The organism is Leptospira neocaledonica, from assembly GCF_002812205.1.
Taxonomy (GTDB): domain Bacteria; phylum Spirochaetota; class Leptospiria; order Leptospirales; family Leptospiraceae; genus Leptospira_B; species Leptospira_B neocaledonica.
The window spans coordinates 288,358-345,398 of sequence record NZ_NPEA01000004.1; the positions used below are offsets into that span (position 1 = coordinate 288,358).

General features: G+C 40.4%; 63 protein-coding genes and 3 tRNA genes (1 of these 66 running past the window's edge). 23 read left to right on the forward strand and 43 right to left on the reverse strand.

All coding sequences use genetic code 11. The features are described 5' to 3' along the window. The first annotated feature begins 87 nt into the window (after window positions 1-87). Window positions 88-807 carry a phosphate signaling complex PhoU family protein gene (locus CH365_RS08435; RefSeq protein ID WP_100768137.1) on the forward strand — a complete coding sequence of 240 codons (720 nt, stop codon included), beginning with the start codon at window positions 88-90 and terminating at the stop codon, window positions 805-807. A gap of 21 nt (window positions 808-828) precedes the next feature. Here CH365_RS08435 and CH365_RS08440 read toward each other — a convergent pair whose 3' ends face one another. From CH365_RS08440 to CH365_RS08450, 3 genes are read right to left on the reverse strand one after another with little or no spacing between them, the layout of a single operon-like run. Continuing rightward, window positions 829-1,737, reverse strand: a complete 909-nt coding sequence (locus tag CH365_RS08440) for a DUF1554 domain-containing protein (protein ID WP_244283057.1) — start codon at window positions 1,735-1,737, stop codon at window positions 829-831. Between the two features lie 36 nt (window positions 1,738-1,773). Next, on the reverse strand, window positions 1,774-2,484 hold the full coding sequence (locus CH365_RS08445; protein WP_100768139.1) for a hypothetical protein: 711 nt from the start codon (window positions 2,482-2,484) through the stop codon (window positions 1,774-1,776). Next, a complete protein-coding gene (locus CH365_RS08450; RefSeq protein WP_100768140.1) occupies window positions 2,481-3,179 on the reverse strand; it encodes an alpha/beta hydrolase in 699 nt (232 codons plus the stop codon). The genes CH365_RS08445 and CH365_RS08450 overlap by 4 nt, the downstream gene beginning before the upstream one ends. Window positions 3,180-3,385: 206 nt before the next feature. On the opposite strand from CH365_RS08450, the gene CH365_RS08455 reads away from it, so the two are divergent. Continuing rightward, a complete protein-coding gene (locus CH365_RS08455) occupies window positions 3,386-4,162 on the forward strand; it encodes a LamG domain-containing protein (protein WP_100768141.1) in 777 nt (258 codons plus the stop codon). A gap of 24 nt (window positions 4,163-4,186) precedes the next feature. Here the strand turns inward: CH365_RS08455 and CH365_RS08460 are convergent, their stop codons facing one another. After that, entirely contained in the window at window positions 4,187-5,338 is a 1,152-nt protein-coding gene (locus CH365_RS08460) for a YheT family hydrolase (RefSeq protein WP_100768142.1), read from the reverse strand. Window positions 5,339-5,611: 273 nt separating this feature from the next. Then, a complete protein-coding gene (locus CH365_RS08465) occupies window positions 5,612-5,986 on the reverse strand; it encodes a TIGR04452 family lipoprotein (protein WP_100768143.1) in 375 nt (124 codons plus the stop codon). A 597-nt stretch (window positions 5,987-6,583) separates the two neighbouring features. On the opposite strand from CH365_RS08465, the gene CH365_RS08470 reads away from it, so the two are divergent. From CH365_RS08470 to CH365_RS08495, 6 genes are all read left to right on the forward strand, one after another. Beyond that, window positions 6,584-7,351: a glucose 1-dehydrogenase gene (locus CH365_RS08470; RefSeq protein ID WP_100768283.1), complete on the forward strand. Its 768-nt coding sequence runs from the start codon at window positions 6,584-6,586 to the stop codon at window positions 7,349-7,351. Between the two features lie 10 nt (window positions 7,352-7,361). After that, a complete protein-coding gene (locus CH365_RS08475) occupies window positions 7,362-8,525 on the forward strand; it encodes a thiolase domain-containing protein (RefSeq protein ID WP_100768144.1) in 1,164 nt (387 codons plus the stop codon). Next, window positions 8,525-8,884, forward strand: a complete 360-nt coding sequence (locus tag CH365_RS08480) for a Zn-ribbon domain-containing OB-fold protein (RefSeq protein WP_100768145.1) — start codon at window positions 8,525-8,527, stop codon at window positions 8,882-8,884. The genes CH365_RS08475 and CH365_RS08480 overlap by 1 nt, the downstream gene beginning before the upstream one ends. 249 nt (window positions 8,885-9,133) lie before the next feature. Next, on the forward strand, window positions 9,134-9,547 hold the full coding sequence (locus tag CH365_RS08485) for a c-type cytochrome (protein WP_100768146.1): 414 nt from the start codon (window positions 9,134-9,136) through the stop codon (window positions 9,545-9,547). Window positions 9,548-9,639: 92 nt separating this feature from the next. Further along, window positions 9,640-9,852, forward strand: a complete 213-nt coding sequence (locus tag CH365_RS08490) for a hypothetical protein (protein WP_100768284.1) — start codon at window positions 9,640-9,642, stop codon at window positions 9,850-9,852. A gap of 92 nt (window positions 9,853-9,944) precedes the next feature. Continuing rightward, complete coding sequence (locus tag CH365_RS08495) at window positions 9,945-10,283, forward strand: STAS domain-containing protein (protein ID WP_020769614.1); 339 nt, start codon at window positions 9,945-9,947, stop codon at window positions 10,281-10,283. On the opposite strand, the gene kdsB is transcribed toward CH365_RS08495, so the two are convergent. The 7 genes from kdsB to CH365_RS08530 form a co-directional block, all read right to left on the reverse strand. After that, the gene (kdsB, locus tag CH365_RS08500) at window positions 10,280-11,023 is read right to left on the reverse strand and encodes a 3-deoxy-manno-octulosonate cytidylyltransferase (protein WP_100768147.1); all 744 of its coding nucleotides are present in this window, start codon (window positions 11,021-11,023) and stop codon (window positions 10,280-10,282) included. The genes CH365_RS08495 and kdsB overlap by 4 nt on opposite strands. Continuing rightward, window positions 11,023-11,547: a flagellar basal body-associated FliL family protein gene (locus tag CH365_RS08505; protein WP_008591739.1), complete on the reverse strand. Its 525-nt coding sequence runs from the start codon at window positions 11,545-11,547 to the stop codon at window positions 11,023-11,025. Before CH365_RS08505 ends, kdsB begins: the two co-directional genes overlap by 1 nt. Before the next feature lie 21 nt (window positions 11,548-11,568). Further along, a complete protein-coding gene (gene motB, locus CH365_RS08510) occupies window positions 11,569-12,396 on the reverse strand; it encodes a flagellar motor protein MotB (RefSeq protein WP_100768148.1) in 828 nt (275 codons plus the stop codon). Window positions 12,397-12,417: 21 nt separating this feature from the next. Continuing rightward, a complete protein-coding gene (locus CH365_RS08515) occupies window positions 12,418-13,200 on the reverse strand; it encodes a motility protein A (RefSeq protein WP_100722752.1) in 783 nt (260 codons plus the stop codon). Between the two features lie 6 nt (window positions 13,201-13,206). Beyond that, window positions 13,207-13,431, reverse strand: coding sequence for a flagellar FlbD family protein (locus tag CH365_RS08520; RefSeq protein ID WP_100706477.1), 225 nt, complete (start codon window positions 13,429-13,431; stop codon window positions 13,207-13,209). Beyond that, the gene (locus tag CH365_RS08525; protein ID WP_165782585.1) at window positions 13,428-14,531 is read right to left on the reverse strand and encodes a glycosyltransferase; all 1,104 of its coding nucleotides are present in this window, start codon (window positions 14,529-14,531) and stop codon (window positions 13,428-13,430) included. Before CH365_RS08525 ends, CH365_RS08520 begins: the two co-directional genes overlap by 4 nt. Window positions 14,532-14,594: 63 nt before the next feature. Continuing rightward, the gene (locus CH365_RS08530) at window positions 14,595-15,398 is read right to left on the reverse strand and encodes an MlaD family protein (protein WP_100768150.1); all 804 of its coding nucleotides are present in this window, start codon (window positions 15,396-15,398) and stop codon (window positions 14,595-14,597) included. A gap of 137 nt (window positions 15,399-15,535) precedes the next feature. Here CH365_RS08530 and CH365_RS08535 point away from each other — a divergent pair, with 137 nt between their 5' ends. From CH365_RS08535 to ftsZ, 3 genes are read left to right on the forward strand one after another with little or no spacing between them, the layout of a single operon-like run. After that, on the forward strand, window positions 15,536-16,279 hold the full coding sequence (locus CH365_RS08535; protein ID WP_100768151.1) for a cell division protein FtsQ/DivIB: 744 nt from the start codon (window positions 15,536-15,538) through the stop codon (window positions 16,277-16,279). 4 nt (window positions 16,280-16,283) lie between these two features. Next, window positions 16,284-17,510 (forward strand): cell division protein FtsA, encoded by a 1,227-nt coding sequence (ftsA, locus tag CH365_RS08540; protein WP_100768152.1) that lies wholly within the window; start codon window positions 16,284-16,286, stop codon window positions 17,508-17,510. Between the two features lie 11 nt (window positions 17,511-17,521). Beyond that, window positions 17,522-18,709, forward strand: a complete 1,188-nt coding sequence (ftsZ, locus tag CH365_RS08545; RefSeq protein ID WP_100768153.1) for a cell division protein FtsZ — start codon at window positions 17,522-17,524, stop codon at window positions 18,707-18,709. Window position 18,710: 1 nt separating this feature from the next. Here ftsZ and CH365_RS08550 read toward each other — a convergent pair whose 3' ends face one another. From CH365_RS08550 to CH365_RS08575, 6 genes are all read right to left on the reverse strand, one after another. After that, window positions 18,711-19,784, reverse strand: a complete 1,074-nt coding sequence (locus CH365_RS08550) for a lipoprotein LipL41 (RefSeq protein ID WP_100768154.1) — start codon at window positions 19,782-19,784, stop codon at window positions 18,711-18,713. 28 nt (window positions 19,785-19,812) lie between these two features. After that, entirely contained in the window at window positions 19,813-20,943 is a 1,131-nt protein-coding gene (locus CH365_RS08555) for a metallophosphoesterase (protein ID WP_100768285.1), read from the reverse strand. After that, entirely contained in the window at window positions 20,940-21,776 is an 837-nt protein-coding gene (locus CH365_RS08560; protein ID WP_100768155.1) for a bile acid:sodium symporter, read from the reverse strand. Before CH365_RS08560 ends, CH365_RS08555 begins: the two co-directional genes overlap by 4 nt. A 3-nt stretch (window positions 21,777-21,779) precedes the next feature. After that, a complete protein-coding gene (locus CH365_RS08565; protein ID WP_100768156.1) occupies window positions 21,780-22,310 on the reverse strand; it encodes a hypothetical protein in 531 nt (176 codons plus the stop codon). An 8-nt stretch (window positions 22,311-22,318) separates the two neighbouring features. Further along, the gene (gene map / locus CH365_RS08570; protein WP_100768157.1) at window positions 22,319-23,065 is read right to left on the reverse strand and encodes a type I methionyl aminopeptidase; all 747 of its coding nucleotides are present in this window, start codon (window positions 23,063-23,065) and stop codon (window positions 22,319-22,321) included. Window positions 23,066-23,139: 74 nt separating this feature from the next. Further along, window positions 23,140-23,772, reverse strand: coding sequence for a low molecular weight phosphatase family protein (locus tag CH365_RS08575; protein ID WP_100768158.1), 633 nt, complete (start codon window positions 23,770-23,772; stop codon window positions 23,140-23,142). Window positions 23,773-23,887: 115 nt separating this feature from the next. Between CH365_RS08575 and CH365_RS08580 the strand changes: the two genes are divergently transcribed. Next, a complete protein-coding gene (locus tag CH365_RS08580; RefSeq protein ID WP_100768159.1) occupies window positions 23,888-24,703 on the forward strand; it encodes an SDR family NAD(P)-dependent oxidoreductase in 816 nt (271 codons plus the stop codon). Between the two features lie 82 nt (window positions 24,704-24,785). Here the strand turns inward: CH365_RS08580 and CH365_RS08585 are convergent, their stop codons facing one another. From CH365_RS08585 to CH365_RS08630, 10 genes are all read right to left on the reverse strand, one after another. Next, window positions 24,786-25,544 (reverse strand): amidohydrolase family protein, encoded by a 759-nt coding sequence (locus CH365_RS08585; protein ID WP_100768160.1) that lies wholly within the window; start codon window positions 25,542-25,544, stop codon window positions 24,786-24,788. Between the two features lie 70 nt (window positions 25,545-25,614). Then, the gene (locus CH365_RS08590) at window positions 25,615-26,217 is read right to left on the reverse strand and encodes an RDD family protein (RefSeq protein ID WP_100768161.1); all 603 of its coding nucleotides are present in this window, start codon (window positions 26,215-26,217) and stop codon (window positions 25,615-25,617) included. A gap of 9 nt (window positions 26,218-26,226) precedes the next feature. Beyond that, window positions 26,227-26,754, reverse strand: a complete 528-nt coding sequence (locus tag CH365_RS08595) for a hypothetical protein (RefSeq protein WP_100768162.1) — start codon at window positions 26,752-26,754, stop codon at window positions 26,227-26,229. 136 nt (window positions 26,755-26,890) lie between these two features. Beyond that, window positions 26,891-27,481 carry a glutathione S-transferase family protein gene (locus CH365_RS08600; RefSeq protein WP_100768163.1) on the reverse strand — a complete coding sequence of 197 codons (591 nt, stop codon included), beginning with the start codon at window positions 27,479-27,481 and terminating at the stop codon, window positions 26,891-26,893. Between the two features lie 69 nt (window positions 27,482-27,550). Further along, a complete protein-coding gene (gene bla, locus CH365_RS08605) occupies window positions 27,551-28,261 on the reverse strand; it encodes a subclass B1 metallo-beta-lactamase (protein WP_100768164.1) in 711 nt (236 codons plus the stop codon). Next, window positions 28,258-28,656 (reverse strand): MORN repeat-containing protein, encoded by a 399-nt coding sequence (locus tag CH365_RS08610; RefSeq protein ID WP_100768286.1) that lies wholly within the window; start codon window positions 28,654-28,656, stop codon window positions 28,258-28,260. Before CH365_RS08610 ends, bla begins: the two co-directional genes overlap by 4 nt. A 69-nt stretch (window positions 28,657-28,725) precedes the next feature. After that, window positions 28,726-29,175, reverse strand: a complete 450-nt coding sequence (locus tag CH365_RS08615) for a MarR family winged helix-turn-helix transcriptional regulator (protein ID WP_244283063.1) — start codon at window positions 29,173-29,175, stop codon at window positions 28,726-28,728. Between the two features lie 79 nt (window positions 29,176-29,254). Then, window positions 29,255-29,782 (reverse strand): acyl-CoA thioesterase, encoded by a 528-nt coding sequence (locus tag CH365_RS08620; RefSeq protein ID WP_100768166.1) that lies wholly within the window; start codon window positions 29,780-29,782, stop codon window positions 29,255-29,257. A 506-nt stretch (window positions 29,783-30,288) separates the two neighbouring features. Further along, the gene (locus CH365_RS08625; protein WP_244283064.1) at window positions 30,289-31,107 is read right to left on the reverse strand and encodes a hypothetical protein; all 819 of its coding nucleotides are present in this window, start codon (window positions 31,105-31,107) and stop codon (window positions 30,289-30,291) included. 86 nt (window positions 31,108-31,193) lie between these two features. Next, on the reverse strand, window positions 31,194-31,892 hold the full coding sequence (locus CH365_RS08630; RefSeq protein ID WP_100768167.1) for a hypothetical protein: 699 nt from the start codon (window positions 31,890-31,892) through the stop codon (window positions 31,194-31,196). A 178-nt stretch (window positions 31,893-32,070) separates the two neighbouring features. Here CH365_RS08630 and CH365_RS08635 point away from each other — a divergent pair, with 178 nt between their 5' ends. After that, a complete protein-coding gene (locus CH365_RS08635; protein ID WP_100768168.1) occupies window positions 32,071-32,970 on the forward strand; it encodes a FecR family protein in 900 nt (299 codons plus the stop codon). Continuing rightward, complete coding sequence (locus tag CH365_RS08640) at window positions 32,967-34,205, forward strand: hypothetical protein (RefSeq protein WP_100768169.1); 1,239 nt, start codon at window positions 32,967-32,969, stop codon at window positions 34,203-34,205. The genes CH365_RS08635 and CH365_RS08640 overlap by 4 nt, the downstream gene beginning before the upstream one ends. A gap of 117 nt (window positions 34,206-34,322) precedes the next feature. Here CH365_RS08640 and ompL47 read toward each other — a convergent pair whose 3' ends face one another. The 7 genes from ompL47 to CH365_RS08675 all read right to left on the reverse strand — a co-directional run bounded on the left by ompL47 (window position 34,323) and on the right by CH365_RS08675 (window position 39,442). Next, the gene (ompL47, locus tag CH365_RS08645) at window positions 34,323-35,363 is read right to left on the reverse strand and encodes a multi-beta-barrel domain surface protein OmpL47 (RefSeq protein ID WP_100768170.1); all 1,041 of its coding nucleotides are present in this window, start codon (window positions 35,361-35,363) and stop codon (window positions 34,323-34,325) included. 130 nt (window positions 35,364-35,493) lie between these two features. After that, window positions 35,494-35,976 carry a hypothetical protein gene (locus tag CH365_RS08650; RefSeq protein ID WP_100768171.1) on the reverse strand — a complete coding sequence of 161 codons (483 nt, stop codon included), beginning with the start codon at window positions 35,974-35,976 and terminating at the stop codon, window positions 35,494-35,496. Continuing rightward, window positions 35,977-36,321, reverse strand: coding sequence for a DUF488 domain-containing protein (locus tag CH365_RS08655; protein WP_100768172.1), 345 nt, complete (start codon window positions 36,319-36,321; stop codon window positions 35,977-35,979). Between the two features lie 5 nt (window positions 36,322-36,326). After that, window positions 36,327-37,475 (reverse strand): Acg family FMN-binding oxidoreductase, encoded by a 1,149-nt coding sequence (locus CH365_RS08660; RefSeq protein ID WP_244283066.1) that lies wholly within the window; start codon window positions 37,473-37,475, stop codon window positions 36,327-36,329. Window positions 37,476-37,553: 78 nt separating this feature from the next. Continuing rightward, the gene (locus tag CH365_RS08665; protein ID WP_100768174.1) at window positions 37,554-38,015 is read right to left on the reverse strand and encodes an SAM-dependent methyltransferase; all 462 of its coding nucleotides are present in this window, start codon (window positions 38,013-38,015) and stop codon (window positions 37,554-37,556) included. A 144-nt stretch (window positions 38,016-38,159) separates the two neighbouring features. Next, window positions 38,160-38,837 carry a hypothetical protein gene (locus tag CH365_RS08670; protein WP_244283074.1) on the reverse strand — a complete coding sequence of 226 codons (678 nt, stop codon included), beginning with the start codon at window positions 38,835-38,837 and terminating at the stop codon, window positions 38,160-38,162. Window positions 38,838-38,962: 125 nt separating this feature from the next. Beyond that, on the reverse strand, window positions 38,963-39,442 hold the full coding sequence (locus tag CH365_RS08675; RefSeq protein WP_125226303.1) for a hypothetical protein: 480 nt from the start codon (window positions 39,440-39,442) through the stop codon (window positions 38,963-38,965). 300 nt (window positions 39,443-39,742) lie between these two features. Here CH365_RS08675 and sppA point away from each other — a divergent pair, with 300 nt between their 5' ends. From sppA to CH365_RS08710, 7 genes are all read left to right on the forward strand, one after another. Further along, window positions 39,743-40,708 carry a signal peptide peptidase SppA gene (gene sppA / locus CH365_RS08680; protein ID WP_100768177.1) on the forward strand — a complete coding sequence of 322 codons (966 nt, stop codon included), beginning with the start codon at window positions 39,743-39,745 and terminating at the stop codon, window positions 40,706-40,708. Between the two features lie 7 nt (window positions 40,709-40,715). After that, on the forward strand, window positions 40,716-41,318 hold the full coding sequence (locus tag CH365_RS08685) for a hypothetical protein (RefSeq protein ID WP_100768178.1): 603 nt from the start codon (window positions 40,716-40,718) through the stop codon (window positions 41,316-41,318). An 8-nt stretch (window positions 41,319-41,326) separates the two neighbouring features. Beyond that, window positions 41,327-42,079 carry a 5'/3'-nucleotidase SurE gene (surE, locus tag CH365_RS08690; RefSeq protein ID WP_100768179.1) on the forward strand — a complete coding sequence of 251 codons (753 nt, stop codon included), beginning with the start codon at window positions 41,327-41,329 and terminating at the stop codon, window positions 42,077-42,079. Next, the gene (locus CH365_RS08695) at window positions 42,080-42,793 is read left to right on the forward strand and encodes a tetratricopeptide repeat protein (RefSeq protein WP_100768180.1); all 714 of its coding nucleotides are present in this window, start codon (window positions 42,080-42,082) and stop codon (window positions 42,791-42,793) included. 35 nt (window positions 42,794-42,828) lie between these two features. Further along, a tRNA-Pro gene (locus tag CH365_RS08700) sits at window positions 42,829-42,900 on the forward strand. A gap of 22 nt (window positions 42,901-42,922) precedes the next feature. Then, window positions 42,923-42,999 (forward strand) — tRNA-Arg (locus CH365_RS08705). 6 nt (window positions 43,000-43,005) lie between these two features. After that, window positions 43,006-43,081, forward strand: a tRNA-His gene (locus CH365_RS08710). Between the two features lie 270 nt (window positions 43,082-43,351). Here the strand turns inward: CH365_RS08710 and CH365_RS08715 are convergent. The 3 genes from CH365_RS08715 to CH365_RS08725 form a co-directional block, all read right to left on the reverse strand. Then, the gene (locus CH365_RS08715; protein ID WP_100768181.1) at window positions 43,352-44,248 is read right to left on the reverse strand and encodes a bifunctional helix-turn-helix transcriptional regulator/GNAT family N-acetyltransferase; all 897 of its coding nucleotides are present in this window, start codon (window positions 44,246-44,248) and stop codon (window positions 43,352-43,354) included. A gap of 81 nt (window positions 44,249-44,329) precedes the next feature. After that, on the reverse strand, window positions 44,330-45,133 hold the full coding sequence (locus CH365_RS08720) for a CPBP family intramembrane glutamic endopeptidase (protein ID WP_100768182.1): 804 nt from the start codon (window positions 45,131-45,133) through the stop codon (window positions 44,330-44,332). A gap of 17 nt (window positions 45,134-45,150) precedes the next feature. After that, a complete protein-coding gene (locus CH365_RS08725) occupies window positions 45,151-45,747 on the reverse strand; it encodes a hypothetical protein (protein ID WP_244283075.1) in 597 nt (198 codons plus the stop codon). A 137-nt stretch (window positions 45,748-45,884) separates the two neighbouring features. On the opposite strand from CH365_RS08725, the gene CH365_RS08730 reads away from it, so the two are divergent. After that, entirely contained in the window at window positions 45,885-46,796 is a 912-nt protein-coding gene (locus CH365_RS08730) for a TIGR01777 family oxidoreductase (RefSeq protein ID WP_100768183.1), read from the forward strand. A gap of 129 nt (window positions 46,797-46,925) precedes the next feature. Then, window positions 46,926-47,231 carry a thioredoxin gene (trxA, locus tag CH365_RS08735; RefSeq protein ID WP_008591489.1) on the forward strand — a complete coding sequence of 102 codons (306 nt, stop codon included), beginning with the start codon at window positions 46,926-46,928 and terminating at the stop codon, window positions 47,229-47,231. Between the two features lie 213 nt (window positions 47,232-47,444). Here the strand turns inward: trxA and CH365_RS08740 are convergent, their stop codons facing one another. The 5 genes from CH365_RS08740 to metG all read right to left on the reverse strand — a co-directional run. Beyond that, window positions 47,445-49,172 (reverse strand): acyl-CoA dehydrogenase family protein, encoded by a 1,728-nt coding sequence (locus CH365_RS08740; protein ID WP_100768184.1) that lies wholly within the window; start codon window positions 49,170-49,172, stop codon window positions 47,445-47,447. A gap of 111 nt (window positions 49,173-49,283) precedes the next feature. Then, the gene (locus tag CH365_RS08745; RefSeq protein ID WP_125226304.1) at window positions 49,284-50,300 is read right to left on the reverse strand and encodes a hypothetical protein; all 1,017 of its coding nucleotides are present in this window, start codon (window positions 50,298-50,300) and stop codon (window positions 49,284-49,286) included. 322 nt (window positions 50,301-50,622) lie between these two features. After that, window positions 50,623-52,344 carry an alpha-glucosidase gene (locus CH365_RS08755; RefSeq protein WP_100768289.1) on the reverse strand — a complete coding sequence of 574 codons (1,722 nt, stop codon included), beginning with the start codon at window positions 52,342-52,344 and terminating at the stop codon, window positions 50,623-50,625. 14 nt (window positions 52,345-52,358) lie between these two features. Beyond that, entirely contained in the window at window positions 52,359-54,992 is a 2,634-nt protein-coding gene (locus tag CH365_RS08760; RefSeq protein ID WP_100768187.1) for a [protein-PII] uridylyltransferase family protein, read from the reverse strand. Between the two features lie 29 nt (window positions 54,993-55,021). Next, window positions 55,022-57,041 carry the 3' portion of a methionine--tRNA ligase gene (metG, locus tag CH365_RS08765; protein WP_100768188.1) on the reverse strand. 11 nt of this gene lie beyond the right edge of the window, so 2,020 of the gene's 2,031 nt are visible here — the last part of the coding sequence; its start codon lies off the right edge, out of view; its stop codon occupies window positions 55,022-55,024.

Below are 57,041 nucleotides of genomic sequence, written 5' to 3' on the forward strand. Positions count from 1 at the left end.
CGGTTCCCGCGAAGCGGGAAGTCGCCATAACCAATTTCAAAAACATCTTGACCGTTGTGTACATTCGAGGTTAACCTTCGGAGATACATGGCCTCCAAATTCGATTATCTCCGTAAAAATCTTTATGCGATGGCCGAGCTATGTTTGGAGCAAGTCCTGATCTTGGATGATGCGATCGAACAGGAAAATCCAGACCTCGCCAAACAAGTAATCGAAAGAGATGATTTGATCGATAGTTTGGAAAAACAAAATGATAACCTTTCCCAAAATGCAATCTTAGAAGCGATCGCAAACCGTAACTTGCTTGGTATGGACCAAATCGATGGAGAAGTGGTACTCAAAAAAGATCCGTTACGATTTGCACTTTCTTCCATTCGGATCAACAGAAGTTTAGAAAGGATGGGCGACCAGATCGTAAACTGCGCCACTTGTTATAGAAGAGGACTTCTTCCTAAAGGATTCTTTAGACAGGAAGAAATTTTGGACAAAATGCTCTCCAGAGTAGTTACTCTTGTGGGCATGGCTGTAGAATCCTTGGTCGAAGAAAAAAACAGATTCTACGGTTCAGTTCACACTGTGGAAGAAGAACTGAATAATCTGTGTCATGCCGCCTTCTTAAAATTCGTATTGGACCCGCGATTGGATAAAAATCAATTTGCAGATCTATACAGGATGATCTTAGGAATAGAAAGAGCGGGTGACTATGCCGTAAACATCGCAGAAGAGTTAGTACGATTGAACACAGGTATGGACATTCGTCATCTTTCCGATCCTGTCCAGGTCACCGAAAAAACAAAAGCTTCCTGAATCTATATTAGAAGATATGATTTATTGCTGAACACAGACTACGGATTTTATAGCGTCGCAAAAGTCCGGAGCTCCTGTTGAGATTGCCCCAGAAGTTGCATCCAATGAATTTGCAAAATCCCCTTGTTCGGCGGAATTATTCGAAGTCCAACCTTGGCAGGCATTTGCAGTAGACCAATCTGTGGCTAAACCGGTCCAGTATCCTGCGGCAGTCGCGCTAATCCCGCTTCCTGAACCGAAAACGAATAATGCGGTAGAATCTGTATCAAAAGCTTTTACAAAAGTTCCACCTGCAAAATCTATATATTCTTTGTTTGGTTTCAAGACCCAATCGATCTTAGAAGGCATAGCCCTTCTCCAAGTTCCTGCAACTGCAAAAGTTTTATAGGTTCCGGAAGGAAGCCCACTCGAGAATAATGTGTTCGCCTCATTCTGACAGACAAAGTCCGTAAATCCACCCGTTCCGAAATTTCCGGCATAAGAAACTGCAGTGGCAAATAAAAACTTATCATTATCTTTTTGCAATATAGGATAAGGAATTGTTTCGGATTCCGGAGTAAGAATCGATATAACGACGGAATTATTGGTGGAATCTGAATCATCCGAGATCCCGTTTACGATCAGAACTTGCGGTTCATTATAATCCGAAGGAGTGAATGTCATCGTTGTTGGTGAAATGGATGCAATTGCGGGGTTGCTGCTTGAAAAACTGTAAACCACGGACGATTCAGGCGCATGGACCAAAGAAATAAACAAAGACAAACTCCCTCCTTCCGGTAAGGAATTTCCTCCGACAATATTAAGCTCCCGATCACAACCTGTAATCAAACAGTTAAGAATTGCATTTTCATAATATTCTTTCGTGCTTGGATCCCCGGAATTTTCGGATTTGATCGCACAGTTTATCTGAAAAATAGAAAAGCAGATCACAAAAAATAAAGCTATCCGTCGCATTTGCATAAAAATTTAAACCGGATCCTTATAATGAGAAGATCCCATTCCGTTAGTTTCGAAACCCTCCCCCTGGTCTAAATAACTTTCCAATTCCTCTTTCAAACCGTGAGGGAGTTGTAGCCCTGAACTTTCTATCCTTTCATTGTACTTACTGAAAGAAAATCTATGTCGAGAAGTTCCAAGATATACGCTTAAAGCTTCGGAGCCCCATTCGAGAATGTCTCGGATATATTCTTCGTTTTCTTCCAACTTTTCGGCATATGGAATGAAGAGAGGTCTGTTCACAGGACGACCGATTGTTCTATAGAATAAAAGTCTTCGGAGAACTTCGTGATCTTTCCAATTTCCGGTTTCGAGAGCTCTTTCTACCATTCTAAGATTGATACAGTCCAAAAATTCTATCTTTAGATTTTCGTTTTTCAATCTTCTGCGAAGGCTTGCTTTGATTTCTTCGGATTCGTATAAAAAATTAGGACAATATTCGGGACATTCTTGGTCCTTATGTAAATCACAATAATGTAATAGAATACAATCGATATCCGAAGAAGGTTCTACGATCCCAAAATTGATCGAGCCCAGAATTTCCACACCAGTACGAAAGCCCTTGTCCTCCAATTCTTTTAAGGCGATGCGGCAAGCCTGCATTCTTCTCAAAGCTTCTTTGGTATCGTAGTTGCGGTATTTGTTTTTAAGGGCTACGTATTTTTCTATTAGATAGGTCATTCGAACAATTCTCGCAAATAGCGGTTCATACCGTTTAATACTATCTCCGGGATTTCATGTCCACCCGGAAATGCCAATAACTCACCTACCCAGCCAGCGTCCTTTAAAACAGTTTCCAATCTTTTTGCCGCAGGATAACCAAGCACAGGGTCCATTCTACCATGACTTTGAAAAAATTTATAGCCCGGAGTTTGTTTCGCATATTGGGTCCAATTTGTCTCATCCAGTAAAGTTCCAGACAGAATGACAAGGCCTTTGGGCTTTTTCTCTGCTTTAAGAGTAATTTCAGTCGCAAGCATCGATCCTTGAGAGAAACCTCCCAAGATAATCCGATCCATCGGGACATTTAATGTTTGGATCATCTCTTCTATCTTTTCTTTCGCTTCGGCTAACCCTGCAGGATAACGTTCAAAAAGTTCCCGCGAACCTCCTGCAACCATTGCCCTTTGTAAGGCCTCCATATCGATCGGAAACCAAGCTTTACCATTATAACCAGGCATGATTGGAACTTCTAAAATCCCGTCCGGAAAAATGAAATTTGTACCTTCCGGAACATCCATATAGGAATACAAGGGAAGAAGGTCGAACGCGTTCGCGCCGTAACCGTGCAGAAAAATAACATAGGCTCCTTCTGGATCGCCTGAAATACAGGCAGCTTTAACGGGACCTAATTGGATAAGTGGGATATCATACATGGTTTCCTTGTAAGAGATCCTAAGGGAATTGGCAATGTTATAATTTATGCATAACTCAGCAATAAGACGATTTTCGAGGCTCGGTTTGATTCCGAATTTATAATGTAACTCGAATAAAAAACGTTTTCTTTCTTATTCTACTCTATTCCACTGATCCAAATGAAAAGTTTCCGGAACAAACCGGTTATATAGAATACAAAAGATCGATGCGAATTCTAATTTTTGTCCTTCTACTTCTGCTCTCCCTAACTAATTGCGGTACATATCTTCTTTTAGCGAGCCAAGAGAATGAACACGATCACTCATTTTCGGATTTCATCCGACTCACATTAATCGATTCGTCTATCGGTTTAGTTCATTATTGGCCGTTAGACGGAAATACTCGAGATGTAATCGGGGGACTGGACCTAACAGACGTAAGTGGAACTCCTACGCTTACTTTCGATCGATTCGGATTTCCTGAAAAAGCATATTATTATGATGGAAGTGGCCCCTACCACGAATCAATCGCACAGGGGCCCTTGTTTTTGGATGGGACCGTTTCATCATTTACGGTAAGTGCTTGGGTAAATGGAAAATGGCCGCCAGGAGCCAACGGAGGCCAATCTATTTTTTTAAGCCAAGACGGCGGGCTCGGATTACAATTCTATGCGCTTTCTTCCATATCTTGCACGGGAAGATTAAGAGCCTTTACGAATAATAGCGGAGGACAAGGAGATGCGGATGTATCAAGCCAATGCGGAGCGTTTTCAGAGAATACTTGGTATCACATGGTCTTTGTTTGGGATATCCAAAACTTAACTGCTTCTCTTTATGTGAATAACGTTTTAGTTTCTTCCGGAAAATTCGGAAGTAATCGCCCTTGGAATGTTTATAGTACATTCGCCTTAGGTTTCTCGCCGCTTGGAACCTTTTTATATCAGGGAAGTATAGACGAAGTTAGAGTCTATAATCGAGCGATCTTTCCTGTTTCGAGTTTGTAAGAGCGATTCACCTCACAAAAGCAACTAACGCTTTTTCCCAGTCTTTGTTTTCGACTTCTTTTTATTTTTAGGCAATTGGCCTTGGACAGCTTTAAAATATTCGCATACAAGATGATCCGACCAAGATATCGCTTTCCATCCTTCATAATATGCAATATGGCTTCCTCTTTTTGTATAAACATGGATCGAATTAGGAAGGTTTTCTAACCAATGCAAATTCTCTAAAACATTCTGATTTACGCAGATTGGATCGTCCTTTGCGTTCAAAATCATAATCGGAGTCCGGATATTTTGCATTACCAATGCGGGATTCGAATGCCGGTAATATTCTTCCTTATCATCAAAACCGGAGAGTCTGTGCAAACGATCCTGGAATTCACCCAAGGTTTTAGATTCCAGTACTTCTTGAAATCCTCCTAGGGAAGACAAGGTTTCATAGTGGCGTTTTAAAAAATAATTAATCAATCTTTGGCCCATGATCTTGCTATAAACAGGATGAACTCTATGAAATGCTTTTTCGATATCGTATGCAGGTGAAATTGCAACCGCAGCATCCAATAAACTTTTAGTCCCAGATTCTCCCAAGTATCTGGCAAGCAATCCGGAACCTGCAGAGATCCCTACTCCGAACAAAGGACTATTCGGAAATTTTTTCTTAATGTATAAGAGTTGTTCTTTTAAATCTGAACTAGACCCCATCGTGTTTATCTGGGGTTTAGAAAGAGGAAGATTCCCATGTCCTCTCCTAATACAAACTACGGACGCCCATTTTAACTGAGCCCGGATTACTTTTACAATAGATTTAACATCTTGCTCATCCCCACTGATTGTATGAAATACAATCGCAATCGGATCCGAATCTGTTTTTTTCTTTTCTTTAATATTAGACCAGGCAAGTCCGGTGACACCACCGTCTTTCATTTTAAGATGTTCCAGCTTATCGTAATGAAAAAATTTGGACCGATGTTCTCTAAAAAGTAAGAGAGCCAGCATTAGATGATTATTAAAACACCAGAACGTAGGAAAATACTTCCTAGTTAAACGAGGACAATTTGTAATCACCCTCCTTACAAACTCGCCTTCACTGAACTGAAGGACAGGTTTTTCTGCTACATCAAGAAAATAATAAAATAGAAACGCAATAATAAGAAATAAAACAAGGTAAACCGAGAGCATTCAATAATCCAAATGAAAATACTTTGGAAAAGAATAGGTGAAGAGACACTAGGGTCTATTATTTTATTATTCGATCTACATTCGTCTTTGGAGATCGTTAAGGAGATACTTTCCTCAGTCGCAGCACTGAGGAGCAACAATGTTGCTCCGAATGCGAGATTCCCGAAGGGTGACTGAGAAAAGCATTCGCAATCAAAGAAGTTGTAATTAAATCAACTCCAATATCGCCGGGAATGCTACTCGCAAACCCCGGAACCTAGGCAATTGCAGATATTAAATAATAGCTCCATTTGCTTTCAAGTCACTGCAGTTTTTACTTGTAGTTACAGTTTTGCTGGGATCTAAAATTAAGAGCCCAATGGTTTGAACATCTTTCACACATTTGTCTACATCTGATTGTTTATAATATTTATTATCATCTATTTCTAAAAACAAATCGGTCATAAACAGATCAAGAGTAGTAAGGGCTCCTGCGTTAGCTGGATCTGTAGATCCATAATATAAAATATCAGACATTAACGCAGCCTCTTTGATTTGAGACCTCGCCTCGGAACCTTTTATGCTGCCTGATATACCGAGAGAGTCAGCTACTAAACAATTGGCGAAAGACAAAAGGGAAATGATCCCAACAAATAATATTTTTCTCATATATTTTCCTCATCAATAAACATTCTGATATCGTTTTGAAATAATCGATATCTATAATGTATAACTAGGAAAAAGAAATATCAGACAGATGTCATTGAGAAATATTTCACGTGGGTGCAAAAAGATCCGTTACCCGAAACGGGAATACCTCAATTGGGATATGGTCGGGATTATGAGTGTATGAGGGGAAAATTGATTCCGCCTCCGGACTCCAAATTTTACCCTCTCCTGCGGAACGGAAATTCCATTCCACCAAATGCAAAAAGACTCATAAACCATCCACTCGATCCAATTATATTAGTTTTTTATAATATATAACTATTCACGCCACCCTGTATGGCCATAATCTTTCATTAAAAATGAGACATATCCGACAGTCATATCCAAACCGAATCCCCACCCACATCTTGCGAACAAATGTTCAAGAAAAACGAACACTGTTTTAGAGACTTATAATCAGATGAATTCTTCTTGTCGGGAATCCGGGTACAATCCATCTTTTACCAGAACAATCGTTCTACTTCAAACGGGTCGAATTCTATCTGTACGATCCGCAAGTTCAAAATTTCGTTATCCGAGGACATAAGAGGGATCCAAATGGCAAAACAATTCGAAGGTAAAGTTGCATTAGTAACAGGAGCTGCATCTCCAAGAGGTTTAGGCCGCGCTATCGCCAATACTATCGCAAGAGATGGCGGAGATGTGGTCGTAGTAGACTTAAATAAAGAGCATATCGAGCAAGCTGCCGCTGATATCGCTAAAGAATTCGGCGTTAAAACATTAGGTATTCCAGTAAATGTTACTAAACCTGAAGACTGCGACGCTGCAATTAATACTGTTAAAGAGAAATTCGGTAAACTGGATTTCTTGGTAAACAACGCAGGAGTTCTAAAAGATAATCTTTTTATCAGAATGAGCGAGCAAGAGTACGATTTCGTAATGGATGTGAACGCAAAAGGTGTGTTCTTGATGACCAAGTATGCTTCTAAACTTCTTTTAAAAGCTCCTTCCGGTAGAATTGTAAACATATCTTCTCTTTCCGGCCTTTCAGGTCAACCTGGACAAGCAAACTATTCATCTTCTAAAGCAGCGGTGATCGCTCTGACTAAAGTTGCTGCAAGAGAATTTTCCGGTAGGAACGTTTTAGTAAACGCAGTTTGTCCCGGTTACGTGCAAACAGACATGACTGCTTCTCTTCCAGAAGAAGTTCAGAAAAAACTTACTGATCCTATGTTCATTCCATTAAAGAGACCGGGAACTCAACAAGAGATCGCTAACGCTGTGGAATTCTTCCTTTCTGATAAAGCATCTTATATTACTGGAGTGTTCTTGCGTGTAGACGGCGGCGCCGGTATCGGGATGTAAGGAGTAGATCATGAGAGAAGTAGCAATCATCGGGGCCTACGAAACGGTCCATGGTAATCATAAAGACAGAACTCTTAGAGATTTAGTCACAGAAGCTGGCAATGGGGCAATTAAGGATTCTGGTATAGACAGAAAGGAAATCCAAGCTGTCTATGTGGGAAACTATGCTGGGAACGAGTTTAACGCTCAAAACACCATGGGTTCTTATGCAGCCAACTTACTTGGATTAGGTGATCGTCCTGCAATTCGCACCGAAGGGGCTTGCGCTTCCGGAGGAATTGCAATGAGACAAGGTATGCTTGCAGTTGCATCCGGACTATATGATACTGTTTTAGTTCTGGGCGTAGAAAAAATGAACGGTTTAGATCCGGAAACTACGATGGAGATCGTAGCAAGGGGGCAAGACCAAGATGTAGAAGGTGGTTATTGTATCTCCGGCCCTTCCGGTTTTGCGTTAAACGCAATCCGTCATATGCATGAGTTCGGAACCACTAAGGAAATGTTGGCAACCGTTGCGGAAAAAAACTATTTCCATGGCAGCCTAAACCCATTCGCGCATAAACAAAAGGAAATCTCCTTCAATAATATTATGAGGGCGAGAATGGTAACCACTCCATTCGGGTTTCATGATGTTTCTTTGGTTACCGATGCTTCTGCGGCAGTTGTGATCACAACGAAAGAAAAAGCAAAATCCATTCGTAAGGACTATGTAGTAGTAAAAGGTTCCGGAATCGGCGGGGATTACTTCAACGTGGCTCTTAAAAAAGATTCAGTTAGCTTCCCCGCTTCCGTACAAGCCGCCACTGAAGCATTTAAAATGGCCGGCGTGGAAAGAAAGGACATCGACGTTTTAGAATGTCATGATTGTTTCACGATCACAGAGATCATCAATATTGAAGATCTTGGCTTTGTGGAAAAAGGAAAAGGTGGCCAATTTACCAAAGACGGTCATACTAGATTGGGCGGAAAACTTCCTGTAAATACTTCAGGCGGTTTAAAAGCAAAAGGTCATCCAGTAGGAGCTACCGGTGTAGGTCAGGTTGTGGAGATGACTTTCCAACTCAGAGACCAATCTGAAAAACGTCAGGTTGCAAACGCTCGTACCGCTTTGACTCATGTTTTAGGCGGCCCTGGTGCCGTTAGTATAGTGCATATTCTGCAGAGGGGAGAATAATGGCGGAGATTATGGAAGCTCATTCTTTAACCGGAAAAAAATGTAAATCCTGCGGATTCGAGGCAACTGATCCTGTGGTCTCCTGCACAAACTGCGGTTCGGAAGAAGTGGAAGTTAAAACTTTTTCAGGTAAAGGAAAAGTTTACACTTACACAGTGGTTCATGTCGGCTTCGGACATTTGGCTCCAAAAGCGCCTTACGTTCTGGCAGTTGTCGAATTAGAAGAAGGTGCCAAAACCATGAGTATAATCGAAGGAGAATACCAAGGTAAACCGGTCACTGAATCTATTGCGATCGATATGCCTGTTCTTTTCGATAGGACAGAAACTTCGACGGGATTTATTTTTAAACCCGCTTGATCTAAAAAAGAAGCGGGGAGGGACAACCCCCGCTTTGTTTTATGAAAAACCAATAAATCCGATTCTTTTCCATTCTTAGAAATCGATATTAAGAATCATCTCCGGATGGTTTGACAAAAATCAATTTTCGGACCTTCTCCACTTTACTCGAAATTATTTGCGAATTTTCGCCCGACAATACCGTGACAAAAAGTTCTTTGCTTTCTCTTTCTGAATGAGAAAGTTGGAACCAATATAAAGGAGTAATCCATGAAAACTCGGGCAATCCTGATTTCCCTTTTTGTTTCCATTCTCTCCCTCACCTTTCTATTGAACTGCGGAGATAAAGAAAAACCGAAAGAAGAAGCTGCACCTGTAGCAAGCGCAGCAACTTTAAGTCCGGAAGTAGAAGAAGGTAAGAAACTTTTTCTTGAAAACGGCTGTAACGCATGTCACGGAGATAGTGGTGCTGGAGACGGAGCGGCTGCGGCTAGCTTGAATCCAAAACCTAGAAATTACAAAGCACCTGCAAACGAGTGGAAAAATGGTCCTACGGAAGCAGGGGTTTTGAAAACTTTGAATAACGGAATTCCAAGCAATCCTGTGATGACTTCCTACAAGTTCTTAGGCGACGAAAAACTTAAAAAAATTGCTAAGTACGTAATCTACTTAAACCAAAATTAATTCCAATTCTTCGGGAGTCCGAGAGGGCTCCCTTCTTGATTTTTTCTCACTTTTCTTCTGGAAGTTTTCCACCCCCATTTCAACCTAGCTTTGTGAGCCAATCCCCTTCTTTACCACATTGCGATAGTTGCGGAACGGACAGAAAATCCCCTCTTTCCAGAGAGGTGAAAACTTACGGTAATTGGGCCTGGTTTTTGATCCTTTTCGGGATCTCTTCCAAACCTACTACCGTTTCCTTTCAATGTTCCCGATGCGGCCAGGTTTTCGACAGACTTTCTCCAGAGGAGCTAGAGCACCACGTTTAATCGGAGGGAGTTCCCCCCGGATGAGCGGTTTTCCCAAGGAAACGGGATTGACTGTCTTCAGGAGGGAAGGTCTTTTGTGCTAAATAAGGCAGATGTCTGACGAATTCAAAATAAACGTGGATCTTGAACCGAATGTTCCGGTGATCCATATCTCTGGAGAAATTACCTCCGAAGCGGATGACGAAATTTTAGGGAAATACCAATCCATTCCCGAACAACGAAGAACCAGGGTCATTTTGAATTTCCACGGAACGTCTTACATCAATTCGGCGGGGCTTGCTACATTGATCAGTTTGATTACCAAAGCAAGTGAATCTTCTTCCAAAATTGAATTTGCGGGTCTAAACGATCATTTCAGAAAAGTAATGGATATCGTTGGTCTTACGGATTTCGTCTTAATCCATAACACTCTGCAAGAAGCTCTCAGTTAAGGGATTAGTCCCTTCTTCTTAAAATCTTCCACAACTAATTCCAGATCTTCGGGTGTATCCACACTCAGTGCCGCGCGACTTGCTATAAATACTCCAATCGAATGTCCGGCTTCCATTGCCCTCAATTGTTCGAGAGACTCTGATTCTTCTAACACGCTTGGGGGAAGATCAGGATATCCAAGTAAGAAGTCTCGATCGTATCCGTAGATCCCCAGATGTCTATAAGCTGGGACCGTTTTTTTGAATTGGCTAGGGATGGCGGAACGGGAGAAGTAGAGTGCCTTTCCGTTTTTGTCCAAGACCACTTTGACCCTGTTAGGATCTGAAATTTCTTTTTCTTCCAATCGAACTGCAGCGGTGCTCATCGCCCAATCCGGTCTTTCCAGTTTGAGTTTTGCCACTCCGTCAATGAGCTCGGATTCTATTCCAGGTTCGTCACCTTGGATATTGATTATAATTCCAGAGTCAGGATATTTGAGTGCAACTTCTCGGATCCTATCCGTTCCGGAAGGATGATCCGGAGAAGTCATTACCGCCTTACCACCGTTATCTGAAACGATTTTTAGGATCCTTTCGTCGTCGGTAGCAACGACCACTTCGTGGAGTAGAGAGGACTTTAGAGAATTCTTATATGTCCAGGCGATCATAGGAAGATTCCCGATCATGGCCAATGGTTTGCCAGGAAATCGGGAACTTCCGTATCTTGCGGGTATGACCCCTAGGATTTTCGGTTTTGTCATTAGTTGACGATAAATTCTGTGAAGTAAACTTCTTGGATCTTTCCGTCGGAGAGGATATGATTGATCTGAGCCTTAATTTCTTCTCTCAAATCCAATTGATCTTCTACATCGATTAGATCGTCCTTGGTCTTTCTTCCTATAATTAGGTTTACCAAGTCTCTCATCTGAGCGATCCTTTCCGCAAGTTCCGCAGTGATCTTAGCGTCGTCTCTTGCCACTCCGAAAGATAATTTCATCTTCACGAAGTGAGTCTCACCTTTATCCGCAGTATTAATCCTGAACTCTTCCTGGAATTGAAAGGTCATGAGTGGCGGAGGAGGTTTTACCAAAGCTACGTTTTTCATTTCGCGGAAAGTGCTAGTCGCCGCTTGTTTCGCAACAAACATGGAAACAAGTACAACTATGATAATTCCGAATACAGCACCGGCAATATAGATCAGCCATTTGATGAGCGGAGACGAGCCGGCGCCGGCATCCGCCGCGGGTAAACCGCCTTCTTCCTCGTCTATTTCGGGATCGCCCATGGGTATTCTCCTTTTACTCTTCTATAATCCACTTTCGGTGGAAGATTCGGATCCTGGAACTCGGCTCTTAGGTAAGCCGAAGTTGGATTCGTATTCGCTTCGTTTGGTGGATTTTTCCGTTAAAATTACGATATCAATTCTTCTATTGAATGCTTTTGCTTCCGGAGTTCCTAAGTTCTCCACAACCAAAGGTCTATAGGATCCAAAACTCACCGCTTGGAACCAACTAGGATCTAACTTTCCGACTCCAACGATATAATCCGTAGAGTTGATCGCTCTTGCTCCTGCTAGGTCCCAGTTATTCAAATAAGTTCTTTCTTCCCTGTTTGGATTGGCGCCGGGAAGTACTGCATCGGCATCGCAGTGACCTTCTACCCTTACGAATCTTTCCAATCCTTTTATAAGTCCGCTAGCCTTTTTTAATGTGCCCTTGATCGGTTCCTGTAAAATTGCGGAGCCAGGATTAAAATAATCGGCTCCCACTAAGCTGATTACAAGACCTCTTTCGTCTTCCGTTACTCGCACTTTTCCTGCTTCTATCTCAGGTTTGAATAATTCTGTAGCGGTTTTTTTGGATTTAGAAAGTGCCTTTCCTGTAGTCATAGAAGGAAGACTTTCTATATTCATTCCCATCTCTTCCAATTTTCCTTTGGAAAGAGTTTGGCCGCCGTCAAAAAATCCTGTAGTGGTTTTAAACGCGGATAGAATGATCTGCATTTCTATCGCATTCGTTTTACCTGTACGGTATAACATAATGAAGAAGCAAAGAAGAAGTGTAACCATGTCTCCATAAGTAAGCATGTACTCTGGAATATTCTGGATACACTCTGGACATTTCTGTTTTGCCATATTCTTCTACCGAAATAAATCTTAATCGTTTTCGTCTTTTAATACGCCGCGTTCGCCAGGTGGCAGATAACTTGCGAGCTTGTCCTTCACGATACGAGGGTTGTCTCCAGATTGAATGGAAAGTGTACCTTCGATCATGATCTGTCTTACCAATAGTTCGTCTTCGGATTTACGCATGAGTTTTTTCATGATCGGGATCGCAATCATGTTTGCTCCCATAGATCCGTACAATGTGGTAATCAACGCGGCCGCCATTCCTGTTCCGATCGCACTCGCGTCTCCGGATCCAAGGTTCTTTAACATCTGAACCAGTCCGATTAGAGTTCCGATCATTCCGAATGCAGGAGCAAGTGCTCCCCAGTTTTCCCACCAAGCTTTTCCGGCACCGTGTCTAGAAGCAATATTGCTCATTTCGGTTTCCATAATATTCCGAACAAGCTCCGGGTCGGTTCCGTCCACAACCAGGGTAATTCCCTTTCTTAAAAATTCTTCCGGAAGTTCGTTCACGTCGTCTTCTAACGCGAGTAGACCTTCTCTCCTTGCTTTCTCGGAGAAGGAAACTAATGTTTTAATAAGTCCGATGAGGTCACTTTTTTCTTCTCTAAAAGCCTTACGAGTTACCTTGCCTAATTCCAAGGTATTCTGCCAAGGGACCGCCATCACAGTACAAGCAGTAGCTCCTCCGAATGTGATCAATACGGAAGGTACGTCCACGATATCGATCGGATTCAGACCGGCGGAAAGGATCCCGAAAGCGAATACTACGACTGCAGAGCCGAAGCCTATGATTGTTGCTATATCCATTGTAGTTTAATCTGCCCTCTTAAATTGATCCGGCGCGGAACCCAAAGGAAACACCAGCACTCGTTTTTTGAACTCCAAAATTTTTTCGATCACTTCGGGTATACTTTCTTGGACCACATATTTTCTATCATTAGACAAAGTGATCGTAGTATCCGGATTGGCTTCGATACATTCTATATGAGAGGCGTTTAGAACGAATTCATTTCCTTTTAATCGATGCAAAGTAATCAAACGCCCCTCCTTTTTCCAGAGTTCTTGTTTATAGTCTCGACCGCCTTTTGGATTTGGATGATGAATTTTTCCTCTGTAAAACGGTTTACCGAGGCCTGAAAGTCCTTAGATTTCCATTCTTTTCGATCGGATTCCGCTAGGGCGGAGTTCAATGCCTCTACTGTTTGCTCTTTGAAGAAGAGCCCGGTCTTTCCAGAGACCACAGTTTCCAGGGCCCCACCCTTTCCATATGCCAGAACAGGTGTACAATACCCTTGGGCCTCGACAGGTGCGATCCCGAAATCTTCCATTCCGGGAAAAATGAATGTCTTTGCCTTGGCCATATACTCTTGCACTTCATTTCTTGGCCTATGAGGTAAGATCTCCACATTAGGCGGAAGATCTTTTACAAGTTTCTTATATTCTTGGCCGCTTCCTAAAATTTTAAGAGGCCTTCCATTCTTTCTATACGCTTCTATCGCCAAGTCGATCCGCTTATAAGGAGCGAATGCGGAAACGATCAGATCGAAGTTTTCCTTCTTCCCCGCTTGGACCTTGAACCCTTTAGGCAGACAAGGAGGATATACTACTTTGGAATCCCTTCTATAAAATTTTTGGATCCTTCTTGCAACAAACTCCGAGTTACATAAGAAAGAATCCACTCTGTTGGAAGAAACCGAATCCCAGTTACGAAGATAATTAGAAACAAGCTGGAATGCGAAAAACTTCAAACCGCTTCTCGCAGGAAAATAATCATAATACAGATCCCAAACATATCTCATAGGAGAATGTACATAACTGATATGGATCGCATCCGGATCAGGGATCACACCTTTTGCAACACAATGAGAAGAAGATACGATCAGATCATATCCTCTTAGATCCAAGGACTCGATCGCAGTCGGGAATATCGGAAGATACCAGCGGTATTTGGATTTGAAAGGAAGTTTATCTGTGAACGCAGTTATGATCTTTCTATTTTCTATTCTTTCGTTTAACTTTCCTTTTTCATAAAAAAGGGTAAATAGATCTGCATCCGGAAATACTTTTAGGATGGAATCGAGTACGATCTCTCCTCCCCTCATTCCATTCAGCCAATCATGAATCACTGCGACTTTCATAGATACTAGGATCGGCAGGGTAGCTTAGTTTGTCCCCGCCTTTTCGAGGTGCTCCGAGAGGAGTTATAGTTTGTTCAAATAGAAATCGCTGGAAATACCACCGATAATAGTGGTCCTACGATATAGATTGATGGAGAAAGGGATAGGAGCGCTTCTTTCTATCTTGCGATATCCTTCAACATATCTTCGAGCGTCGTCTCCCAAAATTCTCATATCGGTCAATGTCTCAGCCAAATTATCGTAAGCATCCGAATCATTAATAAATCTCGGAATTGAACCGTTACTACTCTTGAGTTTATAAGAGATCTCTTCCAAATTTCCGAACAATAAATTGATGTCTTCTTTATTCTCCCGGATCACACCCGTGGAGGCCGCAAAAAAGTCGTCATAGTATCTGGCAGAAGGAGCAAAGTCAGGACGAAAATCCTCTTCTTCTTTATAAGTAGGCTTGAAGAAGGTCTGCTTGGAATCTCCTTCCGCGTTTCCTGGATTGATGTCTATCGTACGTCCGGAAAGAACTGTAGCGGTCCTAAAACTGATATCATAGTTTGAATACAATGTAATAGGTTCCGCTAGTCGGATCGTGATCTCTACAGCCTTGGTCCTGTTCTTATCCAAAAATCTTTTGTCGGGAACTTCTTCAATTCCAACCACGTCCACATCTCGTACAATCCCTCTCTCCAATCCTAAAATACTAACTGGAGTTCCTGGGCGAATACCTTGGGACTTTGGATAATAAATTTTTAAAGTATAAGGATAATCTTCTTGGGAACCGGATCTTTCGATCACGGATTGGTATAAGAGTACAAAAAAAGCACAAAAGAAAACGAAACCTAGATGAATGGGAGAAGGGATCGGAAATTTCATACTTTCTTCTATTAGAAACTTCGGCTTTCCATTTGTATCAACTAAATCCTAAACAAATCAAAAATAGATGGGCGAAATTTTGGAGAATTTCCCGATAATTCTAAGGGAAAGGAAGAAAAAACCCTCTCCAAACAGCTATGAGACATAATATAATTGACTTTTTGAAAGAATCCGTTCAAAAAAGAACGAGTTGGTGGCTTCTGGCCTTCCTCTTTCTATTGGCGAGTACTCTAGGCTGGGGATTTAGGAGGGGAACCCTTCCCCAGGAGTTGAATAAACTCATACTGACAGGACACGAAACTCTTAGAACGGAAGAAATAGTTCAGATCATGGGTATCCAACCGGGAACCTCTTTCGAAAATTACGACCTCGGCCAAATGGAACACCGACTAACCTCACACCCCAGGATCAAATCCGCTCACTTGGAAAAAAAAACGGACGACCAATTGCTGGTGGAGATCACCGAAAGAAAACCGAACTATCTAGTGAACTCGGACGGCCATCTTTTCGAAATAGATTCCGAGCTTAAGATACTTTCCATGGACGATGTTCGAAGCCAAGGACTCACCGTTCTTTCCGGAACATTCCCAAGAGAAAAAGGAGAAGTAGTCGGCGCTGCATTCAAAGATCTTCATACTTCTGTAGAGAATGCATTTCGTTCTTATCCGGCATTGAAGACCCGAATCTCCGAAGTCTCCTTACATGAAGATGGAGAAGTTTTTGTCTACGCAGACACCCCACTTTCCGTTCGTGTGCAAGTTGGGACCTTATTCCAAACGGAACAGGTCAGAAAATTATACGCTGTATTAGCATATCTTGAAAAAGAAAAAGTCCGCCCCAAACTCGTGGACATACGAGGAGAAGACGCGGTCTACCATTAAGAATATGGAATCTTCTGAAAGAATCATAGTCTCTTTGGATCTGGGATCAGCACTTACTAAAGTGGTGGTAGGGCGTCCTATCTCCGAATACGAAACTGAAATTATCGGAACAGGAATGTTCCCTTCTTCCGGGATCAAAAACGGCTCCATCATCAATATAGAAGCAACGACTCGTTCCATCATAGAAGCAGTGAGTGAAGCAGAACTCATGTGTGGACAAGAGATCGGTTATGTTGTGGTGAATGTTACCGGCAAATCTGTTCATGCGGACAACTCCAAGGGAGTGGTTGCAATCACTAATAGAGACAGAGTAGTAACAGAACCGGATATAGTCCGAGTGATAGAAGCTGCACAAGCAGTTCGAGTCCCCGCAGACCAAGAAATTTTACATGTCCTTTCCAAAGAATTTTCCGTAGACGATCAAACTTCTATCAAAGACCCGATCGGAATGACCGGAGTTCGTTTAGAAGCAGAAGTTCATATAGTCACAGCAGGCCTAACAGCACTTCATAATTTAGAAAAATGTATTGAAGCAGCCGGCTTGGCAGAAGAGACAAGAGTTCTTTCTAGTTTAGCTTCTTCCGATGCGGTTTTAACTTCTGGCGAAAAAGATCTCGGCACCGCTGTATTGGATATTGGTGCTGGCATCTGCGATCTGATTGTTTATGTGGACGGAGGGATCGCTTATTCTTCCGTGATCCCATTCGGCGGATATAATGTTACTTCCGATCTTTCCATCGGTTTAAAAACCACGATCGAGACTGCAGAACTTGTTAAAAAAAGATACGGTCATTGTTCTTTAGAAGAAATAGATCCGACTGAAACTGTAGAGATCCCTCCCATCAGCGGAAGACCTGCGAGAACAGTTCTAAGAGAAGAACTAGTCCACGTAATAGAACCTCGAATGAGAGAAATTTTCGAGATGGTAGATGCTGAACTAGTTAAGTCCGGAAAAAAATCCTTCTTGGCTGGAGGAGTCATCCTCACAGGAGGAGGAAGTCTTTTAGAAGGAATAGAAAGTCTGGCAGAGGACGTATTTCGTCTAACGGTAACTCGCGCCAGACCTGCGGGACTTTCCGGTCTTGCGGATAGAGTATCTTCTCCTGAATTTGCTACCGCAGTCGGACTTATCAAATACGCCTCCAGATTAGGGGACATGGAAAGAAAATCCCAGGATAGAAGCGAAACTTGGGGCAAAAAAATTCGAAGATGGATAGAGGAAAACCTCTAAGGGAGTGATATATGTTACGTTTCGAAGAAGAAGAAAGATCAAACCCTGCAATTATTAAAGTTTTAGGAATAGGCGGCGGCGGAATGAACGCAGTCGCTAGAATGGCGAATTCCAGCCTGAAAGGTGTAGAATACGTTATCATGAATACCGACGAACAGGTATTAAAACGTTCCGAGATAGAAAGTAAGATCGCATTAGGTTCCAAGACTACAAGAGGAATGGGCGCAGGAGGAGATCCTGAGTTAGGCGCAAGAGCCGCAGAAGAAGACAGAGAAAAAATCGCATCTGTGATCCAAGGTGCGGATATGGTTTTTGTAACTGCGGGGATGGGAGGCGGAACTGGAACAGGTGCAGCTCCTATCGTAGCAAAAATCGCAAAAGAACAGAAATGTCTAGTCGTAGGAGTTGTTACTATTCCTTTTTCTTTCGAAGGAAAAAGAAGAATGGAACTCGCCAAAAGAGGTGTGGAACAACTTCGCTCTTATGTAGATACATTAATTTTAGTTAATAATGAATCCATCTTCCAAGTTGTAGAAAGAAATACTCCGATCGACCAAGCATTTAGAGTGATAGATGATATTCTTTTGAACGCAGTGAGAGGGATCAGTGATATCGTTAATAATCCTGGAATCATCAATGTAGACTTTGCGGATGTCAAAGCGATCATGAGAGATACGGGTGACGCAGTCATGGGAGTAGGAGAAGGTTATGGAGAAAATAAAGTTTCCGAAGCAGTGAACTTCGCAATCGATAACGCTCTATTAGATTCTCGCTCTATCGCGGGGGCAACTTCTCTTTTGATTAATGTCACTGGAGGAACTGATCTTACTATTTCGGATTGGAATGAAGTATCTCAGATCATCACTTCTCAAGTGGATCCTAACGCAAATATCATCATTGGTTTAACTGAAGATTCAGATCTGGAAAAAAGAATTCGTATCACTGTAATAGCGACAGGATTCAATAAAAGAGCGGCCGGTATTGGATCTGTTCCTAAGCTACAATCCCAACCTCAAAGAAAAGTTGTAGGACTTCCTGAAATGGAAGAGTCTCGTCAGACTTTCAAAACGGAACCTGAAAGGATTAGCAATGACCCGGAAGCATATAGAGCTCTCAAGTCCAAAAACCCTTCCGGAAATATGAAAGAGGATTATGATATTCCCGCTTTCTTAAGAAGAGGAGAAAAAGGAAGAGGGTAATTTACTTTTCTTCGGTTGCCTCTTCTTCAATCGGAGGAGGTGCCATTAATTCTTTCAGTTCTTTTAGGTAATCATCTTCCGGGCCACCCAAACGGATTGCCTCATCGTAAAATTGAATCGCCTTTTGGTAATCCCCTTCGGAAAAATAGTATGTAGCTAAATTTGCCTTAGCTGCCCAAGATTTTCCTTTTGCCTTTAGGTCAGCTTTTTCCCAAGCAATCTTAGCTCTTTGGAAATTTGGATTTTCTCCAGTAATTTCTTCATATCCTTCCAATAGAAGTGCTTCTACTTCCGGATTTTCATCTTCTATAAAGATAGAAATATCTTCCGATTCTACCTTAGGAGAAAGTCTAGTTTGTATTTCCGAAATAGATTGGTCCAAAGCGGCAGAAAGAGAAGGAAGCATACTAGGACAACTAACGTCCCCTACTCCGTTATATATGATAGAAGGTTTACTGATTACAACCTTTAGTATTTCCCCTGAATCGACCCGGATCAGATTTGCTTCTATAGGAATATAAACTTTCCGAACCCCTGTAGGTTTTACAATTGGATCGTTTATTAAAGAAGCTGCAGCTCTACTCAATTGCCTGTCCCTATCTTTTCCTGCGGCAGCTACTCTAAGAACTGCCATCCCAAGAGCAAGATAGTCCATCTTTCTTTCCACATAACACTGGGACTCAGGTTGTTTGACGGAAACATATAAAACGGCATCCGCATCCAATACTTCTCCGATTCTCTTTCTGTTCTTTTGAATTCCTTCTAAAGAAATTTCTTTTCCTTCCAAAACGTCCTCTCTATCTTTTAGATCCAAAATTTTGAAATAAGAATCGTTGGATAAACTTTCGTATATTTTTCCGGGAACCATTAATACGAAGGAACGATTACTTTCATGGGCCCAAATTTCGGAGTTCATAGGCTCTAACACAAACGCGACGTTTTTTACCCCGTTTAAGAATTGTTTTAAGTCTCTTCCCTCTTTTGTAGGAGGATACATAGGATATTCTACGGTTACGGATTGGCAGGTTATAAAAACTGCAAGTAAACAGAATAGAAAGACTAACGTGAACCGCATATCGGATCAGACCCTTTTCGAGTAAATTTTAGATCCCGTTTTTCACGGTTTCTTTTGTAGGATTCGCAGGTAGAAGCTCCAACAAAATCAAATGAGGTCTTGCACCAAATCGAATTCTTGGCGCCACATGACCTTCTGCCCCTAAACCTCTACTCACTATAATATCAGTATTATCGTAAGCATTCAATCCCCCGGCAGCAATATAACGAGGGACCCGAGAAAGAGTTAAGATGGGACCGAAAAACGGAATCTGGACCTGCCCCCCATGAGTGTGTCCCGCTAAAATCAGATCCACTTTTTCATTCGGTTGGTTCAAAACGGAATCCGGATAATGACTAATCAGGATGGAATAAATATCCTCAGGAATCTCCCTTCTCAAACTCCAAATCAAAGTTTTGTTCCTATAATCAGGCAAACCTAATCCGATCAAACCTATCTTATTTTTTCCGATCTGAATGACCTTAGATTTTCGATCCCAAAGAAGGGATCCAGTCTTAGAAGAAAAATCAGTATAACGCAAGATATGATCCACATCGCCTGTAACAAAAAAGAATCCGTTATTACTCTTAAATTCTTTCAAATAAGAAGTTACGATCGGATATAGGGAGACATGATTCATCACGTCTCCGGTAAATAAGATCAGATCCGGCTGAAAACGATTCGCTTCTTCTCTAACTTCTAAATGTAAATCTCTAATATCATCTGTTTGCAGATCGGAAATATGTACGATCTTGATGGGCGAAAGTATTTTCTCGGATCGGATTTGGATATGTTCCACATCCAAAAAATTCGGTTCCCAAACTTCAGAGTAAAATTTGATACAAACCAAGAAGATCGAAACGAATAAGAATGAGACCCTCTTAGAAAATAGAAAATGAATCAATCCCAATATCGGAAGCGCGATTGTTAGAACAGTCCAAGCGATCCTAACACGAATAAAAGAACTTACATCTAAAAAGAAAGGTATAGTAGCTGCAAGAACCAAATAAATTAAAGTAAGAATTAGAATTCTTCTATAAAAGGAAAGATTCCATTCTTTAGAAAAGATAAATTTCCTCTTATCCAATAAGAATACAAAGAGAAACAAGGTAAAAGTAATAATTACCAGAACATCTATTATAAAATTGGATTTAGAATAAGCATTAAAATAAAAATTCATATTTGGATCTTCTTCTTTCCATTCCAAAATTCTGCAGCAATAGCACTCAACAAATACATTACGACTCCGTACATAAGAACGGTAAGCAATGTCTCACTTTGTTTGATATGAAGTTCCGCAAGAAGTAGAGCCAAGGACAAGCTTCTGATCCCGGAAACCATAGACAAGGAAGCTCTAACTTCTTGTGTGGAGTTGAACAGAAAGATCCCGGGAAGAAGAGAAAGTCCTACCGCCACAGCAGCACCTATCCAAACAATCCAACCTAAACTTAGTGCAAATTCTCCGTATTGAAAGATCAAAAGTAAGATTGATAATACTAGACAGAAAGTGCTGAATCTTTCTACCCAAGGAGCAATCGGGTCAAAAAATTTAGGGAAGAAGTATTTGCTTAAAAGTCCCAACAACAATGGCAGACCTTGCAAAAAAGTTCCGATCAAAAAAAGTTTTAAGAAAAGATCGAAATTAAAACCGGAACCACCTTGGTAAATGGAAAAGATCAACGGGGTTAAAATGGTATTCGCACCGTTCAATAATGCGATTAACATTCCGCCTAGTGCTGGATTTCCTTTTGCTCTTAATACGAACAATCCGCCGGAAGCTCCTCCCGGAGAAGCAGCACAAAGAAAAATCGCAGCAAATGCAAGTTCAGGTATTTCCAAAAATTTTCCCGTAAAAAATACGGAAACTGGAAGTATCCCGAAATTCCAAAAGAATGCAAAAACTAAGATCGGAACAAATTTGGACCAAGAACCCAACTCTTTTTTTTCTATCCTCAATCCCAAACCGTACATGGAGGAAAGCGAGAGAAGAATGAGTACTGTCCGTATTAACATTTTCTAATTTTGAGAAAGACTTTTCTTAAGAAAACTTCTCTCTTTAATCGTTTGCGAGATAAAACTGGAGATAGCGAAGAAAAAAGCGAATCCTAAGAAAAAGTAAGGAGCTATAGAAACCTGCTCTTTGGGAATATTATTCTGCACCAGCATTCCATAGAACACTACCACAAATAAAGCAGCAGGAACGGTAAGAACGGAACCTAAATTGATGAACAATTTATACTGAATGGATCCACTTTCTGTTCTCTTAGCATAACCGAAGGACCATAACCAATTCCTATGTTTTGCCAATTGAGATGCGTTTTGAAAAAGAAGTTTATCTCCTTCTTTCTGAACGGCATATCCAGCTTTTCCAAACTGAGAAGAAGCAGCGTTTAAATCCGATTTTAATTCCCCTGATAAGATAGCAGGAAAAAAAGAACCGAAATTTTTCTTGGAAAAAGTTTCCTTCTGTTTTCTATCCCAAAGAGAAAGAGTAAATACCAGAATGAAAATCAGGATAGGAAGTATATTTAAAATTATAGTGATCATCTTCGTTTTTATGCCGCTGTTAAAATAATCGGTCCAAGTTCTGTGACAACAACTGAATGTTCAAATTGAGCGGTAAAAGAACCATCCGGAGTTTTCAAAGTCCATCCGTCCGATTCTTCTACAAAGTCTTCTGCCCCGGTCGAAACAAAAGTTTCCACTGCAATTACCTGTCCCGATTTCAAAATTCGTTTGTCTCTTGGTTCGTAATAATTACAAATATTGAATGGTTCTTCATGGAGTGATTTTCCTACGCCATGCCCACATAAGGTACGGATCACTTTGTATCCATTCTTCTTTGCAGTATTTTCTATCGTTCTACCGATTGAATTCAGTTTTTGTCCCGTTCTCACTCCAGAAAGAGCAAGTTTCAACGCTTCGGAGGACACATCTAAAAGTTTACGTAAACCTTTATCGTCTTTTCCAACGATTAGAGTAAAACCGGTATCCGCAAAATATCCGTTTAACTCTAAAGAAACATCCAGATTCAGAAGGTCCCCTTCTTTCAAAATACGATCGTTTGGAATTCCGTGAGCGATCTCGGTATTCAAACTAATACAAGTGAATCCGGGAAATTTATACATGAGTTGAGGAGCGCTTCTCGCCCCGAATTTCGAAAAATAAGAATGAGCGATACGATCCAGTTCTTTGGTGCTGATCCCAGGTTTAGCAGCCTCTCTCATCTTCACCAAGGTTTCGGCAGTGATCTTGCCGATTCTTTGTAATGCTTTCAGATCTTCTTGATTACGAACCGTCATAAATATTAATTCTACAGAGAGAAATTAGGTGGCAAACGATAAATGTAGGAATTCCAACAAGAACTGAAAGAATCTCAAAGTTTCTGTTTTACTTCCCGGAATGTATAAAGAAGTTCAGAAGCAATCTGATCGCAGGTTTGCAAATATTTCTCCAAAGGATTTTCGGAATCATCTGCTGACTTAGGATCTTCGAAAGGTAAAGAAATCCTTGCTTCTGCTCCAGGAACATAAGGACAGGACTCGTCTGCCTGAGAACAAACTAAAACCGCAATGAACTCAGAGACAGGATTCGGTGCATCTTGGAATTTTTTAGAATAGGCTATCAAAGCAGGAGCTCCATCCGCCCACCAAATTGAATATTTAGGATTACGAGGTGGCCCTTGGTTTTCCAAACGAAATCCACAATTCTCCAAAGCGTTCACTGCATTCGGATGTAACTCAGTGATAGTTGTTCCTCCGGAAAAAGATTTAATCCCAGGAAAATCAAAATAATGAGGAATACTTGCAGCGAATGCCTGAGCGATCTGGCTTCTTCTCGAATTATGAGTGCATATAAAAACTAAATTTGCTTTTTGTTTAGCCTCAAAAGATTGAAGGACAAAATCCGCGAAGGAAGAAAGCACCGCCTTTCTTTCCTTAGAGATCTTATCGACCAAAGAAAGTTTTGAATCCAAATACGTTTTTAAAGGTTGGAATAAAGGAGACATCCCTAAAACTTTAAGTTCCTTATTCTATGGAGCAAGCTAGATTTTTCGGATTTTGAAAGGCTTTGACAGATTTCAGATCTTCAGAGATCTATTGCGAAATCGAAAAGGAAGCTAAATGAAAACGAAGAATGCTTTAAAAACGGTGCTCATAACCGGAGGATCTTCCGGGATAGGCAAAGAACTTTCTATCTTATTATACAAACAAGGTTATCAAGTATTAGTAGTCAGTATTTCCAAGGAAGAATTAAAACTTCTTCATAAAGAATGCAAAGAATTAAACTCTTCCGGAATATTAGAAACCTTAGAAGTGGATCTAGCTCAAACCGAAAGTATTCCTAAAATCCTAAAATGGATCTCCAAACTAAACTTAGAAGTAAATATCCTAGTGAATAATGCTGGTTTCGGACTTTGGGGGAAATCCTGGGAACTTGCTCCGGAAAAAGTGGACTCAATGCTTCTACTCAATATGAATGCGGTTACGAGACTCTCTAACGAATTTTCCAAAAGAATGATAGAGAGTAAGAATGGTTTTATATTGAATGTTGCATCCACCGCTTCTTTGCAGCCTCTCTCTTATATGGCAGCTTACGCGGCAAGTAAAGCCTATGTAGTTAGTTTCTCTGAAGCATTGGGCGCAGAACTCGCTCCGTACGGAGTCAAACTTGGAGTCTTATATCCAGGAACAACTAAGACAAATTTTCTTTCTGTCGCTGGGATCCATAAAGAAAACAAGAAAGGATCGTTAGGAAATCTCGCCTATTCTATTGCAATGGATCCTAAAGATGTGGCTAAGGTTGCATTCAAAGCGATCCAGAACGAGGCCAAAAGATCCGTTCCAGGATTTATGAATAAGGCACATTACTATTCTACGAAAATATTTCCTTCTTGGATCGTAAAAAGGTTAGCGGATCGGATCTTCAAAAAAGAATAAATTATAGTCCGTCCCAAAATATAAGCTATCGATCAAGACCAAGTCACCGGCTTCAAGAGGCTGGGCCTTGCGGGACAGGCTCTTATACTTTTACGTTCACACCATAAAATTCAAGAGCATTCGAATATAAGACTTTTTGCAATAACTCACCTTCGAACGTATCCGTCACTAAATGCAGATCTTCTTCCGTAAAGGGAGCAGGAGAACGGGTAGAAGGAAGATCCGTGCCAAACATCAAAGCGTCCGGATTGATCTCTGCAATTTCAACTAAAGCGGACCTTATATCCATATTGGTCCTACCGAATCCTGTGGCCTTTACTCTAACCCCTTTTTCTACCAATCTTAAAACGGTAGAAAATCCTTCTTTAGATAATCCTAAATGGTCTATGGAAACTTTGGGTAGGGAGAATAATACTTCTTCTAAAAATTCGTCTATTTCTTTGGCATCGATATATAGTTCCACATGCCAACCTGCTATATCATAAACCCTGGCACCCATTTCTTTTATCTTAGAAATTTCCTCAGAGCCTCCCCTTCTTACATTAAATCGTACAGCCCTCACTCCTGAATTATGAAGGGATAAAATTTCTGAATCTTTAGTATTCGCAGGAAGCTGGGTCACTCCTACATAATTTTTTCCTAATACGGAAAGCGCATCCAACAGATAGGTTTGATCGAAAACCTGAAAGGAACCAGAAACAACTGCTCCCCCTTTGATCCTAAGCCAATCCGCTTGCTTATTATAGTCCGAGACCGTAAAGGGTTCCGGCAAAAAGCCATGATTAGGCACCAAAGGAAATCTTGGATCAATGATATGAAAATGAGAATCGAAGATCCGCATCTTTGTAGTATAACATTTACAGAATATGAGTCAAGAGATTGTAGCTAGGAAATTTATTTCCTCGAAACGTCTAAGGGCCTTCTTCCGCTTTATAACGAAGCACCGTGGTCCCTGCAAAAAGATCGTGTAAAGCGGTCCTTTTGTGAGAAAAGAAGATATAAAGCACTGAAATCCCATAATACAAAACGGAATCCCAAAAGGTGAAATTATCCAAAGGGTTCCATTTGTTCAAGATCCTATGAACGCCGGCCAAAGGTAAACCTTCCATCTCGGTCTGGTGTGCCATATATATTCTGGAATCGTATACAGCGCTCATAATCGTTATTAAAGATAATGCAAGTTCCGGCAAAATCCTGATAAATGACCGGACCCATCCTAAATGCCCTTTTCCCGAATCGGTCACAATTATACCTGCTAATGCTTTACCCAAGGTTCTACCGAATAACGCATGCATTACGAATCTATACCCCACATAAAGTAAAGAATGTAAGGCAGTATAGAAGGGAAAAACCTCGTATACCAACTTATTGTGATAATAGAAAACCATGATTTGAGGAAGCAAAACAGGGCATAGGATCAAAAAGTCCAGAAATTGAGCATAAACTCGCCTGCTCAAACTCGCATATGCCATATGTTTTTCTTTAATATTAATTTTTTCGAATATACGCTTCATTTGCCAACATTATAGGATATTTCTAAAATGAAAAACGAACCACCTGAGTTCTTTGCCGCTTTCGCAGAGATAGAACCCGTCCCTATGAGATATAACAGGAGGGTCCTTGGAAATTTCCGCCCAAAATCCTCTCGAACAAGGTTCCCACCAATCAGGTTTACAATTTCCTTGGTCAAAATTTTCAGGCCAATCACTTGGATAAGAATCGAATCTGTGATTTAAGCCGGGATGATTTTTAAATCGTTCCAAAATTGTTTTTCTAAACTCGGAACCTTCTACCTTATATTTAGAGAAAACCACCCAAGATTCTCTAAAGCCACAACGTTTGATAAAGTAATCCGAAACACCATTTGGAACGCCAAGTATCCCAAACTTCTCCGCCTGGGCCTGTGTTAGGCCCTTAAATTCAAAACGATCCGTAAAAACCGGAATTTCAGAGCCGTTCCGAAAGGAAGAATATAGAAAAATCCCCAAAATGATAAGAATAGCTGTGGCGCCACACGTTAGTAAAATCTTGGAAGAGGAATATTTCGCCATTTTTTTCGCCGGGATCGGATCGGCCGAATCTTAACGGTAGAATATGGAAACCAAAAGTTAGGAATCAAGGAGAATTTAGAAAAGCATACTTGAACACTTCTCCCATTCTCGAGATATACATTCCGATATAAACCTTTCAGTATATCGGAATAAAATCCGGGATCTCTCTTACCCTTCTTATCCAAAAACTCAGGTTATGAAAATCAGAAAGAGGAAAATGACCTTCTTCCGCCACATGTGTATATGCAAAGAGAGAAATGTCCGCAATGCTCGGTTCCTCCGAACCGAAGAATTGATTTTTAGCAAGATGATCGTCCATGATCCGAAGAGCATCCAATCCTTTGATATGATTTCCGGAGATTTTAGGATCATCCTTTTTGTTTTGAAAATGTATTAGCCAACGATTCACAGCAATATAAGGCTCGTGGCTATATTGTTCGAAGAACATCCATTGAAATATTCTAGATTGCACCAAAAGATCGTTCGGGAAGAAGTTCGTTCCCTTTGCTAAAAAGTATAAGATCGCATTAGATTCCGAGAGGAATTCTCCTGAATCCAATTCCAACAGAGGAACTTTACCAACCGGGTTTTTAAGAAGAAACTCTTGTGTTCGACTCTCACCTTTTCTGGTATCAGTCTCAATCCATTCATAAGGAATTTTCAATAATTGTAAGAACAGTTTAATCTTATAACAATTCCCAGAAACGGAGGTACCATAAACTCTCATGCTTGGTCGCCTAAATAATTCAATATCTAAACGAACCTAAACGTTAAGTGAAGATCCGCAATGAAAAAATTATTTAGGAACTTCTAACAACTCCAAAGTTCGCTTCAGACTTTCTCTTCCTCCCCAAGACTGGTGGCCGGGAACTAAGATAGAAATTTGTGGAAACGTCTTTTCCAATTTGCGAATTGTTTTAGGCCATTCCTTAAGATCTGCGTCTTTAGTGTTTCCTATATCATTTGCTTCTATACTTTTTACCAAACAACCGCCAAATAAAATTTTAGATTCCGAAAGCCAAACGACTAAATTGTCCTCGGAATGACCAGCACCAATAAATAAAGTCTCAATCTTAGTTTTGCCAAATACTAAAGGTTCCTTATCTTTTAAGGTTTTTTCAGGAAGGGATTTTTTTTCCTTTTTCAAGATAGCAATCGTTCTTATCCCTGCGTAAGTAGGAATATTTTCTTTTTTTAATACTTCTATCCCTCCGGCTCGATCCTCATGAAAATGAGTGATAATAGCTGCGATCACAGGCTTTTTCAAATTTTTAGAAACCCAGCTCAGAAGTTCGAAAGTTTGTTCTTCTCCCCAAGCAGTGTCCACAAGAACCGCACCTTCTTCCGTTTCGATTACAAGCCCGTTAGAAGGAAAATAGCCGTCTTTTAAAAGTTTATAAGAAGTATGTACATAGATATTTTTTCCTATCTCTGAGACCTGAACCTTAGGCCCTTCTCCATAAACGGAAAATGAAAATATAATGAATGGAAAAATTATATATTTCATTGTGAAATTTTGGCAAGAACCTGACCATCATCCTTCCATTGCCCATCGTAAATCAGATTCCCTTCCGAGTCGGTCAATTTACCAAAACCATTCCTCTTATTCAATTTCCAATCGCCCTCATAAACTGTTCCGTCAGCATATTTGTAAATTCCTTTTCCTTCTTTATTCCCGCGGTTCCAGTCGCCATCGTAAGACTCAACTCCTCCAAGAACAAGTTTGCCCTTACCATGTGCTAAACCATTCAGGAAGCTACCGTCATAACGATAAGATCCGGACAAAACCTTGGTTCCGATCCCGTTCTTACAATCTCCGGAAATACAACTAGGAGAAAAAAAATAATAAGCAAAAAATAGGATTACAGGGATCAACAGGACGGGGTAAAAGTTTTTGTTCATTGCCTTTTCAGAAATCAAGTATAGCTCTAAAATTTTATATTATAGAAAAATAAACTAAACACTTCGGATTTAATATTCTGATTTGGAAAATTCTTTGAAATTCCTTTTACGAACGATTGAATTCAGCCTTTTTAATAATCTTTTCAGATCGTCTTCTCCCATGGCTTCCGTAACCGCTGCTTGTGCCTCTTCCCAGATCGGATAAGCAATTCTCAAGGCTTCCAAACCTTTTTGCGTTAAGATCACTTTTCTAGCTCTTTTATTTTCGGAAGGGACATCCGCAACGTAACCTAACTCTTCTAAAGGAGTTAAATTACGGATCAAAGTAGTTCTATCTAAAACGAGAAGGTCCGCTAATTCCGCGAGACCAAGGCCATCAGTGGCACCAAGAGTATGCAATAAACTGAATCTTTGAGAAGTAAGGCCCGCCTTCTCCAATTCCCTATCATAAAATTGAGTGACCGCGCGGGATGCCCTACGCAGATTAAAGTTCACACAACTTAAACCCGCGCTTAACATATCCGCTTTGCTCGGAAATTTTTCGGACTTCCGAGCGGTCGTATTTTGAAGCTTCTTGGACATAGGAGCAAAAAGAATATTAGTCTTGGGAATATTTTCCCTCCGATACTTGTTTCCGCAACTGTTTTACCCTATCTTCAAATGAACCGTCTTCCAAACCGGGCTCATCAAATATGAAGCTCCCTAAAAAAGACATCATTTCTTGATCATGACGAACGGGACGTCCCTTTTGCAGATCAATAAAAGAAAACTGAGCTCTCAAAACTGCCTTCAAACGACTTCCTTCTTTATCTAAAAGCAGATACTCGTTATGGATCGTTGCAGGAGTCAACTTGATCAAACGGGTCACAATTTTTACGACATCGTTCTGTTTGACCGGTTCCAAATATTGAGTCTCTACCTTACTAACCACCCAAGACTTACCAGAGTTAGATCCATATTCATAAAAATCAAAATTGGCAGTTTCCCTCAACTGTTCCGAGCGAGCCTCTAAGAAGTAATCCATATACCTCGCGTTATTCAAATGACCGAAAGGATCACAATCTTGGAAACGTATCCTAGCAAAACTATGAGGGGAAAGCACCGGCTTATCTATCGTCAATTCCATACCGAATCTCCTAAGAGAAATAATGTGCATTTACATATATGTAACTACACATGTGTAATTACATGGATTGGACTTTTCCGAATCTCGGTCAAGGCAAAAAATCTCTTCTCACGTTGTTGGAATTCCAACAAAAATCCACAATTTTGGGGCTTGGCCGCGTCCTCGCAAACGACTCATAAGGAGTGAGCGAGCCCGAGATAGCCGGAGGCGTTTATCGAGGGCGCACCAAACAAGCTCGGACCGAGCTCTCGCCTCCGGTCAAAAAATCGCATTTGCGATTTTTGTGACCCCGGCTCGATCTCTCGCGGAAATCGTGAATGAAAAATTTTGCTGTTGGAGCTCCTACAACTGGATGTCATAAATTTCGTTTGAAAAAAATATGATTTTGTGATAGGGAAATGCCAGCTCTCCCACGAGCCACTCCCCCCAAACCCAACGCAGGGCGGGGGCCGCCCTTAACTCATGTAGGAACTCCTACAAAAGATTATAAATTCACCTCGAAAATCTCAATCCAACTTAGAAGGCAGAAGATCTAACAATTCGGACCATCGTATTTTATCTTCGGGAACCATTTTCCCTCTTCTATCATATCGAATATTATAAATTCCGAATTCTCCCTTGTACAATTTAGAAACTTGAGAAGAAGTGGATTGTTTTCCACAACCTGAATGTTCCCAAGAATAAGAAATTTTCCCTGATTTTTCAGACTCCAGATTCCAAAGAATATTCGGGCATTCTTTTTTCTTACCAGACTCCAATAAGGAATAAATTTCGGAAGGAGAAGATACTCTTACCTTATAAACATGAATGGAAAGCATTTCATTCCAGAACAATAAAGATTCCGACTTGGGCACGTACTGCAATAATGCCTGATCCATTCTATCCACATCTGAAATCAATTTCCAGTCTCGTCCATCCAAACGAATAAACTCCCCTTCTGCATCTAAAGAAAGATCTTTTCTGAATTGTTTTTTATCGGATTCGTGGACAGAAATTTCTGTTTGCAAATGAGTGATTAGACCATTATCGTTTTTTAATGTGACTCGGACCCATTTATGAGTCGTCCCAACCTTTCGGATCCAATCTTTGTTTTCGGAAGCTTCTACCCTAAATTTCAAAAGAACAGATCCAACAGAAAGCGGCTTTTCATGCTGGAATAATAAAACATCGGAAGAATTTTCATTTAATTCAAACCCTTCCAAACTTATCAGAGCTGGATTTTTTACCGTACCTTTTATGAAAATTTCTATCTTCTTAGGTTCCGTTTTATAAAAAACCTTTTCAAGCTTAAACCATTCGTTTTCTGTTTTCTTCTTACGGATCATGTCCGGGAAACAAAAAGTAAATAGAAATATGTAAAAAAGAGAAATTACTATTTTAGAATACGAATTTTTGGGAGAAAAGTCCAAATTCAACTCGCAACAAATCTTCTGCGAATAGAAACAAGATGAGCGAATAAAACAGAAGGAACTATAAAAGAAGGCAGCCATACGTACGGAAATTGAAAAACCGCAGTGTTCGGTCTTTCAAAAGACAATTTTTGGAAAGGACCAGGTGCGGATAAGATCCCCAAGATCACAATATTCAATAAGAACACAAGACCTACTATATTCCAAAACAAAATCCAATTTTTAGAAGATATTGGTTTATTCAAAATAAAATAAGCCGCAATCGGAGCGGTTAGTCCGATCAAAATATCGAAATTCCAACCTGCAAATGTCATGCTGATCGGAACCCAACCATACATTGCCAACCAATATAAAACAAGTTCCACAGGGATTCTTGCCAGGTGTAAGTAAGTTAAATTTTCTCCTGGGATCTGATCCATCCAAGCCTTACTAGAAGGAAAAACAAAAAGTAAAAGTAGAAGCAAGATTGGCGGGACAACCATACATAAAAATCTGGGGGGAAAAGAATCAGTGACTAGATAAAATCCAGTCCCGCTTAAAATTCCTTGTAATACAAGCCATGCAGCTAATGCCAATAGGATCAAAGAAGAACCGATCCAATTTTTTCGAGAGCCTAAAACAAGAGAGAAAAAATATCCTAAAATAGCAAATACAGTAGAACCGAAAACTATTGGAACAAGTGGTGGGAGATGAGCCGACATTAACGATCCCTAAAAAGGAGGCCCAAATCATTGGAATTTTAGAAAATAAGGCAATCATTTTCCTCGAAATTCCGACCAATTCTTACATCTCCTTTTTCGCCTAAGCGCCGTATTTTGTTGGAATTCCTACAAGATTCCCTTCTAATACTAGGATAGAACTAGTTTCCCAGGATAAACCATGGCTTTCCAGAAATTCCCTTTTTTGATCTCCCGATCTAAACTTTTTCAATTTTTTGCAATCTTACTCATCTCCGTTTCTCTGATCGGAGTACTTGCGGAGCCTAAAAAAGGTGTACATGAAGACGTTTTCGAATATAAGGTAAAGAAAAATGATACTTTATCCAAGATCGCAAAGGAATTTCTACAAGATCCAAGGAACTGGAAAGAATTATTAAAATATAATGAAATTCCAAACCCTTCTTTGATTAGAGAAGGCACCACACTTTTGATTCCAGGCTTTTTAAGAAAGGACACCATCTCTGCTACCGGTGAAATTATAAAACCGAATGCAGGCCCTGTGGCGGTAGCCGATTTTCAGAAGGGACAGGTCCAATTCTCCAGAGATTTTACTCCGACCGGACTTCCCGCAAGCTGGTCCAAACTTTCTAAAGACCAATTATTGAATATGGACGATTGGGTCCAGACAGGACAAGGTTCTTCTTCTAAGATCATATTTACCAAAAACGGAACCGTTGTAGAACTCAGAGAAAAAACTTTAACTAGGATCGTAAAAACGACTTCTGAATCCATCTCAGAATACAAACTGAACAAGGATGGAGGAATTCTTGAACTCAAATCGGGATATCTGGAAGCAAAGGTTCCTCCTAAAAAACCGGGAGACGATACCCGCAAATTTATGGTAGTCACTCCTACAGCAGTAGTAGGAGTAAGAGGAACAGAATTATATGTTAATGCTCCAGATCCTGAAAATACTACGGTAGGATGTTACAAAGGAGAATTAGAAGTCTCCGCCGAAGGAAAAACAGTAGCGGTCCCTGCAGGATTCGGAACTACTGTGGTAAAAGGACAGGCTCCTTCCAAACCGGAAAAACTTCCCGAAAAGGTTGAGTTAGAGTGAGAATTCTGGATCGGAATATTATAAAATATAAATTTTCATTTTTATTATCTTTCCTGCTTCTTCTTTCAGGAGAGGCATTTTCAGAACAACAGAGAGTGAGCCTTCGTTGGAAGCCCAGCCAAGGCGCTGAAAGTTATTTATTAGAACTTTCCGAAGATAGGGATTTTTTAAGAGTTCATCATTTTTATAAGACCAAAAATTTCCGTTACGAGTTCAATTCTCAAGATTCCAAATTTTACGTACGCGTTGTTGGAATAAATGTGGATGGCGCGAGAGGAGTATCTTCTCCCATAATTTCTTTGGCGGATAAATTTGCTGCAGCACCTAAAGTAAAAGTAGAAAGACCTTCTACAGTAGTCGCTTCTTCCGAAGAATTGCGAATCTCACTCGGTGATCCTAAAACAAGCGGACCTTCTTCCAATTCTCCCGGATCTCCAAATTCGCAAAAGCAAGTTCCTGTCTCCACTTACTATCGTGTTAATGGAGGGGAATGGCAGAAGTATGAAGGATCTATTTCTCTTTCCCAAGAAGGTTGGAACGAGGTGGAATTTTACTCCGAAGATATATTAGGAAATAAAGAAACACCTAAAAAAACAAAATATCTGAAAGACACGACCGCACCTCAAGTCCGTTTAATCGGGGAAAAGAAGGGACAATCTGGCCTAATAGAAATAAAATCCGGAGCAGAACTTACATTACAAGTTACCGAAGAAGGAGCCGGAATGGAAGAGATCACAATCAATCTTGCTGCAAGAGATGGAAGCGGGGCTGAAGTAAATCTAACTCTTTCCGGAGAAGAAGCTAAGAAGCCGATTAAAATTTCGTCCGCAGACATTGACGGACTTTCTATTCTTCGTTGGGAAGCAAATGACAAAGCAGGAAATTATATCCAATCCGAGATCCCTTTGTTAATAGATGCAAAACATCCGGTATGCCTATTCGCTCCTACGGAAGGAAAACTAAGAGAAGATGGGATCTATTATTTAAAAGAAAATGGCCTTATAGCAATACGTTGTGAAGATCCAGGAACTGGGTCAGGACTTTCAAAATTGGAATATAAGATTGGTAATGGTCCTGTCCAACCCTATCAAAATCCGATAGGGTTCAACGCAGGAATTCATTCTGTCACGGTATTTACTTCGGACAGAGTAGGAAACCGTGCAGAGTTCAAAATTAAAGTAAACGCATTACGACCGGATTGGCAGAAGACCGGATCAGAACTCCAAGAAAAATAGTTTATTAACTTTTTATAATACCTCATACAAAAGGCCGATTTTTAAAAAGTGTATGACGTAGACTATAAATGAGGAAAGAGGCAGGGACCCGTATTTTCAACGGATCCCTTTTGGTTTCTAATTTTCTGTGCTTGGTGAAGAAGCAGAAGGACTTGCAGGCTTGGCTGCCGGAGCAGGAGCGCTCGGTTTATTATCCACTTTTTGGATTTTAGTTTCAGGAGGAGTGGTATCCACTATAAAGGCGATCTTCTTAACTTCGCTTTCATTACCTACGGAATCTACCGACTTAGCTTCGATCGTATGATTTCCTTGTGCTTCTACGGAAACAGGATCTGCATAGGACTTCCATTCTCCGGAATCTATTTTGTAAAAGATCTGCTTAATTCCGGATAATGTATCGGAAGCTTTAATAGTAAATGCGTTCCCGCTTTTTACGAAAATTTTATCTTTTACGGTAACAAGCGCTGAACCGAAAAGTTCTACCAAAGGTTTCTCTTGGTCGACGGTCACTGCCAAAACAGAATCAGTAGAAGTATTTCCGGATTTATCAGTTGCAGAAAACTTAATAGTATTCACTCCCGCTTTTTCCAACTGGATTGGTCTACCATCATACACCTTTGGTTCGGAACCATTGATCGAAATTTTGATATCTTGAACACCTGCCAGGTTATCCTGAGCGGTAACGGAATAAGTCAAAGTTTTTGTAGCATAGTTCGTATTCTCATGAACTATAAGTGCCGCACTCGGAGTGATCTTGGTAGAAGGTGGAGTATTATCAACAAGAACGTTAAAATGTTTTTCAGGCTCTTTGTTTCCCGCTTTATCTACCGCTCTATAAGTGATCTTAGTCAAACCTTCTCTTACTAATGTGATGGAAGAAACATATTTAGTGTAATCCCCCGATCCGATCTTGTATTCGATATAATCCACTGTGGAACCTTCATCCTTTGAGTTGAATTCGAAGGATGATTGGGAATTGATATATAGATCCGGTTTTTCTCCAGACGACGATTCTCTTTCTGTTCCGGATGGTTTAGTAGTTTCTGCCTTAGGTGTGGTGGATTTCGGAGGAGCGGTCGTACCTGGCGAAGTTTGAGCGAAAATAGCGCTGGAGACTAGCAAAGTTGCTAGAAGGACCCATAAGGGATTGCGATTCATTCTTTTCTCCAATGGAAAATTAGTGTTATCACTGTTTGACGACAAAAAATCCACAGAATCTTCGCATTCTTTATGAGAAATTCGAAAAATTCAGGCTAAATTTCCTCAATTCGACTGAGGAGAAAAACTTCTATTTCTTTTCTTTTTTGGAGAAGGACCCAGCCTTCCAAAATTTATAAACAGGTAAAAAACTACCTAAAACAGGCAATAACATCAAAATAGCATAGGCTCTGGAAAACAAACTTGGGGTCCCATTCTCAACCGCATCCGTAGAATTATATAAAGTAAGATCGGAAACGATCACTACACATAAATCGTGATTTTGTAATGTAGAATATACGAAATAAACAGGAATGTAGGCGATATAAAAATACAAACAGAGCAAGAATGGAAAAGATACGAGCGCTTGACCGACCAAACCTCCAGAAGGAATCCCGAACCATATTAGAAAAAGAGATAATATGGAAACTGCAAAAGCTGCTTGGGTGAATAAAAGAAAAATGCCGCCATTTCCGTGGGTGCAAGTGCCCGCTTCGGCGAGAACAATACAAAACGGAATGAGTAAGAACAGAAGGTCCCCAAACCAAAATAGGATTTTTTTGAGTATATTCATTTATTTCGACAAAAATTCCTTTAGAGCGATCGCGTTATTATATTCCAAACTTTTGGAAGAATATAAAAAGGTGATCACTTTTTCATCCAAGGAAACTTTTAATTTTTCTAATCCTTCCAGATTCGATTTTAATTCTGCCCAATATCTTTTTTTGAATTCGGCCCAATGTTGCGGGTCATGACTATACCATTTTCTAAGTTCGTTACTGGGAGAGATCTCTTTCAACCAAAGATCGATTTTACCGGATTCCTTGCTAATCCCTCTGGGCCAAAGACGATCCACCAAAATTCTTTTCCCATCCTCTTTAGAAGGGACTTCGTATACTCTTTTAATCTTTATCTCCATCGAATTTATAAGAGAAAATCTTTCGTATCTCTTCTCGGACTATAATAGTGATAATCACTCATGCCCAAACGAACCAACATCTGGATCTTTTCTCCGGGTTTTAAAGAAGATTCTAATTCTTTTCTAATAGGATCCATTTCGGGATATTCCTGCAAAATCTGGCTCATCGGATGAAGAGAAAATCCACTTTTAGTGACAGCTAAGTGCAAACGAAGATAATCTCTTCCTGCTTGGATCCAATCAATAATCTCGTTTTGATCCGTTTTCAAAAAAATAAATCCTTTTGAACTTTCTACCTGAGAAGCGAACATATCCATTCCTGCTTTTTTATTTTCAGGAGAATGCCAACTTTCAGTTCCAGGTTTTAAGAAAAAATTTCGAGCAAAATAATATTTCAAACCGGAAACTCCTGTTGCTCTAAGAGAAAGTCCGTCTTTGAATTTTCCAATCTCGTCGTCATTATAGCGAAACCAAATCCTGGATTCTTCGTACGTATTATAAGTATCGGTTTCCATCTGCATCGCAGCGACTAATTGTTTTCTTAATTTTTCCGATCCTGCTTTGGGAATAAATTTCAGTTCAGAATACAAAATAGCAGAGTCTTTTCGGATCTTCTCAAAATCTTCCTGTGTTAGATCTTCTCCTTCATAAATACTTCTTCGAGTTACTCTATCCGAAATAAATTCAGACAAAGGATTTCGGACAAGATCTTCTTGTTTGATCAAAACAATTTTAGCGATCGGTTTTTTGCCGATATCTGCAATCGTATATTTCCCTTCCGGAAATAGGGAAACCTCCGTAGAATATCCTAATACCTGAGTTCCTAAACTTAAGTTTTCTAGGAAGGTTCCTTGGCCAATATGGATCTGCCTAAAACTGGGATCGGTATCTTTTAATAAACGTTTTTCATCCACAAACAAAAGTGCAGAATGATCATCTATAATTTTGAATTTCCAAGGTTGGACATTATGAGGGTTCGGAGCAGTGATCCCGATCCGAAGCGATTTCAGGATTGGAGAAATATTTTCAGAAAGAAATCCGGAATCGAATGGATTCTTTCTTTCATAATCATATCTGTCTTTGGAAGAACTTTTACAATATTGTAAAACCTGAGAGGTTGAGAGAAAGACTCCGAAACTAATACCATATTTCAAAAACGTTTTTCGACTAATGGAAACCATGGCCGAAAAACCTAAGGCAAATTAAGTCCAAGTCAATCCAATTCGACAGAATTATTCCCAATAATTTATCATCAACTCTTTGGACCAATCCGGTTGAGTAATCCCGGACATAGGTAAAAATTCACGCATCACGGGTTTAATATCCACAACAGGAGTTCCGTCAATCGCATCCAAGTATTTCACTAAAAGTTTTTTACCGTCCCTTCTTAGAAGTTCCACAATCGTAGATCCTATATGATTCGGACGATTTTTCTTTCTTTGAGCAAAGATACCAACTTTAGGCCATCTTTTGTTTTCCCTAGGATGTTCACTGCCTAACACAGGTTCCGTTCCGATGGATTTATGAAAGATATAGATGATCTCCAAATGGGAAAATGTTTCGATCCCATCCAAGGATTCAGTGGGAATATTATCTTCTAACTCGATCTCGGAAACGATTTCTGCCCAATAATCGTCTTGCACCTCCGATCTTGAGTTCGAGACCTTTGCGATCGGCCGAATCGTAAATTCCATAAAAGCCTCTTTATCCGAAAGGATGCCTTAAGAGACGAATGAAAACACGCTTAGGCAAGAAATTAATAAGCGAAGTCGTTTAAAATATTGTGAGAAAGCGGGAGGCCGCAGATAATACCGGCCCCGCGTTAGGTAGGTTTAGTTTCAGTCTTCCGGTCTTGTGGTTAGGTATTCTTTGAATTTTTCAAGATCATCTTCTACAATTGGAACTGTAATTGGTTCGGCTCCTGAATATAAACGAATAGCAAACCCGTTAGACTTTAATATAGCTTCTTCATCTTCCCTTTTAAGAAGGAAGGTGGCATTAAGATGGAGCACAGTGCTTGCACTAGTTTTTACTCCTCCGGAAGCAGAAGTTGATGGATTGTATCCATAATTAGGAGTCGAGTTAGTGCTAGTTGAAACAGTAGTTACAGTTTGCGATGAAACATTTCCGAACGCTAATGGTATACTCTTTTCACCAATTTTCAAAAAACCACTACGTTCAATCGGATTATTCATGGTTGTTGCATGTACCTTTACTCTCGTAACTGTTGGAACCAGAGTTTCCTTACCGATTTCTCTAGTAAAATCCATCTCAACTACATATTTAGTTAGAAATGAATCGATAAGAGTACCTGGATATGATTCTTCTGCCTTAAGTTGCAATTTCAAATTTACGCTATGAGTATTCTTAAAATTATCCTTTGTAACCCTTACTGTGCCGAACATACATCCAGTCATAGCGGATAATAAAACGAGTAATATGAGTATTCTTTTAAACAAGTTGATCCTCCAATTTATATATAGAATCCAATCACCTGCAAATCTGCGACAGGTCAAGAGAGTATTTTCGAAATTTATGATAATAAATTGAATTAGAACGTTATCTCATTTTGGATAACGTTCTATGAGGGGAAATATCTTTAGATTTATACTTTATTCCGAACTAATAATATACAAAAATGTCAATCCTGCTCCATTCCAGGCTTTGCCCTCAGGTAATATTTTAAAGTTTCTAAATCATCTTCTTGGAATGAAACAGTAACGGGCCAAGCTCCTGCATAAAATCGAATCACTAAATTTTTCGAGGATAGGATTTCTTTCTCTTGCTCAAGAGTTAATAAGAATGTTCCAGTGAACTCCCTGTTCACCTTAGTACTTGCACCTCCGGCGACCTGTTTTCCAGCACTATCCACTCCTCCGGCCCTATAACTCGTTGTTGTAATTGCTTGAGACGTGAGATTCCCGAAAATTAGATTTTCATTTTTATTTCCTATTCTGATAAAACCGGTCCTTTCAAGTGAATTGTCCAAGCGTGACCCGTAGACATTAAATCGAACGATCGTTGGCACCGTCTTTTCAATGCCGATCTCTCTGGTAAAATCCAAAATCACTTTATAAAGACTCCAACTGTCCGGTTGGATCTCATGCGATTCTAGAGACAATTTTAGATTAACTATATGAGCCTTTTTAAAGCTGTCCCGAAAAATGACAACCTCTCCAAATGAGGAACAATTTTGGATAGTTAAAGAAAAAAGAATTAAGAATAAAAACTTTATAAACAAAGGACCCTTCATCATAGGAAAAATCAGAACACCATACTCAATTTTTTAATAAGTATGGCAAATGAAATTCGTAGAAAAACTTTTGTTTTGCTATTCCCATAAACTGGACCTTACCCAAATCGGATATACAAACCCCGCTATTTCATTGACAGGGGATCGGTACCGAGATCCACTCTAATTGTGGACCGAAATCGTATCGCATTAGCAGTCACCTTTGTAGTCACCATCCTTTCCTTGTTCGTTGGACTTATCAATTTAGTATCCAATGTATCTTCTTCCAAACTAACGAAAGTTGATGCAGGTTCCGGATTCGGGACCGACAGATTGGGAGCAGCTCTAATCAAAATAGAAGGAGAGATCCATTCAGGACATTCCAGCTATGATTCTGCAGGAGCTCAAACCATATTAGAACAGCTTAGATCGATAGAAGACGACACCAATATCGTAGGCATTTTGGTTGAGATTAACTCACCGGGGGGATCCGTCGGCGCTTCTCAAGAGATCTATAAAGAGCTAATGTATCTACGAAAAGAGAAAAACAAAAAGGTTGTGGTATCAATGAAGGATATCGCTGCTTCCGGTGGATATTATATAGCCTCTGCATCAGATAAAATTTTCGCGTTAGGCGGAACCTTGACCGGCTCTATCGGAGTAATTGCGATCGCGCCGAATATCAAAGGGCTTTTAGAAAGATACGGAGTAAAAGTCCGCACTTTTAAAGAAGGAAAATACAAAGATTCACTTTCTCTTTTCCGAGACAATACTCCGGAAGAAGATGCGATGATCCAAAAAATGCTCTCCGATACATACGAAGAATTTATAGAAGATGTAGCTAAAGGAAGAAACCAAACGGTGAAATTTGTAGAAGCATTGGCAGAAGGACGGATCTACTCAGGGCAAGATGCATTCCGAAATAAACTCGTGGATGATATAGGCGGCAGAAGAGAAGCCTTAGCGGAACTTTCTAAACTTTGTAATTATGACGGGACTCTCCCTTTATTCGAAGAAGAAGTAAATCCTTGGGACAGGTTCTTCCAGCTTATGCAAGCGAAGTCTGGAGGATTTTTTGGCGGAGAAAAAGCACTTCTTCAGGAACTCAAACGTTCTCCAGTTTTAGTTTTATATCCTCAATCGATGGCATGGTAATCATCCTGTGTTGAAAGAATTATTCAGCAGATTTATAGATCTTTTAGATGCGGTATTATTCGAACCGTTTCGAGTGGAAAATGTAATTTCTTCTTGGGGAACCTATCCCCTCAAAGTAGTCGGCATCTTAGTTCTTCTACTTGCTTCGGCGAGCGCAGGAGCAGGTTATGTTTTTATCACTCCTCCATTCACCGGCAGAAGTTTCGGACAATTCGCTACTGCAGCGGCGACCCACTTGTTATTCTTCATACTTTTACCTTATGCGATCGCATTTATTGTCGATGGATTGGCTCAGTCCAGCGGGAAGAAGGGAAATGCAAATATTACTTTTAGATTTGTGAGTCTTTCTCTTTCTCTTTTTATTTCAAACGCTGCTTGGGCCATTCTTCTGGCACAATTAGGAGTAAAAGGCGGATTCGGAGTGATTACTTTGTATTCCATCCATTACGGATTGTTTATGACTGTGCTGGTTCGAGGGACTTCTTATATTTACGATCTGAAGTTTAAGGATTCCCTTCGTATCAATATTTTCACATTCCTTGTGACATTCTTTCTGCCATTATCGATGTATTCAGCGATGATCACATCTTTCAATCCTTCTCTTCCGTAACATATAATATGAATATTCTAATTACCAACGACGATGGGATCTCCTCCAACGGGATCCTTGCTTTGGAAAAAGTTTTAGGAAAAGAACATAATACCTATTTGATTGCCCCTCTAAAAGAACGATCTGCAACTTCTATGGCGTTGAGCATTCATGATTCATTGAGAGTGGAAAGAGTGAATGAAAACCATTATATCGTAGACGGATTTCCTGTAGACTGCGTGAACATAGGACTTCATGGAAATATCTTCCCTAAAATCGACTTGGTTCTCTCCGGAATCAACCGAGGAGTGAATATGGGGCATGACGTGCATTATTCCGGAACTGTAGGTGCCGCAAGACATGGCGCCATTCACAATAGAAAAAGTGTGGCTGTCAGTTCCGGAAATTGGGATAAAAACTACGATTATATTAAAGAAGCTGAATTGGTCCGTGAAATTCTGAATTCATGGATCGAGGAATTTATTCCAGGAACTGTTTATAATATTAATATTCCTGAAAAATTCGAGAACTCACTTTCTTCTATAGAACTAGCTAAGTTGGGCAGAAGGACCTATGTCGATACTTATGAATCTAAACCGATCATAGGCGGGATCTCCGACTTTTTCTTAGGAGGATCTGACCTAGGACATGTTCCTGAAGAAGGTACTGATTTCGATATATTCTTCCGTGGAAAAATACCGATCACTCCTTTAAGTTTAGATCAAACTTCTTCCCTTGAATTGGAAGATTTTAAAAAAAGGATCCGGGTCAAATCGAAGTAAATGGAAAAGAAAACTCCGAGAAAAATCCCAGCTAAAAGAAGGATTTTCACTGAAATCCTAAAAGAGAATTATACGATCGCTCTTACATTGATCGATCGGGAAATGTCCGAAACAGGAAAGGATCCGGAACTACTTTATAATTTTGCAATATGCTGTTCCAGGACCGGAAATCACAAAAAATGTGTCTCCATCATAGAGGAATTATTGGAAGAATTTCCTAAATTTTCCGAAAGAGATAACGCGTTTAGAATGATGATCTATTCTTTGATCCGGACCGGAGATTATAAAACCGCACTGGCAAAAACGGAAGAACGTCTCAAACTTTCACTCGATGATATCATTCTTCTTTCCCTAAAAGCATCTGCATTGGAAAAATCCGGGGACACAAAAGCCGCAATTGAGACTCACCTCAGAATTCTACGACTGAGACCCGAGCAAAAAAACAGCCTAAATTCGGTGGCATATCTGCTTTTAGAGGGAAAAGAACCGAATCCGGAAGAGCTCAAACTGGCCATGGAAAATATCAAGAGGGCTCTGCAATTGGATCCTGAAAATCCAGCCTATTTGGATTCTTTTGGAGTTCTGCTCAGCAAATTGGGAAAACAGGAAGAGGCCAGAAAAGCCTTCGAAAAAGCCATTACCAAAGCTCCCATGGAAGACATCATTTTGGAGCATCTGAAAAAACTAGCTCAAACAAATAGACAAGCGACTTGACACTGCGCCCTTCCGCGAAATCATGGACTTCGATCCGGGATGTAGCGCAGTGGTAGCGCATCTGTTTTGGGTACAGAGGGTCGCAGGTTCAACTCCTGTCATCCCGAATCCCTCTTTTACAAAACAAAAGACTCGGTAGCTCAGTTGGATAGAGCAACTGCCTTCTAAGCAGTGGGTCGGGGGTTCGAATCCCTCTCGGGTCACCAAACATGGTGGACGTAGCTCAGTTGGTAGAGCTCCAGATTGTGGTTCTGGCTGTCGCGGGTTCAAGCCCCGTCGTTCACCCCAATTTTCTTCTAATCTTTAACAATCAAATCAGCTTAATAAGAAATTGAGGCTTGAAGCTTTTGCACGCAAGCGTTTGCAGCGATCCGTAGAGAGCGTCGCAAACGCGCCGCGAGCCAGGATGGCGAAGCGAGTGCAAAAGACGCCGTGGAGCCAAGTCGAGCAGGATGCGAGACTGCGTAACGGCAAGCCCCGTCGTTCACCCCAATTTTCCTCTAATCTTTAACAATCAAATCAGCTTAATAAGAAATTGAGGCTTGAAGCAAGCATAGTTCATCCCAGCTCCCATTTCTCTTCCGTTAAATCTTTTTTCCAAATCTGATTCGCTTTGGATTCGGAACGAACAAAACCGAAACGTTTATATAAATTTCTAGCAGCATCCAAATTGCTCAAGGTCCAAAGAAAAATAGAAACGTTTTTGGATTTTGCATAATCCACTACAAGTTTTAGTAAATTTTTCCCGATCCCTAAATTTCTAAATTTCGGTTCCGTATAAAACCAACGGATCTGGGAAAGATTCTTGTCGGAGTGAATGATAGATATAGCTCCTGCAATATTTCCGTCCACTTCCGCGACCCAAACCTTATCGAATTCGGTTTTATGTTTTAGATATTCCGACATTCCCAGTATCAAATATTCTTCGAACGAATCATTAAACTTGTACTCGTCTCGGTACAATACTGCTTGTCTGTGGATCATATAACCTAGATCGCCGGTTCTTGCTTCCCGATAGATTACGGGAGATACTTCCTTGGATAGGACTCTAATAACAAAATTCATAGAAGAGACTAGTTCCTTTTTATCCTGCTCCGAACAATTTGCGATCAAACCTCCGATTTGGGAATTAGAAGCAACGATCAATTTGGACAAGACTTCTCTTCCTTTTTTTGTTAATTCCAAATGAAGAATACGAGAATCGTCTCTCTTAGGAGTTCTTTTTAGGATCCCCTTCTTCTCAAATTGTTGGATCGTTCTGCTTAGATAACCTTTGTCCAAATTTAATAAACGAACCAGTTGGCCCGCAGTAGTATTTTTAGAATGTCCGATCTCGTATAATAATCTAGCTTCGGTCAGAGAATAGTCGCTGTTTAAGAAATGATTATTTAAAAGCCCCAAAGCGTTCGTATAATATCTATTAAATTCACGAATAGAATCTACATAATCTTTCATAAGAAAATAATATTCAGAATAGTTGCTAAAAGCAACTATAAATCCAAAGAACGAGAAAGGAAATCTATAGTAGACCTTGGATCATTTAGTAAAAAACAAAACAATAATCGCTATCGTAATATCTGCAAAAATATGCACTAGCACCGGGTAATAAATTCCCTTACTCAAAATTCGGATAAGCCCCGTCATCAAACCATAAATCCCAGCGAGTCCGACACCTACCCAGCCTCTCGGGAATCCATGTAGATGTAAGATCCCAAAACTGAAAGCCTGGAAAACGAGAGCCCAAAAAAGTGAAAACTTTGCGCTCAGTAATGACTCAAACAAGATCCCTCTGAATAAAAACTCTTCTGCCGCCGCATTTAAGATAGCAAAGCCGATTCCTGCCGCGATAAGTAGAGGAACGTCTCCCTTTGGAAAATTCTCTTTGATATCGCTGATATCAGGATTCAAAAGATAAAACCAAAAAAATAAAGCGATACTTGCGGACAGAATAAATAGAACAGAAAATCCTAAAACCTGTTTGGAAACTTCCCCCTTAGTCCACCAACGCAATAGTCCGGTCTTTCGAATTTTTGTAAAAAATAGGAAGTAAAAAATTAAAGCAACAATCAATGTTCCAGGCCAAAGATTTTTGGCATAAGGAAATATATTAATAAAAGATAATACGAATAATGGGATATTTAGATAGAATAATGATTTCCATTTGAATTGAAACCCGATTAGCAAGAAAAGAAGGAGCAGAATAGGAACTATAAATAAGGTCCGGATTTCTTCAAAAACTGCGATGCTGAAAACGGCGACGGATACAAATGTAAAAAAACTTTCGCGGCTCCGAGCTTTATATTCTGGTAAATCGATCCTGCCGGTTTCAGAAAAGCTCATATGATCACCGTAAAAGTTTATTCAAAGAGTTGGATATCTCTAATACAAGAATCAGGACCAACAGTTTCAAAAGTACCTTGCACTGCCCAAATCCAAATCCCGTTCGGATATTCTTTTTGAGGAACAGAATCCGCATCCTTCTTCAAAAGAACCGTTGCAATTTCGGATCCGGAAAAATCCAAAACGATAGAACTATATTCTGTGTCGTTGGGAAGCCTGGATTCCTTATCCACATTGATTGCTTCTCTTTCTAAAACTTTGAGAGAAAGAGGTGGAGTATTTTTAGAGCAAGCGATTACTTTCAAACCCTTCCAATTGGTCGGAATATAAACCCCGGACTTCAGACGATGAGAAAGTCTGAGTTCCAAATCAAAATCCATTTTCATGGAAGAAGGTCTTAACTTTCTCCACTCCGTATCCAAATTCCCGTCGGCCAAATAAGGCGCCTGAGAAGAACGATCCACCAAATAGGAGTCAGTGAAATCGAATCGTAAAAAAGGAGGCTCTGATTTATAGGATTCCAACTTGGAACTCGTGGTAGAATATAAATAATAATTAGAAAAAGCCAGCCCGGCGACAAAAACGGCTGCCCAAATTTTTGAAACGGCGTTCAATTTAAAAAAATCCACTGCATCCAAAGATGCCGATTTCCTAACCGAGAAGCAAGAAGGATTTCCTTTCTTCTTGTCGAAAGAAAACCGATTTCGAATTATGATCTCGGAAAGAAATTTCAAAAAAGGCGGTTCGCGAAATGCTTATTGGAATTACCGGCGGCACGGGACTCATAGGATCCATGTTGGCGATCCGCTTGAAGGCAGAAGGACATAGAGTCCGCATCTTCAGTAGAAGTGGAAAATTGCCGCCTAGACTCCAAAGAATTTCAGAATGGGACGTTAGAATTGGTTCACTCCCCACCAGAGCAGATTTAGAAGGAGTCAATGTTCTTATCAACCTCGCAGGAGAACCAATCGCGGGGGTTCGCTGGACTCCTGAATACAAACAAAGGATTCGTTCTTCTCGTGTAGATTTCACCAGGGATTTAGTCGGAAGACTCACCTCTTTAGGTGACTTCGCGCCCAAAACATTATTCAATTCTTCCGCGATCGGAATTTACGGATCGTATGATGCGGGAACACCGCCCTTCGACGAAGATAGTCCTGCAGCGGACGACGAGTTAGGAAACCTTTGCAAAGATTGGGAAGAAGAAGCCTTAGAAGCGGAAAAAGCAGGTATCCGAACAGTTCTATTAAGAACTGGAGTCGTATTAACCACCGAAGGTGGAGCACTGGCCACAATGTTGCCTGCATTCAAATTATTTGCGGGCGGCCCAATCGGAAGCGGAAACCAAATCCTCTCTTGGGTCCATATCGAAGACCAGCTCGCTGCAATTATGTTCCTCATCAGAAAAGAAGAAGCAAGAGGAGCTTTCAATATAGTATCCCCTGAACCTCTTTCCAATGAGCAGTTCAGTAAAACTTTGGCAAAAACTCTAGGAAGACCTTCATTCACTAGAGTGCCTTCTTTCGCACTCTCACTCGCGTTCGGCGAAGGTGCCATCGTGGCAACACATGGCCAAAGAGTGGTGCCAAAAAGGCTCCAAGAACTGGGGTATAAATTCAGATACCCGAATCTGGAAGCAGCGCTTCGAAATTTACTAGGCTAAAATCCACTCAAACTCTTAAAGCCCGCGAGCGCGCGGGACCATGAAGTTTTTCGAAAAATTCTCCAAACCTCCAAAAACGGATTGTCCGATTCGATTTAGAATGGGTCTAATCTTCGTATGGAAAACACAATGCCTGGTTCATTTAACGAACTTCTCAAAACTCATGATAAACCCATCCTAGTAGATTTCTGGGCCGAATGGTGCGGTCCCTGTAAAATGGTAGCCCCTGAGCTGGAAAAATTCGCACAAGCTCACCAAGGCCAAGTCACCGTAGTAAAAGTCAATATAGACGAAAAACCTGAATTGGCTCAGCAATACGGAGTTCAATCCATTCCGACTCTGATGTTATTCAAAGGTGGAGAAATCGCTGAAAAGGTGGTGGGAGCAATTCCACAGGCACACATGGAGAAAGTTTTTGCCCCTAAATTGGCTTAAAATTTTATTCACGCTACGGGAGGAAACTCGCAACTTATTGGAGCGATTCCTTCCGCAGCAAGTTCTTGGGCGACTCCCCCGCTCACGCGAGGGCCGCGCTACTACGAACTACGCATTCGCTCCGATCACGGCAAAACATATTCAATATCCTGAATATAATTCTTATCGGCCGTGACTGCTATCGCATTCTACGTATCGCTGTCGCGGTGAAAATCACCAGTTAACGATCTCATCCACTTCTTCTTGTTCCAAACGGAAAGAATCATAATCTCCCGTGGCTTTTGGAATTGTCCTAAATAGGAAAGCCCCGAAACCTTTTGCAAAAGAATCGAATCTGGATCTTTTAGAGCCGGACACTCTATCAAAAACCGCCTGCTCTAAAAACTCGGAAAGAACAAGAGCCCCGTAAGCCTGGTCGGAAAGATCCACTCTATAAGTTTCCTTCCATTCTCTTGGCTTTTCTTCAATGCTCTTATTCCAATCGAATAAAAGATCTTCTCCTAACTGAGCAGCCGCTTTTAGTTCGGGGTATTTTTTAGCGGAGTCAAAATTTTTCTTTAATTCGGAAACGAAAGAATCTCTAATCTTTGCGCGATTCATCGCACCAAGTGCATGGTCTGTGATGATCAAGTGAGTACCTTCCCAAGTTTCATTGATGATACAATCATTATGAAGTCTTGGCAAACAAGTGTAATCGCCGATGATCCCAGAACCGCCTAATGCCATGATCGCTCTATGAGTGATCTGAGAAGAAAGAGAAGAAGATCTATATTTCATTAGAGGAGTAGAGATTTGTTCCGCTAAAATTCCCTTTTGAGTCCAATCAATCCCGCGAAAAATCGGCATGACCAAAGCAGCATACAAGATCCTCATTTCTGCGAGTTCTCTGGAATAAGCGGGAAAATCCTGGATCTTCTTACCATAAGCTGTTCTGTATCTGGAATATTCTCTAGCTTCCATGAAAGCCCGTCTGGACATTCCCGAAGCGGCAAGACCCACATGAACCCGAGATGTTCGGATCACATAACGAATGAGGTTTGCAATTCCGTGAGCAGGTCTTCCTAAAGCCTCGGCCTCCAGATCCTCATACACTATCTCTACTGTGAGTTTTCCTTTTGAGCCTATAATATCTTTTTTTCTTAATATATGATGACCGTTCAGCTCACCATTATCTTTGATCCTTGGAACCAAGAATAATCCTACTGTTTCGGTATCTTCTATCTTTGCCGTTGTGACCCAAAGATCTCCGGGATTGGAGCAAAACCATTTTTCTCCATTCAGGATCCATTTTCCATTCTCACCTTTGCGTGCGATTGTGCGGTTTGCGCCTACATTACTTCCGCCCACTCTTTCGGTCACATATTGTCCCGCCATAAAATGGGAATAGGAACCCTTCCCAGCTACTAAAGGAAGATATTTTTTTTTCTGTTCTTCTGTTCCGATCCCCTGCAGAACTCGTATCATACCTTCCGTCATTGCTAAGGGACAGGTTACTCCACCTTCTCCATTTTGGTTGGCAAGATAAGTCAAAGCCTGTCTATGAAGATCCGTAAAAGGAAATTTCCATTCATCATGAAAATCTAAATTAACAATTCCGTAATCATAGGAGATTTTTCTGGAAAGTTTTTGTTCGTGAGAATAAGCGATATGGTCTATACGATTTCCGGTTCGATCGTATTTTACTACTTCTCCGTATTTACCTTCCTTATGCGAAGCCTCTGTGAGTTCGTCTAAAATTCCACCGACCAACTCTCCATAACCTTTGAGATGATCCAACATGGCTTTTTTATGATCCGGTTTATAATCGGAAGAATATCTTTCTATCACTCTCTGGAGGATCTTGTCCTCTTCGTAAAAATTTTTACCTCTATTTCCTTTATAACCGGTTAAGTCGTAAGAAGATAAACCCGGGTTTTCTGCTAAACGTAGTGGATGATTCATATAATTCCCTAATAGTAATCTTACTTAAAACTATATTAGGGTAAATCATACGAACTGCGACTATTTTTTAAATTTTCTAATATAAGTAAAATTCGTTAAACGTCGTTCGTTTTAAATGGATCGGATCGGTTTAAACCTGCCTTTCTCCAATACATATTTTTTTTTGTTCAATTCAATCGTTTGACCTTCGTTCAACTCCATCAGGTTTTCCAAATCCTCTTCTATTGTATGAACAGATCCTTTCGTATTTCTAGCTAGATCTAGATACTCCGTATTAATTCCTGCATAGGAGCCGCATAGTACAACCCTTACCGGCTTTTGAATCTTACCCATCAAAGAATAGTCTCTCATTGTTGAAAAATTATCCGCAATTAAGATCAGCTCTTTACAATCAGGGCAAACCTCTTGCGCTTTGATCAATGCTTCGATATCGTTTTCCGGACCGTCACCTCCGTATCCTCCGCTGATCGTAGCCTTCGCTAATTTTTCCAATTCCTCGTATACTTTCAATTTCTGGAAATAGATACCTCCGGTCTTTCCCACCACTTTTTTCCCATCGGGAGTATTATCCCCGTCATTGAAAAAAACGAAAAATTTTTCGATCTTCTTAAGAGTCTGTAATTTGAAATAAAGGAATAATTGCTGCGTATAAGGAAACATACTTCCGGTAAGATCCCCTACAATCGCTCCATCCCATTCCTTTTTTCTTTCTAAAACTTTCGAAACGATTTCGTCCTTCTGGAATTGTGGAGAAGTTCCCGATTCGGCAACACAAGATTCGGAGCGACTTTCAACGGAACGTTCTGGTTTTTTTCCGAATAGAATATCTTTTTCCTTCTTCCATGTTTCTTCAGAAGGTTTTGGTCTATAATGTATCGCGAAGCCGTGAAATTTATCCGAAGTATTTTCTTTTTCACCGCAAGAGTCGTATTTTGTTTCTTTCCATTCCACTAACGTGTTCTTGTCCAGTTTAGGAAAAATTCTCAATAATTCCTTTTTTCTTTCCTGATCCAATCTTAGCTGATCATACGCAGACGTTTTACATATGGAATGAATATAAGTAACCGTTATGAAAATTCCTTCTTTGACTTCGGTTGGAATTTTTACGTTTTTTGTTTTGGATTTCATAAAATCCATTGGGAGTAGGAATTGTTCCTCGTTTTCCCTTCTTAGAATTGATGGATCTTCTCGCTTTACCAAAACTTTTGTCGGTTTCGAAGGTAGACTCTCCGGTTCAAGACAAGGAGATGCAGATTGAGCAAAGAGAACGCTATAGGAAGAAAAGAAGAGTAAAACGGCCAAATATTTCATTCGAGAAACCCCTATTATGGAGTTATTCCGAAATCGTAAAATTCAGACAGAAAGACGATCCGATTTTAAGGATAAATAAAAACCGGAGGTGAAAAAATTTAAAAAGGGCAATTTCGCGTTTTTTCGAAATTTCAAACCCTTAATATTCTAAAACCAAACCTTCATATGGAGCGATCTCGAATACCACAGGGATTTCCATTTTCTCCGGCTTTCTATGAGTAGAGATAAGTATCTGAGCGGTGCGGTTCGCATTTGCTACGATCTTTTTGGATTCATTCTCAAAGTTCAAAATGATGAGGCATTTTTTCTTTTCGAATTCCCTGGTATATTGCAAAACACCGGGAGGAGAATCGTAATCCAGGGCAAGAGTCCCTTTTTTCAGGATCTCATTCCCTTTTCTGAGCCATATTAGTTTTTTATAAAAATTTAATAAACTTTCGATAGATCTGGACTGAGTTTCCACGTTTACGGATTCGTATCTGGAAAAAACGGGAAGCCAAGGTTCTCCCTTGCTAAATCCTCCGTTCACATCTCCAGACCAACACATAGGGAGTCTACAATTGTCTCGACTTGGATAGACCGGCCAGTATCTGATTCCGACAGGATCTTGGATGCGATTTTTAGGGACTCTTTCGTCCATCATTCCAAGTTCTTCGCCATAATATAAGAACGGAGTTCCTCTTAGAGTCAAAAGCATTAGAGCTGCGATCTTTGCGCGAGCTGTGGTCTCTCTTCCTTTGGAATATCTAGAGATATGCCTACGGAAATCATGATTACTTAATGTATAATTCGGCCAACCTTTATCTCGGAGATACTTCTCCCATTCTTTGATAACATCCCTGAATTTTTCGGCCTTCCAAGGAGTGTAAAAGAAAGCAAAGTTAAATGCCAGATGAAGTTCGTCACCTTTTGGGCCATAATAAGAAGCAGGAAGTGCGCTTGTGCCTGGCGGCTCCATCATCACTTCTCCTACGGACATTCTATCTCCGTACGAATCCAAAAGTTTTCTGAGATCTTTTAAGATATCGTGCATCTCCGGACGATCACGATCATAAATATGATTTTGTTGATCGAATGGTCTTGCGATCCATCGTTTGCGAGGGTTACTTCTTAACTCTGAATCTTTAACGAATAGATTTACAACATCCAGACGGAAACCATCTACTCCCAAATCCAGCCAATTTTTGACCATAGAGAAGATCGCTTTTTTAACTTCTGGATTTCTCCAGTTCAAATCCGGTTGTTCCGCTAAGAAAGAATGATAATAATACTGATCTGTAGTTTTATCTAGGGTCCAGGCTCTTCCCCCGAAAGTTCCCATCCAATTATTAGGAGGTTTTCCATTTATAGGATCTCTCCAAATATACCAATCTCTCTTAGGATTGTCTTTGGAAGATTTAGATTCTAAAAACCAAGGATGTTGGTGAGATGTATGATTCGCAACCAGGTCCATGATGATCCTGATCTTACGTTTATGCGCTTCTTTTAATAAACGTCTAAATGTTTCTAAGTCTCCAAAGACAGGATCGATACTTTCGTAATCCGAAATATCGTATCCGAAATCATACATAGGAGATGGATAAATAGGAGAAAGCCAGATTGCGTCAATGCCGAGGGAGTTCGGAGTTCCGTCGTTCAGATAATCTAATTTTTGAATGATACCTTCTAAATCGCCGATACCATCCCCATTCGCATCTTTAAAACTTCTTGGATAAATCTGATAAACGACTGCGTTCTTCCACCAGTCCGCGTCCATCTTTTTACCGCGGCGGGGAAGATTAGGCTTTTTGATCGACCTAACAGATGTTGTGGCTTCTTTTTTTCTTTTAGAAGTGACTGTGGAACGACTGCCCGAATCCATACTGGGGACCATTTTTAAAAAACAAGTTCCCCTGTCATCCTTTCCACCGGCTGGATTCTCAAGATCTTATCTTCTAGGGATTTTAACAATTCTGCATCTTTGACCTGTTCTCCGTCCTTAGTCTGGAGATAGAATGAGTCATAAGCATAATCCGCTGAAGTTGAAACCCTTAAATGAGAAACTTTTAAACCGAAATCGAATACTTTTCTCAAGATCCGATACACCAAACCGACCATATCAGGCATTCGGACTTCCATGATGGTAGTATCTGTAACATCTTGGTTGGAAAAGCGAACAGAACGATTGATGATGCTTTCCGGTATCGTCTTACGTGGATTCCATTCAGTTCTTTCAAAGGCGATACTATCCCTTTGTAATTCCCCAGAAGCCATTAATCTGAGTTTACCTTCCATTCTGGAAAGTTTTTCAGAAGAAATATTACCACTGCCCTGGGGGTCCGTTACTTGAAGAATATGGATCTGGAATTCTTCGAAAGTATAACTCTGCATTCCGACCAGGCTCAAACCTTCCGAAGAAACAGAACAACATAAATCCAATAAGATCTCAGGAATATTACGGCTTACTACTTCTACCGTTACAAAAGCTGGATCTTGTTCCAAAGCCAAAAGTAGATCGGAATCTCCGTCCTGACTCAAAGAAGTAATCGATTTAAAATATTTTAATATTTTTCGATTCGATACAGTTTTTAAAAAACTTTCCGGGATAACCGAATATGCAAAGGAAGCGATTGTTTTAGATATTTTAGAATCTTGTCCTTCTTTTTCAGTCAGATAAGCGACCAAGTCCTTTGCAAGAGCGATCCTTTCTTCTTCTCCATGAGGGCCTTCGGAATCGGTTCGATTCGTTTGGAAGAAGTTTATAGAGTTTCGATAAAGTTCGTTTAAGATAGCCTTCTTCCAATTAGTAAGAACATTTGCTCCCACAGATTTGGTATCTATGATGGTAAGAACGTATAAAAGTTTCAATCTATCCGGATTAGAAACAGTTCTCGCAAAATTGCGTATCAGTAACTTATCCGAAATATCTCTTTTGGAAGAAAGTTCCGACATCAAGATATGTTTTTCGACCAGGAATCGAAATAGATCCGTATCTTCTTCCGATAAACCTAGACGAGATCCGACGGAAACAGCAAGTTCTGCGCCGTACTCCGAATGATCACCTTCTTTTACTTTTCCAGCATCATGAAGAAGAATTGCTAAAGCCAAAATTTCGGTCTTATCACATTCTCCGTAAACTTCAGAAATCTCTCTATCTTCGAACTCTCCCTTGTCCAAACGATCCAACTCATGCAAGATCAGAAGAGTATGTTCATCCACAGTGAACTCGTGATGATAACTGAATAAAGGAAAATTCGTACATGCGCCGAACTCAGGCAGAAGAGCTCCGAGCACCTGGCATTCATGCATTAATTTCAATATTCTTCCTCTTTCTTTTTTATTCTGAAGAATACGGATAAATCCTCCATTCACTTCCGCAGAATATCTAAAATCATCGTCCAGAAAGTGAGAAGCGAACCTGATCTCACTCAATAATCCACCCGAAATCTCAAAGCCTGTCTCTTGGAGCATTCTGAAAGTAAGTAAAATATCTTTATATAATGTATGAGGATCCGCGAAAAGATTTCCTTCGCTGGGCGGAAAGATCGTATTTCCGATCTTTAAAAATCGGACTCCTTCATAGTCGAAATTTTGGGCTTCTCCTTTTTTCTGAGCCGCGAGTAACGAATCCAGATATACACGAACAATAAAAAATATATTCTTCTGATGACTATAGAGAGTGTTCATAAACTTCTCTATAGTTTGCATATCTTCTTTTTTACCGAAGCCTAAATACTCAGCAACCTCTGGCTGGAGATTCAGATCTAAACGGTCATGTTTTCTTCCAGTGAGAATATGAAGTGCAGTTCTGACTCGGATCAGAAAATCATACGCTTCTTCCAAGGCTTGGACTTCTCCGCTTTGGAAAAATGGAAGGACTGCCAGTCCACCTAAGGAACGGATCGGGCTTCTGGATTTTTCGGTCCAATATAGATATTGAATATCTCTCAAACCGCAGAGATCCGTTTTTAAATTCGGTTCCGAAAGAAGAATGGGTCTTCCTTCTCTCAAAAACCTTTCCGAAAGCTGATCTTCTTTTGCTTGGTTGTATCTGGTAGCAAACTTAGGAGGAAGTTTTGCTAAGAATTCCTCTTGGTACTTTTTAAATAGCTCTTTGGAGCCTGTTAGGAATCGGCTATCCAAAACAGCATGAAAGCTGGACATATCATCCAGATAACGAAAGGATTCCTTGATAGTCCTGCAAGTATGCCCTACTTCTTTTCCGGAATCGTAAAGATAGGTATTAATGGAAGAAATGATCTCCGAAAGTTTGGAATCCGGAACTCCATTATGTAAATATAATATATCTACATCCGAATGAGGAGCCATTTCCATTCGACCGTAACCGCCTAAGGCGATTACTGCGACTTCTTCCCCTTTTTTTAAAATGCCGGAAGACTTTTCGAACCTAGTCCTTAAAAAGGAATCTATGATAAATGTGAGCTGACGAGAGACCAAGCGGCCGGAGACCGCCCTACTCTTTTCCAAAAGCCTTTGAAAACTATAGGAGATGTCTAATTCTAAAGGCAAGTTCGTTCCTACTAGCTGTTAGACTGAGTTTATTTCAATTTATCGCCGGGATTAGCGCCTCTATGAGGCACAAAAAGACTTAAGTTCTCACCTTCTCCAGAGGCCAAAAGCATGGCTTCTGAAACTCCGAACTTCATCTTTCTTGGCTTCAAGTTAGCAACCGCAACGATAGTCAATCCAAGAAGGTCCTGAGGTTGGTAAGAAGCCTTAATACCTGCAAAAACATTCTTAGTTCCAAGAGCACCCAGATCCAATTTTACTTGGACCAATTTGTCGGCGCCTTCTACAGGACCGGCTTCTATAATTTTACCAACTCTAAGATCTACTTTGCTTAGATCCTCGATAGAAATTTCCAAAACTCCTTCCGTTTTAGGAGCGACGGCAGGAGTTGTAGGTTGGGCGGATTTAGTTTCCAAAGTGTTTTCTTCTAACATGGTTTGAATTGATTTTTCCTCTACACGTTTGGTGATCATTTCATATGCGGATACTTTTGTTTTTTCCAGATCGGAAGTAAGATCTGCAAACTCAGGTTTTTTATTTAAACCTAAAATTTTATACACCTTCTCTCCCGATTTAGGAAGAACAGGATACAAATAAATGGAAAGAATTCTGGCTGCGTTCAAAGCGACTGTCACAGTTTTGCGAGCAGCTTCCATATCGGATTTAATTTGGATCCAAGGAGCAAGATCGTTTACATACTTGTTTGCGATATCACCCAAGCGAGAACATTCTTTCATTACCCTGGTATAATTTCGAGTCTCATACCATTCTTTAATCTTGGATTCGGAACTTCTAAGTTCATCCAGAATTTTTTTTCCGTCTGCATCCAAACTTCCGAGATTTCTATCAAGTTTATCTAATATAGAAGTGGCGACTCTGGAAACCAGGTTCACGAAATTCCCTACAAAGTCCGAATTTACTTTTGCAGTATAATCGTCAAAAGAAAGATCCAGATCGTCCATTCCTGGTCCCAGTTTCCCCGCCAAATAAAAACGAAGATGTTCCGGGTCCAAATGTTTCAGGTAACCATCGGCTTTGATAAAGGTCCCTCTGGATTTAGACATCTTCTCCCCGTTCACAGTAATAAAACCGTGAACATGGACCTGAGTAGGAGAACGATATCCTCCGCCTTCTAAGGTAGCAGGCCAGAATAAAGTATGAAAATATAATATATCTTTTCCTATAAAATGAGAGATCTCCGTTTTTTCATCCTTCCAGAAAGAATCGAATTTTTTACGATCCCCTTTGAAATAATTCAAACTGGAAGCCATATAACCTATGGGAGCATCCAACCAAACATAAAAATATTTTTCGGTCTCACCAGGTATCTTAAAACCGAAATAAGGTCCGTCACGAGAAATATCCCAATCCTGGAGCCCTGCCTCGAACCATTCTTTTAGTTTTTTACGAACGCCTTCCGCTACATGAGAACCTTTTTCGACCCAATTGGAAAGATATTTCTCAAAATCTCCCAATTTGAAAAAGATATGTTTAGAATTTCGACTAACGGGTGGATTGCCGCATAAAGAACAATGGGAATCTTTCAGATCTTTGGGAGAATAAGTAGCACCACAATTTTCGCAACTATCTCCGTACTGGTCCTGGGTTCCACAATTCGGACAAGTACCTTTGATAAAACGATCCGGAAGGAACATCTTATCCGTATCACAATATGCCTGTTCGATCTCTCTTTCAGCAATATGACCTTTACCTTTTAAAGAAAGATAAATTTCCTCGGAAAGGATTCGATTTTCTTCCGAGTTCGTGGTATAATAATTATCATATTCGACTAAAAAGCCGGAGAGATCTCGGTAATGTTCCGTTCTAACACGATCGATCAATGCTTCCGGACTGATCCCTTCTTTTCTTGCAGCAAGCATGATGGGTGTGCCATGCGTATCGTCCGCACAGAAAAAATAACACTCATTGCCTAAAGATTTTTGGTAACGAACATAAATATCAGTTTGGATCGCTTCCAAAACATGGCCTAAATGAATCGGACCATTCGCGTAAGGCAAAGCGGAAGTAACGAGGATCTTTCGTTTTGAT

Bases quoted from the DNA above. Each gene is read 5' to 3' on its own strand.
- CH365_RS08435 (WP_100768137.1), top strand. From the start codon at position 88: ATGGCCTCCAAATTCGATTATCTCCGTAAAAATCTTTATGCGATGGCC.
- CH365_RS08445 (WP_100768139.1), bottom strand. From the start codon at position 2,484: ATGACCTATCTAATAGAAAAATACGTAGCCCTTAAAAACAAATACCGC.
- CH365_RS08450 (WP_100768140.1), bottom strand. From the start codon at position 3,179: ATGTATGATATCCCACTTATCCAATTAGGTCCCGTTAAAGCTGCCTGT.
- CH365_RS08455 (WP_100768141.1), top strand. From the start codon at position 3,386: ATGCGAATTCTAATTTTTGTCCTTCTACTTCTGCTCTCCCTAACTAAT.
- CH365_RS08460 (WP_100768142.1), bottom strand. From the start codon at position 5,338: ATGCTCTCGGTTTACCTTGTTTTATTTCTTATTATTGCGTTTCTATTT.
- CH365_RS08465 (WP_100768143.1), bottom strand. From the start codon at position 5,986: ATGAGAAAAATATTATTTGTTGGGATCATTTCCCTTTTGTCTTTCGCC.
- CH365_RS08470 (WP_100768283.1), top strand. From the start codon at position 6,584: ATGGCAAAACAATTCGAAGGTAAAGTTGCATTAGTAACAGGAGCTGCA.
- CH365_RS08475 (WP_100768144.1), top strand. From the start codon at position 7,362: ATGAGAGAAGTAGCAATCATCGGGGCCTACGAAACGGTCCATGGTAAT.
- CH365_RS08480 (WP_100768145.1), top strand. From the start codon at position 8,525: ATGGCGGAGATTATGGAAGCTCATTCTTTAACCGGAAAAAAATGTAAA.
- CH365_RS08485 (WP_100768146.1), top strand. From the start codon at position 9,134: ATGAAAACTCGGGCAATCCTGATTTCCCTTTTTGTTTCCATTCTCTCC.
- CH365_RS08495 (WP_020769614.1), top strand. From the start codon at position 9,945: ATGTCTGACGAATTCAAAATAAACGTGGATCTTGAACCGAATGTTCCG.
- kdsB (WP_100768147.1), bottom strand. From the start codon at position 11,023: ATGACAAAACCGAAAATCCTAGGGGTCATACCCGCAAGATACGGAAGT.
- CH365_RS08505 (WP_008591739.1), bottom strand. From the start codon at position 11,547: ATGGGCGATCCCGAAATAGACGAGGAAGAAGGCGGTTTACCCGCGGCG.
- motB (WP_100768148.1), bottom strand. From the start codon at position 12,396: ATGGCAAAACAGAAATGTCCAGAGTGTATCCAGAATATTCCAGAGTAC.
- CH365_RS08515 (WP_100722752.1), bottom strand. From the start codon at position 13,200: ATGGATATAGCAACAATCATAGGCTTCGGCTCTGCAGTCGTAGTATTC.
- CH365_RS08525 (WP_165782585.1), bottom strand. From the start codon at position 14,531: ATGAAAGTCGCAGTGATTCATGATTGGCTGAATGGAATGAGGGGAGGA.
- CH365_RS08530 (WP_100768150.1), bottom strand. From the start codon at position 15,398: ATGAAATTTCCGATCCCTTCTCCCATTCATCTAGGTTTCGTTTTCTTT.
- CH365_RS08535 (WP_100768151.1), top strand. From the start codon at position 15,536: ATGAGACATAATATAATTGACTTTTTGAAAGAATCCGTTCAAAAAAGA.
- ftsA (WP_100768152.1), top strand. From the start codon at position 16,284: ATGGAATCTTCTGAAAGAATCATAGTCTCTTTGGATCTGGGATCAGCA.
- ftsZ (WP_100768153.1), top strand. From the start codon at position 17,522: ATGTTACGTTTCGAAGAAGAAGAAAGATCAAACCCTGCAATTATTAAA.
- CH365_RS08550 (WP_100768154.1), bottom strand. From the start codon at position 19,784: ATGCGGTTCACGTTAGTCTTTCTATTCTGTTTACTTGCAGTTTTTATA.
- CH365_RS08555 (WP_100768285.1), bottom strand. From the start codon at position 20,943: ATGAATTTTTATTTTAATGCTTATTCTAAATCCAATTTTATAATAGAT.
- CH365_RS08560 (WP_100768155.1), bottom strand. From the start codon at position 21,776: ATGTTAATACGGACAGTACTCATTCTTCTCTCGCTTTCCTCCATGTAC.
- CH365_RS08565 (WP_100768156.1), bottom strand. From the start codon at position 22,310: ATGATCACTATAATTTTAAATATACTTCCTATCCTGATTTTCATTCTG.
- map (WP_100768157.1), bottom strand. From the start codon at position 23,065: ATGACGGTTCGTAATCAAGAAGATCTGAAAGCATTACAAAGAATCGGC.
- CH365_RS08575 (WP_100768158.1), bottom strand. From the start codon at position 23,772: ATGTCTCCTTTATTCCAACCTTTAAAAACGTATTTGGATTCAAAACTT.
- CH365_RS08580 (WP_100768159.1), top strand. From the start codon at position 23,888: ATGAAAACGAAGAATGCTTTAAAAACGGTGCTCATAACCGGAGGATCT.
- CH365_RS08585 (WP_100768160.1), bottom strand. From the start codon at position 25,544: ATGCGGATCTTCGATTCTCATTTTCATATCATTGATCCAAGATTTCCT.
- CH365_RS08590 (WP_100768161.1), bottom strand. From the start codon at position 26,217: ATGAAGCGTATATTCGAAAAAATTAATATTAAAGAAAAACATATGGCA.
- CH365_RS08595 (WP_100768162.1), bottom strand. From the start codon at position 26,754: ATGGCGAAATATTCCTCTTCCAAGATTTTACTAACGTGTGGCGCCACA.
- CH365_RS08600 (WP_100768163.1), bottom strand. From the start codon at position 27,481: ATGAGAGTTTATGGTACCTCCGTTTCTGGGAATTGTTATAAGATTAAA.
- bla (WP_100768164.1), bottom strand. From the start codon at position 28,261: ATGAAATATATAATTTTTCCATTCATTATATTTTCATTTTCCGTTTAT.
- CH365_RS08610 (WP_100768286.1), bottom strand. From the start codon at position 28,656: ATGAACAAAAACTTTTACCCCGTCCTGTTGATCCCTGTAATCCTATTT.
- CH365_RS08615 (WP_244283063.1), bottom strand. From the start codon at position 29,175: ATGTTAAGCGCGGGTTTAAGTTGTGTGAACTTTAATCTGCGTAGGGCA.
- CH365_RS08620 (WP_100768166.1), bottom strand. From the start codon at position 29,782: ATGGAATTGACGATAGATAAGCCGGTGCTTTCCCCTCATAGTTTTGCT.
- CH365_RS08625 (WP_244283064.1), bottom strand. From the start codon at position 31,107: ATGATCCGTAAGAAGAAAACAGAAAACGAATGGTTTAAGCTTGAAAAG.
- CH365_RS08630 (WP_100768167.1), bottom strand. From the start codon at position 31,892: ATGTCGGCTCATCTCCCACCACTTGTTCCAATAGTTTTCGGTTCTACT.
- CH365_RS08635 (WP_100768168.1), top strand. From the start codon at position 32,071: ATGGCTTTCCAGAAATTCCCTTTTTTGATCTCCCGATCTAAACTTTTT.
- ompL47 (WP_100768170.1), bottom strand. From the start codon at position 35,363: ATGAATCGCAATCCCTTATGGGTCCTTCTAGCAACTTTGCTAGTCTCC.
- CH365_RS08650 (WP_100768171.1), bottom strand. From the start codon at position 35,976: ATGAATATACTCAAAAAAATCCTATTTTGGTTTGGGGACCTTCTGTTC.
- CH365_RS08655 (WP_100768172.1), bottom strand. From the start codon at position 36,321: ATGGAGATAAAGATTAAAAGAGTATACGAAGTCCCTTCTAAAGAGGAT.
- CH365_RS08665 (WP_100768174.1), bottom strand. From the start codon at position 38,015: ATGGAATTTACGATTCGGCCGATCGCAAAGGTCTCGAACTCAAGATCG.
- surE (WP_100768179.1), top strand. From the start codon at position 41,327: ATGAATATTCTAATTACCAACGACGATGGGATCTCCTCCAACGGGATC.
- CH365_RS08695 (WP_100768180.1), top strand. From the start codon at position 42,080: ATGGAAAAGAAAACTCCGAGAAAAATCCCAGCTAAAAGAAGGATTTTC.
- CH365_RS08715 (WP_100768181.1), bottom strand. From the start codon at position 44,248: ATGAAAGATTATGTAGATTCTATTCGTGAATTTAATAGATATTATACG.
- CH365_RS08720 (WP_100768182.1), bottom strand. From the start codon at position 45,133: ATGAGCTTTTCTGAAACCGGCAGGATCGATTTACCAGAATATAAAGCT.
- CH365_RS08730 (WP_100768183.1), top strand. From the start codon at position 45,885: ATGCTTATTGGAATTACCGGCGGCACGGGACTCATAGGATCCATGTTG.
- trxA (WP_008591489.1), top strand. From the start codon at position 46,926: ATGCCTGGTTCATTTAACGAACTTCTCAAAACTCATGATAAACCCATC.
- CH365_RS08740 (WP_100768184.1), bottom strand. From the start codon at position 49,172: ATGAATCATCCACTACGTTTAGCAGAAAACCCGGGTTTATCTTCTTAC.
- CH365_RS08745 (WP_125226304.1), bottom strand. From the start codon at position 50,300: ATGAAATCCAAAACAAAAAACGTAAAAATTCCAACCGAAGTCAAAGAA.
- CH365_RS08755 (WP_100768289.1), bottom strand. From the start codon at position 52,344: ATGGATTCGGGCAGTCGTTCCACAGTCACTTCTAAAAGAAAAAAAGAA.